This window comes from Janthinobacterium sp. C22 (genome assembly GCF_057919405.1).
Window position 1 is genome coordinate 2,526,936 of sequence record NZ_CP193659.1, and the last position, 56,995, is coordinate 2,583,930.

Genomic DNA, 56,995 nt, shown 5'->3' on the forward strand with positions numbered 1-56,995 from the left:
TTTCCGCCGGCGCCCCTGTGCGTTAAAGCGAATCCCATGAACGTAGAAGAGTTTTACCAGCACGCGTTGCAGAAGCGTGATTTCAAGGCCGATGCCGCCCAGCGGCGCGCGGTCGACCGCCTGCAGCTGTGCTATGACGAGTGGGTGGCCTACAAGGGCCAGCGCTCGAGTACCTTCAAGCGCCTGCTGAACCGTCCCGCCGTGCCGAAAGGCGTGTACATGTGGGGTGGGGTGGGGCGCGGCAAATCGTTCCTGATGGATAGTTTTTACTCGGTCGTGCCCCTGGTGCGCAAGACGCGATTGCACTTCCACGAATTCATGCGCGGCGTGCACCAGCAGCTCGACGAATTGAAGGGCGTGGCCGACCCGCTCGACGAGGTGGCCAAGCGCATCGCCAAGAAATACCGCCTCATCTGTTTCGATGAATTCCACGTCTCCGACATCGCCGACGCGATGATCCTGTACAACCTGCTGTCGGCCCTGTTCGCCAATGGCGTGTCCTTCATCATGACCTCGAATTACGACCCCGACCTGCTGTATCCGGACGGCCTGCACCGCGACCGCATGCTGCCGACCATCGCGCTGCTGAAGGACAAGCTCGACGTGATGAACGTCGACGCGGGCGTCGATTACCGCGGCCGCGCGCTGGAACAGGTGGAAAGCTACTATACCCCGCTGGGTGCGGACACGGACCGGGCCCTGCGCGACGCCTACACGCGCATCGCCGAGACGGCCGACGAAGACGCGCGCATCCGCATCGAGAGCCGCGAAATCCACTGCCTGCGCCGCGCCGGCGGCATCATCTGGTTCGATTTCGCCACCCTGTGCGGCGGCCCCCGCTCGCAAAATGATTACCTGGAAATCGCCAGCCGCTTCCATACGGTGATATTGTCCGGCATACCGGCCATGTCGGCGGCGCAGTCGTCCGAGGCGCGCCGCTTTACGTGGCTGATCGACGTGTTTTACGACCAGAAGGTGAAGCTGATCATGTCGGCCGAAGTGGCGCCGGACCAGCTGTACACGAACGGCATGCTGGCCAACGAGTTTCACCGTACCGTTTCGCGTATCATCGAGATGCAATCGCGCGAATACATGGAAAAAGAACAGCGCGGCGCGGCCGACGCGATCGTTTGAGGCAGGGATAAGGAACATGATGGCAAATACACTATACAAGCTGGGTGCGGCGCTGGGCCTGGTCCTGGCGTTGTCCGCCTGCGCGCACCAGGGGCCGCGGCGTTGGATGAGGTCGGCGCACCGCAGGTGCCCGCCACCTTGTCCGTGGAAGAGGCGGACGCCAAGCTGAAGCAGTCGGCCAGCGAGCGCGAAGCGGCGGAAAACGAGTTTGCCGCGCGCGAAGTCGAGTGCTACAACAAGTTTTTCGTGAATAATTGTCTCGACAAGGCCAAGGAAAAGCGCCGCCTGATCCTCGTGCGCCTGCGCGCCATCGACGCGGAAGCGAATTATTTCAAGCGCGCCGAGTCCGTGCGCCTGCGCGATATCGACCTGGCCAGGACGCAGGAAAGCGCGCGCCTCGACGCCGAGCAGCGGGCCGCGGCCGTGCCCAAGCCCGTAAAAGTGGTCACGCCCGATCCTGCTCCGCCCAAGCCGCAAGGCAAGAGCGTTGCCGAGCGCGAGGCTGAGCAAGCGGCGAAGGTGGCGAAACAAGCCGCCGACGATGCGGCCGGGGCGCCGCGCCGCGCCGCCCGCGAAGCAGCCTATGCGAAAAAACAGGCTGACGCCGTGGCGCGCCAGAAACGCGTGGCGCAACGCCTGGCCGAGCGCCAGGCCGAAGCGCAGGCCAAGGCCGCCAAGGCGGCCGCCGCTGCCGGCACGCCGGCTGCTGCCGTGCCGGTGCCGCCGGTCAAATAAGACCGCCGCGTTAGGGCATGCCGGAAATGGCGTGCCCTAACGCGCGCGGCAGGTTAAACTATGCACTATGGCTGCCTGCGTACGCTGCGCGCGCCGGTTTAGCAACATTGTTACCAACACTGCCTGGAACGCAACACATGAGCGATGCACAGCAAATAGAGCGGCGCCTGATTGAACTCAACGTGGAACACCGTGACCTCGATGCCGTCATCGAGTTGCTGATACTCGATGGTCACCATGACGAGCTGCAGCTGCGCCGCCTGAAAAAGCGCAAATTGCAATTGAAGGATCACATCACCTTGCTGAAAATGCAGTTGGTGCCCGACGTTCCCGCCTGAGGGGCGCCAGTAGCGTCCAGTCCAGCCTTCACCTAAGTATATTTTGACCGATCACAATTTATTGCCAGTTAACCCGGATGGGCAGCCTGCCGATCCGCAAGCCAGTCTGCCAGCCGAACCGCAGGCGGCGCCTGGCAAGCACGATGCCGACATCGAGCGCCTGTTTGGCGCCGGCGGCCCGCTCGGTCCGGCCGTGGGCAGCTACAAGCCGCGCCGTTCGCAAACGGACATGGCCAAGGCCATCGCCAGCGCCATCGACAGCCAGACGACCCTGATCGCCGAGGCGGGCACGGGCACCGGCAAGACCTTCGCCTACCTGGTGCCGGCGCTGATGTGGGGCGGCAAGACTATTGTTTCCACCGGCACGAAGAACTTGCAGGATCAATTGTTCCTGCGCGATATCCCCACCGTGCGTGCCGCGCTGCAGGCGCCCGTCTCCGTCGCCCTGCTGAAGGGCCGCTCGAACTACGTCTGCCATTACCACTTGGAACGCACGCTGCAGAACGGGCGCATGACCTCGCGCGACGACGTGGGCCATCTGCGCGAAATCTCGCGTTTCATCAAGATGACCAGCTCGGGCGACAAGGCCGAGCTGACCAAGGTGCCGGAAAACGCCATGATCTGGAACCTGGTGACGTCCACGCGCGACACCTGCATGGGCGCCGAATGCCAGTATTACCAGGATTGCTTCGTCATGAAGGCGCGCAAGGAAGCGCAGCAGGCCGACGTGGTGGTGGTCAACCACCATTTGTTCTTTGCCGACGTGGCCCTGAAGGACACGGGCGTGGCGGAATTGCTGCCTTCGGCCAATACCATCATCTTCGACGAGGCGCACCAGCTGCCCGACACGGCGACCTTATTCTTCGGTAACACGGTGTCGACCTCGCAAATCCTGGAACTGTGCCGCGACGTGCTGGCCGAGGGCCTCGCGCATGCGCGCGGCATCGACTGGGCGAAGACCGTCACGGTGGTGGAAAAGGCGGCGCGCGACCTGCGGTTGACGTTCCCGCAGGATATCGTGCGCCTGTCCTTGCCGCAGATCGCCCCGTCCAGCGATTTCTTTCCCGCGCTCGACACCCTCAAGGATGAGCTTGACGGCATGGTGGCCGTGCTGGAAACCCAGGCGGAACGGGCGGAGACGCTGGAGCAGTGCAGGGTGCGCGGCGTCGAGCTGGCGCAGCAGCTGAGCGGCTGGAAGTTCGACCCGAAGGCGAAAGTGGCGGCCGGCGAAGAAGCCGTGTTCTGGGTGGAAGCGTTTTCCAGCTCTTTGCAGTTACATAAAACACCATTGTCGATCGCGCCGATCTTCAACAACCAGCGCGAAGGCACGCCGCGCAGCTGGATATTCACGTCGGCCACCCTGGCCGTGAAGAACGATTTCAAGCATTTTTCCGAACAGATGGGCTTGACGGGCGAACCGTCGCATACGTGGCCGAGCCCGTTCGACTATGGCCAGCAGGGCTTGCTGTTCGTGCCGCAAAACCTGCCGCAGCCGAACGCGCTCGGCTACACGGACGCCGTCATCGACTGCGCCCTGCCCATCATCGAGGCGGCGGGCGGGCGCACCTTCTTCCTGTGCACCACCTTGCGCGCCGTCAAACGCGCGGCCGAGCGCCTGGCCGACGAATTCAAGCAGCGTGGCCTGAACTTCCCCTGTTCGTGCAGGGAGAAAGGGGCCGCACGGAATTGCTGGACCAGTTCCGCGCCGCCGGCAATGGCGTGCTGATCGGCAGCCAGAGCTTCTGGGAAGGCGTCGACGTGCGCGGCGATGCGCTGTCGCTCGTGATCATCGACAAGCTGCCGTTCGCGCCGCCCGACGATCCGGTGCTGGCGGCGCGCATCGAAGTGATGGAAAAGCAGGGCAAGAACGGCTTCATGCACCACTCGCTGCCGGAAGCCATCATCAACCTGAAGCAGGGCGCGGGCCGCTTGATCCGCGACGAGGGCGACCGGGGCGTGCTGATGATCTGCGATCCGCGCCTCATTTCCAAGCCATACGGCAAGCGCATCTGGCAAAGCCTGCCGCCGTTCAAGCGCACGCGCGACACCGCCGAAGTGGTGGAGTTCTTCCGCAACCTGCCCGCCAAGGACGCTTAGGTCCTGCCTGCCGGCGCCATCCGCGCGCCGGCATATTTCCCTTTGTTATCAAGCTCATGGCATTTACTACGCGCTGCAGGCCTGCGCGCCGGGCATGCCGGAAAGCGGCGCGATCATGCCAGTTTCTGGTTTTTTTCCCATGTCCAGGACGCCAGACACATCTTTGCGCCAGCGCAAACAGGGCTGTTGCCTGGCGGTCTACAGTGAACTCATGCCTTGCAGGATGAAGGCGCGGCGATGGCAGGGCCGCACGGGGAACAGGGGGATGCCATGGAGATCCGCTACGGCTGTTTCTTGAGCTACGCGCACGGCCAATATGCGTTCATGAACAAGTTCAAGAATGACCTCATCGAGGCGCTGGCGTGCTATCTGGAGCCGCACCTGGACCGCGAGGAAGTGCTGTTCATCGACAGCGAGCAACTGGGCGGCGGCGACGATATCGACCTGCGCGTGGCGCGCGCCATGTGCCAGAGCGTCTGCATGATCGTGCTGTACACGCCCAAATATGAAGCGCACGGCTATACGCGGCGCGAATTTGCCGCCATGCAGCTGATCGAGCAGGAGCGGCGCGCCTGGTATGAACTGCCCAGCCACCTGATCATCCCCATCATCATGACGCGCCATCCGGACGGCTTGCCGCCGCAAATCACGGAGTCGGGGCTGTACGTCGATTTTTCCGGCTACACGCTGGCCAGCGGCGACCTGAAGTCGAATCCGCAATACCTGCCCGACATCGAACGCATCGTGCAGCGCATCGCCACGCATTACCACTTGCTCAAGCGGTCAACACCGGCCGGTCACGATTGCAGCCGTTTCGTGTTGCCCGATATTCCACCGGAATGGCGCGCCATTCCGCCTCCCCACTTTCCACGTTAATCACGTAAAAGGTCCCGTCATGGAATGCCAACGCCTCTCCCTGCCACCTTTGAGCGCCCCTGGCGAAGTCGTCACCTTCTATTCCTACAAGGGCGGTACCGGCCGCACCATGGCCTTGTCGAACATCGCCGTACTGCTGGCGCGCCGTGAAAACGCCAGCGTGCCCGTGCTGATGCTGGACTGGGACATGGAGGCGCCGGGCCTGCACCATTATTTCGAACAGCACGAGGAGCGGCCCGGCGTGCTCGAATTCTTCGAGGCCTGCCGCCAGCAGATCGAACGCATCAGCCTGGAAACGGCGGGCGCGCGCGCCAGCGGGCAGGGCGCCGGCCGCGAGGATGCGGCGCTGGCCCAGCGCGTGCTCGACGCCATCGACTGGCAGCAGTACGTGGTGCGCGTCGACCAGGGCAGTCCCCTGTACCTGATGCGCGCGGGGCGCTTCGACGCCAGCTACAGCGAGCGCCTGGCGCAGATGCGCTGGGATCAGCTGTTCGACAGCTGCCCGGCCCTGTTCCGCTGCTTCGCCGATACCCTGGCCCAGCATTTCCGCTACGTGCTGGTCGATTCGCGCACGGGGCGCACGGACAGCGCCGGCATCTGCACCACCTTGCTGCCGAAAAAGCTGGTGGTGGTCTTCACGCCGAACCGGCAAAGCCTGGAAGGCGTCGACGCGCTCGTCACGCGGGCCATCGAATACCGCCGCAGCCATGAAGACGAACAGCGCCCGCTGCTCGTGTATCCCTTGCCTTCGCGCATAGAAATGGGCGACGGGGCGCAGCGCGCCGAGTGGCGCCGCGGCGACGCGCACAAGGGCATCGCCGGCTTCCAGCCCATGTTCGAGCGCCTGCTGCGCACGTCCTACGGCTTGCCGCAGATCGCCCTCGACAGCTATTTCGACGAAGTCCAGCTGCAGCAGACGAAAACCTTTGCCTATGGCGAACAGCTGGCCGTGCGCATCGACCAGGGCGGCGACCGCTTTTCCCTCACGCGCACCTTCGAAGCCTTTTTGCACTGGTTGACGGGCGGCTACTTTCCCTGGCAGTCGAGCCGTGAAATCGCCTTGCTCGGCGCCATCAGCGAAGCGCGCCAGGCCTTGCAGCTGGAACCGGGCCGCGCCGTAGCCCTGCCGCTGGCGCGCGACCTGGCCCGCCTGGGCGAGCTGTACCGCAAGGACGGGCGCAGCGCGCAGGCGCTCGACGCCTTCCGCCAGAGCGTCGAGATCCGCGTGCGTCTGCTGGGCGAGGAGCATCCGGACAGCCTGGCGTGCAAGAGTGGCATGGCGCGCCTGCTGCGCCAGCTGGGCAAGCTCGATGAAGCCCGCTTCCTGGAAGAAGACGTGCTCGACGTGCGCGAGCGCGTGCTGGGCAGCGAGCATCCCGACACCCTGTCCGCCCGGGCCTGCCTGGCGAAAACCCTGTTGCTGCAGGGCGAGCTGGCGGCGGCGCTGCTGCTGCAGGATACGGTGCTGGCAAGCTACGCGCGCCAGCTGGGCGGCGAGCATCCGCTGACCCTGGAAGCGATGGATGGCCGTGCCGCCACCTTGCTGCGCATGGGCAGGCTGGCGCAGGCGCGGCAATTGCTGGGCACGGTGGTGGCGGCGCGCGAGCGCCTGTTTGGCGCCGAGCATGGCGATACCTTGCGCAGCAAGCTGGCCCTGGCGCAGGCGCTGGGCCGCGAAGGCGACCTGGAGGGCGCGCGGCGCCTGCTTTCCGCCGTGCTGCAGGTGCAGGAGCGGCGCCTGGGCGTCGACCATGCGGCCACCCTGTCCACGCGCGATTTGCTGGCCGACATCGTGGCCGGGCAGGGCGACTGGGCCGGCGCGCGCCAGCTGCATGAAGACCAGGTGGCGGCGCGCGAGCGCACGCAGGGGCTCGACCATCCGGAAACCCTGATGAGCCAGCGCAAGCTGGCCGAGGCGCTGCTGCGGCGCGGCGAGCTCGATGCGGCGCGCAGCGTGCAGGAGCAGGTGCTGGAAGTGCATGCGCGCCTGCTGGGCGAAGACCACCTCGATACCTTGCACAGCAAGAAGCAACTGGCCGGCACCCTGCAGCAGCAGGGCGACAGCGAGGCGGCGCGCCTGCTGGAAGATGCCGTGCTCAGCGGCAGCGACCGGCTGTTGAATGCGCCCGTCACGGGGCATGCGGACAGCGTGCTCGACGGCGCGCGGCATTTGCAGGAAACCATCCTGGCCGGCCGCGCCAACGAACAGGATGCGGCCGAGCCGGACATCCTGGCCAGCATGATATCTATGCTGCAAGGCATGATCGAGCGGGAACAGTATCCGCAGGCGGGCGAACTGGCCGAACATCTGAAGTCTTGCCTGCTGCGCCCGGGCGTGCCGGGCAAGCTGCGCAGGCGCGGCATGGCGCAGCTGAAAAGAATGTACAAGTTGCAAGGCGACCTGAATGCCTTGCTGGCCCTGCAGGAGGATGAAGTGCAGGCGCTGGAAGGGGCGTTGTCGGAAGCGCGCATCGAGCAGCGCTGAGCTTGCGTGCCATGTCAGCGCGGCGGCACAAAAAATGCTGCCTGTCGGCGTGCGGCACGCGCAGTGTTGGCAATGCTTCAGGTAAAATCTCGTTATGAGAATCCTTATCAGTAACGACGACGGTTACCTGGCGCCTGGCCTGGCGGCCCTGGCCGACGCGCTCGCGCCCATTGCCGACATCGTGGTGGTGGCGCCCGACAGCAACCGTTCGGGCGCGTCCAATTCGCTGTCGCTGGACCGGCCCTTGTCCGTGCACAAGGCCGCCAACGGCTTTTATTTTGTCAACGGCACGCCCACCGACTGCGTGCACGTGGCGCTGACGGGCATGCTCATCGAGCGCCCCGACCTGGTGGTCTCCGGCATCAACAACGGTCCCAACATGGGTGACGACACCCTGTATTCGGGCACCGTGGCCGCCGCCACGGAAGGCTATCTGTTCGGCATTCCCGCCATCGCCTTTTCCCAGTCGCAGTTCGGCTGGGCCAACCTGGACGCGGCCGCCCGCGTGGCGCGGGAAATCGTCGAGCGCCAGTTCGACGCCCTGCAGAAACCGTATCTGCTGAACGTGAATATCCCCGCCATTCCTTATGAACAATTGCAAGGCATGGCGGCCACGCGCCTGGGCAAGCGCCATTCGGCCGAGCCCGTGATCCGCGCGCTCGACCCGCGTGGCCGCGAAATCTTCTGGATCGGCCCGGCCGGCGCCGCCAAGGAAGGCGGCCCGGGCACGGATTTCCATGCCGTTGAACATGGACAAGTATCGATCACGCCGTTGCAGATCGACCTGACCCATACCACCCAACTCGATGCACTGGCAAAAGGCCTGGCATGACCGCTCACTATGACTGACAAGCCGCGTACCTTCCCCCTTACCCTCGATTCGCTGGCCGGCAAGCCCGCCAGGCAGGGCGGGGGGCAGTCGCTGGCCCAGTCCCGGATCGCCACGCCGCAGACGGCCACGCAGAATGCGGCGCAAAACGCGGCGCGCGGCGTGGCGCAGCCCTATGGCGCGCACGCGGCCATCGCGCCGTCGCGCGCCCAGGCCATCGCCAATGAGCGGGCGCAGCCGGCCGTGGTGCCGCCGCCGCGGCAAAACCCGCTCGTCTCGGAAGCCGTGCGCCGGGCCATGGTGGCGCGCGTGGCGAAACAGGGCGTCAAGGACCAGGTGGTGCTCGACGCCATGCAAGCCGTGCCGCGCCACATGTTCATGGACGAGGCGCTGGCGTCGCAGGCCTACATCGATGCCTCCTTGCCGATCGGCCACCACCAGACCATCTCGCAGCCGTATATCGTCGCGCGCATGATCGAAGTGATGCGCCAGGGCGGCAGCTTGCAGCGCGTGCTGGAAATCGGCACGGGTTGCGGCTACCAGGCGGCGGTGCTGGCGCTGGTGGCGAAGGAAGTGTATTCGATCGAGCGCATCCGGCCCCTGCACGAGCTGGCGAAGGCCAATCTGCGTCCGCTGCGCGTGTCGAATCTGCGCTTGCAGTACGGAGATGGTATGCTTGGCCTGCCGCAGGCGGCGCCCTTCGACGGGATCATCCTTGCCGCAGCCGGCCTGGAAGTCCCGCAAGCCTTGCTGGAACAGCTGGCGCCCGGCGGGCGTCTGGTTGCGCCGGTGGGGGCTAAATTGCAACACTTGCAACTCATTACCCGGGTAGGAAAGATGGAATGGACCAGCCAGACCCTGGAAGATTGCCATTTCGTGCCTTTGCGCCCGGGCACCATATGATCCCCGGATCAGCTAGCAGGCAGGACCTGAATATACATGCGAATGATGAAGAAAACGAATGATTAAGAAAAACAATGTACTCCTCTGCAGCCTTGCGCTGGCCGCCCTCTTGAGCGGTTGCGGCACCACGGGCGTCCAGGCGCCCGTCGTCGAGCGCCATCCATCGAGCAGCAGCGCCGCCGCCAGCGATCCGCGCGACCGCGATCCGGCCTATTACACGGTCAAGCGCGGCGACACCCTGTTGCGCATCGCCCTGGAACACGGCCAGAATTACCGCGACCTGGTGGCCTGGAACGACTTGAGCAACCCGAACGACATCAAGGTCGACCAGGTATTGCGCGTGCTGCCGCCGACTGGCGACGCGGGCGGCGCGCAGACGTCGGCCATCGTCATGCCGCCGGTGACGGAAGTCAAGCCGGCCGCGCCTGTCGTGCCGAAGAAAACGGGCCCGCGCGGCGAGAAGCGCGCGTATTCCGACGCCACCCTGGCCGAGCTGCGCGCCGATGGCGGCAGCAGCGACGCGAAACCCGCGCCAGCGCCGGCAGCCGCCGTCGCCGCCGCACCGGCCGCCGCGGCGGCATCCCCTGCGGCATCGGCGCCTGGCGACGACAAGATCAGCTGGATGTGGCCTTCCGAAGGCAAGGTCATCGGCACTTTCGACGAAGGCAAGAACAAGGGCGTCGATATCGCCGGCAAGGCGGGCCAGCAGGTGGTGGCCGCCGGCGCGGGAAAAGTCATGTATGCCGGGAGCGGAATCCGTGGTTATGGTAATCTTGTCATCGTGAAGCATAGTAATAGTTTATTGTCGGCATATGCGCATAACCGCAGCATCCTGGTGAAGGAAGGGCAGAACGTCAACAAAGGCCAGGCCATCGCCGAAATGGGCGATTCCGATGCCGACCGCGTGAAGCTGCACTTTGAAATCCGCCAGCAGGGCAAGCCTGTCGACCCTTCGAAATTCCTGCCTAACCGTTAGGTAAAGCAATGACACACGCGCCGCACGACCAGCTGGACGATGACCCGGAACTGCCGGAAGACGGGGCAGACGAAGTCGTGACGGACGATGCCGGCGAACTCGACGGCATTGACGCCGTCGAGGCGGGCGAGGGCGGCGAAGTGGCCAGCGTCAGCGTGCTGGTCGAAAGTGTCGATGAATTGAAGAAAGTGCTGGCGGCCGAACTGTCGACCGATACCACGCAGCACTATCTGAACCAGATCGGCACGCGGCCATTGCTGACGGCCGCGCAAGAGGTGCATTACGCCACCCTGGCCAAGCAGGGCAATTTCGAAGCCCGGCAAACCATGATCGAGCACAACCTGCGCCTGGTCGTGTCGATCGCCAAGCATTACATCAACCGGGGCGTGGTCCTGCTCGACATGATCGAAGAGGGCAACATCGGCCTGATGCGGGCCATCGACAAGTTCGAGCCCGAGCGCGGTTTCCGTTTCTCCACCTACGCCACCTGGTGGATACGCCAGAGCATCGAGCGCGCCATCATGAACCAGGCGCGCACGGTGCGCCTGCCCGTGCACATGGTGCGCGAACTGAACCAGATACTGCGCGGCAAATATCACCTGGAAGCCCAGCACCATGACGGCAAGGATGCCACCGCGGAAGACATCGCCCACCTCGTGGGCCGTCCCGTGGAAGAGGTGCAGGATATCCTGGCCCTGTCCGAGCATGCCACCTCGCTCGACGCGCCGCTCGACAACGATCCGCAATCGTCGCTGATGGACATGCTGCCGGGCGCCAGCGAAGACAGCCCCGACGCGCGCGCGGAACACCATGAAATGACGGTGCTGGTGCGCGACTGGCTGACCAAGCTGCCCGACAAGCAGCGCGTCGTCATCATGCGCCGTTTCGGCCTCGACAACGACGATCCAGCCACCCTGGAAACCCTGGCCGAGGAAATGGGCGTGACGCGCGAGCGCGTGCGCCAGATCCAGCAGGAAGCCTTGATTAAACTGAAGCGCGCCATGGCGGCACGCGGCGTCGTGCGCGACTCCCTGCTGTAGCGTGCCCGATAAAACGCACATGGCGGCGTTGCAATGCCTCGCCGTACTAGCGTACTGTCTTCGGCAATGCGCCTTGCCCTGTACATTTTCTCAGGCACGCTAAATCGGCGCAACTGTGCTGCGGACTTAAGCTAGTCGGCATCTGCTATCATACGCCCCGCTCGCGGCGCCTGACTTTCCCCCATTCTTTCAAGTTCCAGCGCGGCCCTGCGTCCTGGCCCACTCTTACCTATTGATCGCTATGCAAGAAAATATCATCGAAATCAAATCGCTCGACATGGATGCCCGTGGCGTTGGCCATATCGAGAACGAAGACGGCTCGCCGGGCAAGGTCGTGTTTGTCGAAGGCGCGCTGCCGGGCGAGCGCGTCAGCTTTGTGACGTTCAAGAAGAAGAAAAACTGGGAAATGGCCCGCATGACGGCGCTGCACCGCGAGTCATCGATGCGCGTGACGCCCAAATGCAAGCATTTCGACAACTGCGGCGGCTGCTCGATGCAGCATCTGGAGCCGTCGGCGCAGGTGGCGATCAAGCAGCGCGTGCTGGAAGACAATCTGTGGCATATCGGCAAGGTGCGTCCGCAAAGCATCATGCGCCCCATGTATGGCCCGACGTGGGGCTACCGCTACCGCGCGCGCCTGTCCGTGCGCCACGTCAAGAAGAAGGATGCCGTGCTGGTAGGCTTCCATGAAAAGAAATCGGCGTTTGTCGCCGACATGGATAGCTGTGAAATCTTGCCGCCGCATATCTCCGCGATGCTGCTGCCGCTGCGCGCGCTGATCGCATCGCTGTCCATCTTCGACCAGATGCCGCAGATCGAGCTGGCCGTGGGCGAAGACGTCACGGCCATGGTCTTGCGCATCATGGCGCCGTTGACGGCGGACGATGAAACGAAATTGAAGGCCTTTGCCGACGAATACGGCGTGCAATGGTGGCTGCAGGTGAAAGGCCCGGAAACGGCCGTGCCGTTCTATCCGCTGGACAAGCAACTGCACTACCTGCTGCCGGAATTCGGCGTCAAGATGCCGTTCAAGCCCGTCGATTTTACGCAGGTGAACCACCACATCAACCGCGTGCTGGTGTCGAAGGCCCTGCGCCTGCTGGAAGTGCAGCCGACGGACCGCGTGGCCGACCTGTTCTGCGGCCTGGGCAATTTCACCTTGCCGCTGGCCACGCAAGGCAGCGCAGTGGTGGGTATCGAAGGCAGCACCACCCTGACGGAGCGGGCGCTGGAAAACGCGCTGGCCAATGGCCTGGCGGAAAAAACCTCGTTCTCGACGCGCAACCTGTTCGAAGTGACGACGGACGATCTGATCGCCTTGGGCCGTTTTGATCGCATCCTCGTCGACCCGCCCCGCGATGGCGCCATGGCCCTGTGCCAGGCGCTGGTCGGCCTGTCGCAAGCGCGTCCGGACCTGCTGCCCAAGCGCATCGTGTACGTGTCGTGCAGCCCGTCCACGCTGGCGCGCGACGCCGGCATCCTGGCGCTGGAAGCGGGCTATGTGCTGAGCAAGGCGGGCGTGGTGAACATGTTCCCGCATACTTCGCACGTCGAATCGATGGCGGTCTTTGATTTGCCTCAATAAGTAGTGCAGCGCGGCGGGTGGCCAGGCAGGCACCCGCCGCTGCCGCGTTCAGCGGCGCAGCAAGCTAGCCCCATACCACTTACAGCGTGTTATAAAACTGGTCTGTCTTTTCCCGATCCGGCGTCTTTTTCCTCCTTCCTCTGCCGTTTTTTTGATTGTCCAGTAGGACAACACGCCGTCTGTCTCTGTCATGACGTTTTCTGCGCGAAGTGGTATTGCCCACTTTGAGGCCACTTCAAAACCACTTGACCGCCTATTTTTTCAGCAGCATGCTGTTCTTGCAACTGCAAAAAAACAAAATCACAGGGTAGTTATTTACGAAGCAGAGTGGTATTTACGTAAACCTGAACAGGAGACAACGTGGAAAATTTAATACTCAAAAAAACAATCAGGAACATGATGGTATGTCTGGCCAGCGGCGGCGTGCTGGCGGCATGCGGCGGTGGCGGCGACGCCAGCGCGCCTGGCGGCTCGCAATTGCTGGCGGCCAGCACGGTGGTCGCCTGCGTGCCATGGCAGGAGGGCGGCACGTACAACGCCGGCACGGTGGTCACCTACCTGGGCGCCAACTACACGGCCCTGGTGACGCAGACCGACCACGTGGGCTCGGGCTGGAACCCTGTTTCCACGCCTAGCCTGTGGAGCGCGGGCGGCACTTGCGACGGCGGCACCACGCCGACGCCGACTCCCACACCAACCCCGACGCCGACGCCGACGCCGACGCCGACGCCGAATCCAACCCCGACACCCACCCCGACGCCGACGCCGACGCCAACCGGCGGCACCTGCGCATTGGCATGGGTGGCCGGCACGGCTTACAGTGCGGGCGCCACCGTCAGCTACGCGGGCACGAATTACCGCGCCAACTACTGGACGCAAGGCGACAACCCGTCGACCAGCAGCGGCGCGGCCGGCACGGGCAAGCCATGGACCAGCCTGGAGATCTGCAGCACCACGCCGACGCCGACTCCAACCCCGACGCCGACACCGACTCCGACGCCAACGCCGACACCTACCCCGACGCCGACGCCGACGCCGACACCTACCCCGACGCCAACGCCAACGCCAACGGGCCGCGAAGTCGGTTCCTATTTCGCGCAGTGGGGCGTGTATGGCCGCGACTATGAAGTGGCGAACGTGCATACGAGCGGCGTGGCCGACAAGCTGACCTTCATCAACTACGCTTTCGGCAATATCTATCCGAAAAACGGCGGCTATGAATGCGCCATGATCACCAAGACGGAGCCGGGCGCGACGAATCCGAATTCGCCGGATGCGGGCACGGGCGGCGATGCCGAGGCCGACTACATCCGCACGCCGAAGCGCACCGTCGATGGTCAGGCCATTCCGTGGGACGCTCCCCTGTCGGGCAACTTCCTGCAGCTGAGAAAGCTGAAGGCGGCGCACCCGAACCTCAAGTTGTTCATCTCGCTGGGCGGCTGGAGCTGGTCGAAGAACTTCTCCGTCGGTTCGGCCACCGATGCGCTGCGCAAGCAGATGGTGCGCTCGTGTATCGACATCTACATCAAGGGCAACCTGCCGGTGCAGGGCGGGCGCGGCGGCGCGGGTGCGGCGGCCAACATCTTTGACGGCATCGATATCGACTGGGAATATCCGGTCGGCGGCGGCCAGCCGTACAACACGGTCAGCCCCAACGACAAGCGCAACTTCACCTTGCTGATGGCGGAATTCCGCAGCCAGCTCGATGCGCTCGGCGCCGCGAACGGCAAGCGCTACCTGCTGACGGCCGCCGTCGGTGCCGGCAAGGACAAGATCGACAACACGGAACCGGCCCTGTACTCGCAGTACATGGACTGGATCAACCTGATGACGTACGACTTCCACGGCGGCTGGGAAAACAGCACCAACTTCAATGCCCAGCTGTATGCCGACCCTGCCGATCCGTCGACGGGCATGGCGCGCGAATACGTGGGCGACAAGGCGGTGCAGTACATGATTGCCGCCGGCGTGCCGCGCGACAAGCTGCTGCTGGGCATACCGTTCTATGGCCGCGGCTGGACGGGCGTGGCGCCGGGGCCGAACGGCGATGGCCTGTACCAGGCTGCCACGGGCACGGCGCCGGGCACCTACGAGTCGGGCATCGAGGACTATAAAATCCTCGTCGCCAAGGCCGGCACGCGCTACTACCATCCCGTGACCAAGCAGTTGTACCTGTACACGGGCGCGGGCGGCCAGTGGTGGAGCTATGACGACCCGACCGTCATCGGCACCAAGGTGAAATACGTCAAGGACCAGGGCTTGCGCGGCGCGTTCTCGTGGGAACTCGATGGCGACGCGAATGGCGTGCTGGCGACCGAGGTGTGGAAGGTACGCTAACCGTGTGCTAGCGTAGGAGGATGCGGCCGGGCGGCATTGCTGCCCGGCCGCTTGTTCACATAAAAAAGAGGAGACGGGCGATGGCGGCGGTATCGGCATTCGGAGTCAAGCAGCAGGAGCAGGAACAGGAGCTGAGCCGCGAGTGGCGCAGCTGGATCGCGGAAAATCTCATGCTGGGCAGCCATCCGTCGGCGCTGATGCCGGTGCTGCAGCAGGCCGGCATCGCGGAGCCGCTGGCGCGCCGCGAAGTGGAGCTGGCGTTGCAGAGTCCCTACCTGGCCGGCGCCGTGCGCCTGTCGAACCGCCTGGCCAAGCGCGACTGGGTGATCGACATCCAGCGCAAGCTGAACCAGCTGCGCCCCCCGAGATTCCCCGCCGCGACAAGCTGTCCGCGCAGGAATTCCTCGACGAATTTTATTCCACCAACCAGCCCGTCATCATCACGGGCATGATGGACGGCTGGCCCGCCATGGCCAAGTGGAGCCCGGCCTATTTCCGCGAACATTTCGGCCAGCGCGAAGTGGAAGTGCAGTTCGGCCGCGAAGCGGATGCCCAGTACGAAATGAACAGCGTGGCGCACAAGCGCAAGATGGCCTTCGGCGAGTACGCGAGCCTGGTCGAGGGCAGCGGCGCGACCAACGATTTCTATATGACGGCAAATAACAATTCGCAGAACCGCCAAGCCTTGCGCGAGCTGTGGGACGATATCGGCCAGCTGCCCGAGTACCTGGAGCAGAGTGGCGGCCCCACGGGCTTCCTGTGGTTCGGCCCGGCCGGCACGGTGACGCCGTTCCACCACGACCTGACGAACAATTTCATGGCGCAAGTCAAAGGGCGCAAGCGCCTGCGCATCATGGCCGCCTGCGAAGTGGCGCGCGTGTACAACCAGCGCCACTGTTTTACGCCCGTCGACGGGCGCGACATCGACGTGCGGCGCTACCCGCTGATGGCCGACGTGCAGGTGCGCGAATGCGTGCTGGCGCCCGGCGAAATCCTGTTCCTGCCCGTAGGCTGCTGGCATTTCGTCGAAGCGCTCGACGTGTCGATGACGGTGGCCTTCACCAACTTCAAATGGGATAACGATTTTTACAGCAAGTATCCGCCGAATCACGACTTTTGATTGGCATGCGGATTGCCGCGAACGCGTAGGGAACAGCCGCCGAACAGGCGGCTTTTTTCATGCTACGGTACGCTTCTTGTATAAGATATTTCCATAAAATAATTTATTGAAATCATTTTGAAGCAATTATTTTGATATGAATAGCCATGATGTTTCATTATCCAGATGGTCATGGCGGGCGGATAATTTGATGGCTGGCGCGGCGCCGGGCCTCTGAGCGGGCTTGCCGGTGCGCGCCGGCACCGACAACCATCTGGAGGCGGCAGGGCATGAACACGCAGCAAATGACACAGTTACAGCAAGCACCAGCAGGTAGTAATGAACTTCAGCTCGACACGCGCCTCACCCGCGAAGCGGCCGAATTGCTGGCCAGGGCCGACATCCACCTGAATGGCCGCGCCGCCTGGGACATGCAGCTGCGCAAACCGGGCGTGCCCGAGCGGGCTTTCGCCAGCGGCAACCTGGGCCTCGGTGAAGCCTACATGGATGGCGACTGGGATGCGCAGCGGCTCGATGAATTCTTTTGCCATCTGCTGCGCGCCAGGGTGGCCGACGACGTGCGTCCCATGCGCCTGGCCTTCCACGCCCTGTACGCGCGCCTGTTCAACCTGCAGACGGAGCGCCGCGCGTGGATGGTGGGCAAGGAGCACTACGATTTGGGCAACGCCTTCTATGCGGCCATGCTCGACCCGCGCATGACCTATACGTGCGGTTACTGGAAGGACGCCGGCAACCTGGCCGAGGCGCAGGACGCCAAGCTCGATCTGATCTGCCGCAAGCTGCGCCTGGAGCCGGGCATGCGTGTGCTCGACATCGGCTGCGGCTGGGGCAGTTTCATGCGCTATGCGGCGGAAAAATACGGGGTGCAGTGCGTGGGCGTGACGATTTCACAAGAGCAGGTCGCGTATGCGCGCGGCATGCCGGGCGGCGAAAGCCTGGACTTCCGCCTGCAGGATTACCGCGACACGGATGAAAAATTCGACCGCATCGTCAGCATCGGCATGTTCGAGCACGTGGGACACAAGAATCACCGCACCTTCATGCAAGTGGCGCACCGCTGCCTGGAAGACGACGGCCTGTTCCTGCTGCACACGATCGGCAAGAACAAGCGTGATTCCGCGTGCGATCCGTGGATCGACAAATACATCTTCCCGAATGGCGACTTGCCCTCCATCGGCCAGATCGGCGACGCCATCGACGATCTGTTCGTCGCCGAGGACTTGCACAACTTCGGCGCCGACTACGACAAGACCCTGATGGCCTGGCATGAAAACTTTGAGCAGGCCTGGCCGCAGTTTGCCGCCCAGCTGGGCGAGCGCTTCCACCGCATGTGGTCATATTATTTGCTGTCCTGCGCGGGCGCCTTCCGCGCGCGCGACCTGCAGCTGTGGCAATGGGTCTTGTCGAAGCAGGGCGTGCTCGGTGGCTATGATCGCGTCAGCTGATATCATGGCTTGATGGATATCAATCAAGCGCGTACCTTCCTCGAAGTGGCGTCCTGCGGCAGCTTCATCATGGCGGCCGAGCGCATGCACGTGACGCAGACGGCCGTCAGCGCCCGCATCCGCACCCTGGAGCAGCAGCTGGGGCGTCAGCTGTTCGTGCGCAACAAGGCGGGCGCGCGCCTGACGCCGGCCGGCGAACGTTTCATGCGCCATGCGGCCACCATGGTGCAGGTGTGGGAACGGGCGCGCCACCAGGTGGCCTTGCCGCCGGGGCGCGATGATGCCGTCAGCATCGGCTGCGAACTGAGCTTGTGGCAGCCGCTGCTCGGGGACTGGCTGATACGCATGAGCCGCGACTGCCCCGAGATCGCCTTGCGCGCGGAAGTCGACAGCCCCGCGCGCCTGCTCGACGCCGTGCACGACGGCTCGCTCGACCTGGCCGTGCTGTATAACCCGCCGCAGCGACCGGGCCTCGTCAGCGAACTGCTGGCCGAGGAAAAGCTGGTGATGGTGACCACGCGCGCGGACGGGCAGATGCTCGCCGACGCGTATGTCTACGTGGACTGGGGTCCCAGCTTCGCGGCGAACCACCAGGCGGCGTATCCGGAGCTGAGCAGTCCGCCCGTGTCGATTTCGCTGGGCCCGCTGGCGCTGGTCTACCTGCTGGAAGTGGGCGGCGCCAGCTACTTTCGCATCGGCAGCGCGCAACCTTATCTGGACGGGGGCTTGCTGTACCGCGTGCGCGACGCGCCCGAATTCTCGCATTCCGCCTACGCCGTGTATGCGGCCCAGCGCGACAACCCGACTTTGGACCGCGCCCGCGCCTGCCTGCTCGAGGTGGCGGAGAAGATCACGTAATTTAAACAGACGTAAAAAAGCCGACCCGCGGGTCGGCTTTTTGCTGTTTCAATCGCAGCGCTTAGTCGCGGCTGCCGCCGGCGAAACCTAAAAGTGACAACAGGCTGGTGAAGATGTTGTACACGTCCAGGTAGATGCGCAGGGTGGCCGAGATGTAGTTGGTCTCGCCGCCGTTGATGATTTGCTGCACGTCATACAGGATGTAGGCTGAGAAGATGGCGATGGCGACCATGGAGATCACGATCGACAGTGCCGACAGGCCCAGGAAGATGTTCGCCACCGATGCCAGGATCAGCACGATCACGCCGGCGAACAGCCATTTGCCCATGGCCGAGAAGTCGCGCTTCGACACCGTGGCGACCGTCGCCATCACGGCCAGGATGGTGGCCGTGCCGCCGAATGCCGTCATGATCAGCATGCCGCCGTTCGAGTAGCCGAGCGTGCGCGTCAGGATAGGCGTGAGCATCAGGCCCATGAAGAAGGTAAAGCCCAGCAGGACGGCGACGCCCAGGCCCGAGTTCTTGGTTTTCTCGATCGCGTACATGAAGCCGAATGCGACGGCCATGAAGATGATGAAGCCCATGCCGCCGGTGAGCATCGGCAGGTGCATCTGCACGCCGATGAAGGCGCCCAGCACGGTCGGTATCATGGACAGTGCCAGCAGCCAGTAAGTGTTGCGCAAGACCTGGTGGCGGACTTGCTGCATGCCCCCCGACAGGTCAAAGGTGCGTTGCATGTTCTGATTCATAGTGCCTCCGTGTTGTCAATTCAAATTACTGCTTTACCCAAGGATAGCATGAGGGGCGGAATTTGCCAAAAAAGCAGCTTAAGATTTCATTAAACTCAAGTGGCAGGGAAGGGGCCCCCTGCCTGTCTGGGTGATATGGGGTGGAGTATGGTAAAATCAAAGGTTGATTGAGTTATCAATTTACCGTTTTAAACCTTTCTTTTTATTGGAGTTTTCACACATGGCAATCGAACGCACCCTGTCGATCATCAAACCAGACGCAGTTGCAAAAAACGTAATCGGTCAAATCTACACCCGTTTTGAAAACGCTGGCCTGAAAATCGTTGCAGCACGCATGACCCAACTGTCGCGCGAACAAGCTGAAGGTTTCTACGCAGCGCACAAAGAGCGCGGCTTCTTCAAGGATCTGGTCGACTTCATGGTTTCCGGTCCAGTCATGATCCAGGCCCTGGAAGGCGAAAACGCCGTTCTGGCCCACCGTGACCTGATGGGCGCGACCGATCCGAAGAAAGCAGAAAAAGGCACGATCCGCGCCGATTTCGCCGATTCGATCGACGCCAACGCCGTACACGGTTCCGACGCTGTCGAAGCTGCTAAAGTGGAAATCGCTTACTTCTTCCCAGAACTGAAGGCTTAATTGCCTTAGATAACGTTATTTCCTGGCGTTATCTGTGAAATAACTTATCACCCCCTGTTCCCGCTGCGCTGTGGAGTTTTCGCTCCGGATGCGCGCGGGGACGGATTTTTAGAATAGACATGATCATGAATACGACGACCCTCACCAACTTGCTGGACCTCGATCCCGCGCAACTCATCGCCTACTGCGCCGAGTTGGGAGAGAAACCGTTTCGTGCGAAACAATTGCAACGTTGGATACACCAGTTCGGCGCTTCCGATTTCGACGCCATGACGGATCTGGCCAAGTCGCTGCGCGACAAGCTGGCCACGCGCGCCGAAGTGCGCGCCCCGGCCATCATCAGCGACCATACGTCGACGGACGGCACGCGCAAATGGCTGGTTGACGTCGGCAATGGCAATGCCGTGGAAACCGTGTTCATTCCGGAAGAAAACCGCGGCACCCTGTGCATCTCGACCCAGGCCGGCTGCGCCGTGAACTGCCGTTTCTGCTCGACGGGCAAGCAAGGCTTCAACCGCAACCTGAGCGTGGGCGAAATCATCGGCCAGCTGTGGATGGCGGAATTCGAATTGCGCCGCACCAAGGGCATCGAACCGGGCCCGAAAGGCGAGCGCCAGATCACCAACGTGGTGATGATGGGCATGGGCGAGCCCCTGCTGAACTTTGAACCGACCGTCACGGCCCTGAAATTGATGCTTGACGACAACGCCTACGGCCTGTCGCGCCGCCGCGTGACCCTGTCGACCTCGGGCGTCGTGCCGATGATGGACAAGCTGTCGCAGGAAGTGCCGGTGGCCCTGGCCGTCTCGCTGCACGCCTCGAACGACGCCTTGCGCGACGGTTTGATTCCACTGAACAAGAAATACCCGCTGAAGGAATTGATGGCGGCCTGCAAGCGCTACCTGGAATTCGCCCCGCGCGATTTCATCACCTTCGAATACTGCATGCTCGACGGCGTCAACGACAGCGACGAGCACGCGCGCGAACTGCTGGCGCTGGTGCAAGACCGCGAGTTCGGCGTGAACTGCAAGTTCAACCTGATCCCGTTCAACCCGTTTCCCGAGTCGGGCCTGTTCCGCTCGAAAAACCCGCGCATCAAGGCCTTTGCCCAGGTGCTCATGGATGGCGGCATCATCACCACCGTGCGCAAGACGCGCGGCGACGATATCGATGCGGCCTGCGGTCAGCTGGCCGGCGAGGTCAAGGACCGCACGCGGGTGCAGGAACGCATGGAAAAGATGACTGAATATCAGCAGAAATTTGGCGCCAATTTCGGCAAGATCGTGGAGATCCGCTCCTGATGAGGGAAGGCATGGCTTACCAACGCTCGCTTGCTGTGGCCGCTGTTTGCCTGGCCGTGCTGCTGGTCGGCTGTGCCTCTTCCGTGCCGGACCCTGTCGCCAGGGACGTCCAGGCGGGTGTGCCGGAGCGTGCCGCGTTGCGCCTGCAGCTGGCCAGCGCGTACTATGCGCAAGGCCAGCTCGACGTGGCCCTGGCGGAAGCGCAGCAAGCCGTGCAGCTGGCGCCGGACGATGCGCAAGCCTATGGCGTGCGCGCCCTGATCCTGGCGGCCCAGCGGCAAACTGCGTCTGCCGAGAAAGATTTCCTTTACGCTTTGCGCCTTGCGCCCCACAATCCTGAGTTGAGCAATAATTACGGCCTGTTTTTGTGCCAGACGGGACGCGCCGCGCAATCGCTGGCGTATTTCGATGCGGCATTGGCAGACTCCGCGTATGTGTCGCCGGAAAAAGCGCTCAACAATGGGGGCGCTTGCAGCCTGGCCCTGAACGATTACCCGCGTGCGGGCGCGTATTTGCTGCGCGCCGCACGCATCGCACCGGACGTGGCAGCGACGAACGCCGGCCTGGTGCGCGTGTATTACCAACAGCAAGACTACCGGCAGGCGGCATATTATTTGCAGCGGCTCGGTAAGATAGCAACAATGGAGAGCCAGACGGCCGATGTGCTGTGGCTCGGGATCAAGGTGCAGCATAAGCTCGGGGATGCGGGTGCGGAAGCTGGCCTGGGGGCGCATTTGCGCAACCACCATTCCGGCTCCCCCGAATATGCTGCTTATCAAAATGGGGCGTTTGATGAGTGAGACAGGGATACCAATGAATTCAGAGTGGGCAGAAACGCCTCAGCAGCAGCCCCAGGGCAATCTTGCGTTGGCAGGCGCACAGTTGAAGGCGCAGCGCGAAGCGCTGGGCTGGCCCGTGGAACAGGTGGCCGACCAGCTCAAGCTGGCGCCGCGCCAGGTGATCGCGCTGGAAGAGGGCGACATGGCGGCCTTGCCGAACGTGGCCGTGGTGCGCGGTTTCGTGCGCGCCTACGCCAAGGTGGTGCGTCTCGACGCGGCGCCGCTGGTGGCCATGATCGAAGTCCACCCGGCGCCGGCGCAAGACCCGGCCGCGCCCGTGCGGCGCGAGATTTCCGCCACGTTCTCGGAATCGCGCTTCCCGTCGATGACGCAGCGTTCGTCGAACCAGACGCCAATCTGGATCGCCGGCGCCGTGGCCGTCGTCGTGGCGGCCGCCTTTGGCGCCTATAAACTCGGCTATGTGCCGGCCAGCCTGCTGTCCTCGCAGGCCGGGAAGGAAACCGCGCATGCGGAAGTGGGCCCTGTGGAAACGACCCTGATCAAGCCGGGCCAGGATTTGACGCCCGTGCAGTCGCCGTCCGTCCCCCTGATTTCCGTGCCGCCGCCGGGCAACGATACGCAGACGGGCGCGCCTGCCTCCGCCGTCGCTTCGGCGCCGGCCGCCGCCGTGCCGCCAGCCGCCGTGCCTGCCCCGGTGACAGCAACGGCCGCCGTCGCGCCGCCCGCTGCCGCCGCGGTCCCTGCCGTGGGCGCGAATGCGCTGGTGCTGAAGGTGGAGCAGGATTCCTGGGTGGAAATTCGCCGCCCTGGCAGTTCGCCGCTGATTTCGCGCATGGTCAAGGCGGGCAGCACGGAAACGTTCGATATCACGGGTCCGGCCACCCTGGTGGTGGGCAAGCCGGGTGTTGTGCAGGCAACCTTGCGCGGCGCCAAGCTGGAGCTGCCGACCGTTGCCGGTGGCACGATTTCCCGTGTCAGCATCAAATAATTGCAGTAATCGTTCAAGCAAACTCAGAAGATAATATTTATGGCTACCTCGAAAACAGCGATCGGCTCCGGCCCTTCCGGCCGCCGCGACAGCCGCAAGGTGCTGATCGCGCACGGCCAGCGCCAGATCTGGGTGGGCGGCGACGCCCCCGTGGTGGTGCAGTCGATGACGAACACGGACACGGCCGACGCCATCGGCACGGCGATCCAGATCAAGGAACTGGCGCGTGCCGGGTCGGAGCTGGTGCGCCTGACGGTGGACCGTCCGGAAGCGGCCGCGGCCGTGCCCTACATCCGCGAGCAGCTCGACAAGATGGACATCGACGTGCCGCTGGTGGGCGATTTCCACTATAACGGCCATACCCTGCTCAACGATTACCCCGATTGCGCGCGCGCGCTGTCGAAGTACCGCATCAATCCGGGCAACGTGGGCAAGGGCGCCAAGCGCGACACGCAATTTGCGCAGATGATCGAGGCGGCGTGCAAGTATGACAAGCCGGTGCGCATCGGCGTGAACTGGGGCAGCCTGGACCAGGCTTTGCTGGCGCGCATCATGGATGAAAACGCGGGCCGCGCCGAGCCATGGCCGGCGCAAGCCGTCATGTACGAGGCGCTGGTGACGTCGGCGATTGAAAACGCCGTGCGCGCCGAAGAGCTGGGCCTGGGCCGCGACAAGATCATCCTGTCCTGTAAAGTCTCTGGTGTGCAGGACCTGATCGCCGTGTACCGCGAGCTGGCGCAGCGCTGCGACTATCCGCTGCACCTGGGCCTGACGGAAGCGGGCATGGGCAGCAAGGGCATCGTCGCCTCGACGGCGGCGCTGGCCGTCCTGCTGCAGGAAGGCATCGGCGACACCATCCGCATCTCGCTCACGCCGGAACCGGGCGGCGACCGCACGCGTGAAGTCATCGTCGGCCAGGAAATTTTGCAAACCATGGGCTTGCGCAAGTTCGCGCCCATGGTGATCGCCTGTCCGGGTTGCGGGCGCACGACGTCGACCACCTTCCAGGAACTGGCCGACAACATCCAGACGTATCTGCGCGAGCAGATGCCGGAATGGAAGAAATCGTATCCGGGCGTGGAAGCGATGAACGTGGCCGTCATGGGTTGCATCGTCAACGGTCCCGGCGAATCGAAGCATGCGAACATCGGCATCAGCCTGCCCGGCACGGGCGAGTCGCCAGCCGCCCCCGTGTTTGTCGACGGCGAAAAAGTCGTCACCCTGCGCGGCGAACGCATCGTCGAGGAATTCCAGGACATCGTCCTCAATTATGTTAAAAGCCATTACGGCGCAGCAGCGTAGGTCGGATTAGCGCTACGCGCGTAATCCGACAATCAAGTTAAAGCAAAGAAGAACACTATGTCCGAAAATAAAAAACTCGATAAGATCACCGCCGTCAAAGGCATGAACGATATCCTGCCCGCCGACGCCCCGCTGTGGGAATTGTTTGAAAATACGGCCCAATCCGTGCTGCAAAGCTACGGCTTCCAGCAGATCCGCACGCCGATCGTGGAAGAAACGAAATTGTTCGCGCGCGCCATCGGCGCCGTGACCGATATCGTGGAAAAGGAAATGTATTCGTTCACCGATTCGATGAACGGCGACAACCTGACCCTGCGTCCTGAAGGCACGGCCGGCGTGGTGCGCGCCGTGGTCGAGCACAACCTGGTCTACGAAGGCCCGAAACGCCTGTGGTACAAGGGCCAGATGTTCCGCCATGAGCGCCCGCAGAAGGGCCGCTACCGCCAGTTCCACCAGTTCGGCGTGGAAGCCATCGGTTTCACGGGCCCGGATATCGACGCCGAGATCATCATGCTGTCGCGCCGCCTGTGGGACGACCTAGGCCTGGAAGGCATCCGCCTGGAACTGAACTCGATCGGCGATGCGGCCGAGCGCCTGCGCCACCGCGCCGACCTGATCGCCTACCTGGAAAGCCACAGCGAGCTGCTCGACGAAGAAGCCAAGCGCCGCCTGCACAGCAATCCGCTGCGCATCCTCGATACCAAGAACCCTGCCATGCAGGACCTGGTCAATGGTGCGCCGAAGCTGCTGGACTACCTGGGCGAAGAATCGCTGGCCCACTTCCACGGTGTGCAGAAGATCTTGAATCACAACAATATTCCGTTCACCATCAACCCACGCCTGGTGCGCGGCCTCGATTACTACAACCGCACGGTGTTCGAGTGGGTCAGCGACAAGCTGGGCGCGCAAGGCACGGTCTGCGCCGGCGGCCGCTATGATGGCATGGTGGAAATGTTCGGCGGCAAATCGACGCCCGCCGTCGGTTTCGGCATGGGCGTCGAACGCCTGGTGCTGCTGATGAAGGATGCGGCCGAGCCGGAAGCCCCGGCCCAGTGCGACGTCTACCTGGTGCACCAGGGCGAGCAGGCAGGCTTGCAAGCCTTCGTGCTGGCCGAGCGGATTCGCGATGCGGGCCTGGACGTTGTGCTACATTGCGCAGCGAGCAACGGCGGCGGCAGCTTCAAGACGCAAATGAAAAAGGCCGATGCCAGCGGCGCGGCGTTTGCCGTGATCCTGGGCGACGATGAAATCGCCAACAATGTCGCGACGGTGAAAGCCATGCGCGAAGCCAATGGGGGCGCGCAGCAGAGCACGGTGCCGTTCGACGATGTCGTCGATTACGTGGTGGACCAGATCATCGGCGACCACGATTGCGGCCACGATCACGGTCCTGGCGGCCACGTGCATCACCACCATTAATTTGCAGCAAGACCGTACTACCCTCGATCAACTACTCATTCAAACTGACGACCCATGGCATACGATCACGAAGAACAAGAACAACTGGCAACCCTCAAGGCCTGGTGGCAGCGCAATGGCAATCTGACCTCCTGGGTCCTGATCGTGGCGCTGGCCGGTTACAGCGGCTGGGCAGGCTGGCAGTACTACCAGCGCACGCAGGCCGCGCAAGCGGGCCAGCTGTACGACGAACTGCAGAACGCCATCGCCGCCAAGGACACGGCCAAGGTGATGCGCGCGGCCGGCGACATGCAGTCGCGTTTCAGCGGCACGGCATATGCACAGATGAGCGCCCTGGCCGCGGCCAAGGTGGCGTTCGACGCGAACGACCTGAAAACGGCGAAGACCCAGCTGCAATGGGTGGCCGAGCATGGCACGGAAGAGTACAAGGCCATCGCCAAGCTGCGCCTGGCCGGTGTCCTGCTGGACGAAAAAGCCTACGATGAAGCGTTGAAGGTGCTGGCGACGGCCACCGTGGCGCAATTTGCCGGTGCCGTGGCCGACCGCAAGGGCGACATCCTGGTGGCGCAAAACAAGCTGGCCGATGCCCGCACGGCCTACCTGGCCGCGATAGCCGCGACGGACAAGAACAATCCAGGCCGTCAACTGATCCAGGTCAAGCTGGAAGCGATCGGCGGTACGGTGCCGGAAGACAAGGCCAAGGCCGACAAGGCCGCCGCCTGACAGGAACACTGATGGCGCGGCCGCGCGGCGTTGTGCGCCGCCTGCCTTGCCCTTACAAGTACAAGAAAAAGGTTGGATAACACTTATGCGTGTCACTGAAAAGCTGGTAGCTGCAAGTCTGTTGGCCCTGATGGCCGGTTGCTCGTCCTGGAACCCGTTCGCCTCGAAAGATCCGAAAGTCGAGCCGGCCAAGCTGGTCGAGTTAAAATCGAGCATTGCCGTGCGCGACGCCTGGAAATATTCGATCGGCAAGGCCGGCGTGTACGCGTTGACGCCTGCGCTGGCTGGCAACAGCCTGTACGTGGTCAGCGCCGATGGCGCGCTGGCGCGCCTGGATGCGGCCAGCGGCCGTGAAACGTGGCGCGTCAAGGCCGGCAGCGACATCACCTCCGGCGCCGGCAGCGATGGCGCGGTCGTGGCCGTGGGCGCCGCCAAGGGCGCCGTGCTGGCGTTTGACGCCGATGGCAAGCAGCTGTGGAAGGCGCAGGCGTCCAGCGAAGTATTGACGGCGCCCGTCGTGGGGCAGGGCGTGGTCGTGGTGCGCAGCGTGGACAACCGCATCGTCGGCTTCGACGCCAAGACGGGCGAACGCAAGTGGACGGTGCAGCGCGCCACGCCGGCATTGACCTTGCGCAATGCGCCGGGCATGGTGCTGGGCGGCGCGAATATCTACGTGGCCCAGCCGGGCGGCAAGCTGCTGGCACTGACGGCGGCGACCGGTGTGGTACGCTGGGAGATCGTCGTCAGCGAACCGCGCGGCGCCACCGAACTGGAGCGCGTCTCCGACATCGCCGGCACGCCGGTGGTGTTCGAAGGCGAAGTGTGCGCCGTCACCTACCAGGGCAAGGCGGGCTGCTTCGATGCCGTCACGGGCGTGCCGCGCTGGACCAAGCCGATCTCGTCCGATGTGGGCGTGGCCGTCGACCAGCGTTTCGTGTTTGTTGCCGATGACCAGGGCGCCGTGGTGGCGTTCAGCCGCGAAGGCGGCCAGAGCGCCTGGAAGAATGAGGCGCTGGCGCGCCGCCGTCTGTCGACGCCGGCCTCCTACGGCCGCAGCGTCGCCGTCGGCGACTATCAAGGTTATATCCACTTCCTGTCACGGGAAGATGGCGCATTAATAGGTCGTGTCAGCACCGACGGTAGCCCGATTGTTTCGGCTCCCGTTGTTGCCGGTTCGAATTTGATTTTTCAAACCCAATCAGGGACAGTGACCGCTCTCGCGGTCGAGTAATACAATGAAGCCGGTAATTGCACTAGTAGGTCGACCCAATGTTGGGAAATCGACTTTATTCAATCGTCTGACCCGCTCGCGCGATGCGCTGGTGGCGGATTTGCCTGGGTTGACGCGCGATCGTCACTATGGCGAAGGCCGTGTCGGCGAACGTCCCTTCCTGGTCATCGATACGGGTGGTTTCGAACCCGTCGCCAAGGAAGGCATCATGCACCAGATGGCACTGCAGACCAAGCAGGCCGTGGCCGAGGCCGACGTGGTGGTGTTCATCGTGGACGGCCGTCAAGGCCTGACCCCGCATGACAAGACCATCGTCGACTTCCTGCGCAAGAGCGGCCGCCCGGTCTTGCTGGTGGTCAACAAAAGCGAAGGCATGCGCTACACGGCCGTCGTGTCCGAATTCTATGAATTGGGCATGGGCGATCCGTATGCGATCTCGTCGGCGCACGGCGACGGCGTCAACGACCTCGTCGAAGTGATGCTGGACCTGGCGTTCGCGCAGCGTCCGGATGAGCCTGAAGAGCTGGAAAAGACCGACCGCGGCATCAAGATCGCCCTCGTCGGCCGTCCGAACGTGGGCAAGTCGACCTTGATCAACACCCTGCTGGGCGAAGAGCGCGTGATCGCCTTCGACATGCCGGGCACGACGCGCGACTCGATCGAGATCCCGTTCGAGCGCGATGGCCAGCAATACACCCTGATCGACACGGCCGGTATCCGCCGCCGCGGCAAGGTGTTTGAGGCGATCGAGAAATTCTCGGTGGTAAAAACCCTGCAGTCGATTTCCGAAGCCAACGTGGTCGTGCTGATGCTCGACGCGCAGCAGGACATTTCCGAGCAGGACGCGCATATCGCCGGCTTTATCCTGGAATCGGGCCGCGCGCTGGTCGTGGCCGTGAATAAATGGGATGGCTTGCAATCGCACCAGCGTGACGAGATCAAGATCGATATCGACCGCAAGCTCGATTTCCTGTCGTTCGCGCAGATGCATTTCATTTCGGCGCTGAAGGGTACCAACATCGGTCCATTGATGAAGTCGCTCAACGCCGCGTATGCAGCCGCCATGTGCGACCTGTCGACGCCGAAGCTGACGCGCGCCCTCATCGAGGCCGTGGAGAAGCAGGAGCCGCGCCGCAAGGGCTCGATCCGTCCGAAGCTGCGCTATGCCCACCAGGGCGGCATGAACCCGCCTGTGATCGTTATTCACGGCAATGCGCTCGACGCCGTTGGCGATCCGTACAAGCGTTATCTGGAAAAACATTTCCGCGATACGTTTGCCCTGGTCGGCACGCCGCTGCGCATTGAATTGCGCACGGGTAAAAATCCGTTCGCACGCACGCCGAGCAAGTAAAATTAAGTGCATATTAAGGCGCCGCGGAGATAATGCGGCGCCGATAGCCAATTCAATGGCTTTTGCACGGAAATAATAAAGTGTTAATGCGCCATGCGCGACAGCGATCGCGAAAACAGGTTACAGTAGCTATGACGCATCTTTCTTTCTTTGAAAGGTGTGAGAGCACTTGAAATCAAGCGAGTCGCCTCCAATTCTTACACAACAACATAAACAACGGAGCTGTTATGAGCAACAAAGGGCAACTGTTACAAGACCCATTCCTCAATGCATTACGCAAAGAGCATGTTCCTGTCTCGATCTACCTGGTCAATGGCATTAAATTGCAGGGCCATATCGAATCGTTCGATCAATATGTCGTATTGCTGCGCAATACGGTCACGCAGATGGTGTACAAGCATGCCATCTCGACAGTGGTGCCGGCCCGTGCCGTCAATCTCAATATTGAATCTGAAGCGGAGTAAAGCGTTGAGCTTGACGGCCCAGCGCCTTTCACCCTCCATCGCCCCCGTCCGCGCCAGCGGCGCTGATGCGTTTGCATCGGCGTCGGCGTCCGCCGCAACTCATCTGATGCCATCATGCGCGCGGCACTAGTCGGGGTTGACTTCGGTCACAGCGACTTCGCCGCCAGCATGGAGGAACTCATGCTGTTGTCGCGTTCGGCTGGCGCGGACCCGATTTCCACCATCACGGCCAAGCGTTCCAGTCCCGATTCCGCGTATTTCGTCGGCAGCGGCAAGGCCGATGAAATTGGCGACGCCGTCGTCAACGATGGCCTGGAAATCGTCATCTTCAATCACGCCCTGTCACCTGCCCAGCAGCGCAATCTGGAAAAGCGCCTGAATGTGCGCGTGCTCGACCGTACCAGCCTGATCCTCGATATCTTCGCGCAGCGCGCCAAGAGCCACGAGGGCAAGCTGCAAGTCGAACTGGCCCAGCTGCAACATCTGGCCACGCGCCTGATCCGCGGCTGGACCCACCTGGAACGGCAAAAGGGCGGTATCGGCTTGCGCGGTCCCGGCGAGACGCAGCTCGAGACCGACCGCCGGCTGATCGGCGAGCGCGTCAAGTCCTTGCGCGCGCGCCTGGAAAAGCTGCACAAGCAGCGCGAAACGCAGCGCCGCGCGCGCGGCCGCAATCACACATTCTCCGTGTCCCTCGTCGGCTATACCAATGCCGGCAAGTCGACCCTGTTCAATGCCGTGACCAAGGCCGGCGTGTATGTTGCCGATCAGTTGTTCGCCACCCTGGACACCACCTCGCGCCGGGTTTACCTGGGCCAGGAAGTGGGCAATGTGGTGATCTCCGACACGGTCGGCTTCGTGCGCGAACTGCCGCACCAGCTGGTGGCCGCTTTCCGCGCCACGCTCGAAGAAACCATCCATGCCGATCTGCTGCTGCACGTCGTCGACGCCGCGTCACCGGTGCGCATGGAGCAGATCGAGCAGGTCAACCTGGTCTTGAAAGAGATCGGCGCCGATCATATTCCGCAAATCCTCGTGTGGAACAAGATCGATGCGGCCGGGCTGGAGCCTTCGGTGGAGCGCGACGAATATGCTACGATCAGTCGCGTGTTCGTCAGTGCGCAGAAGGGTAGCGGGCTCGACCTGCTGCGCGATGCGATCGTCGAGATGGCCAGGAAGGCGCCCCGTTCGGCCCACCTGTACCAGAACGATGAAGCACAGGAAGATCAGTTTGACGGTCAGTACGACCAGCACGATGGCGCCGCCCCGGACCAGGACGAAGAGCCTGGCGAGGACGATAGGATTTCCACCCACTCCCAAGTCGGAACACGATAGTTATGCTTGTCTCCCTACTCAAAAAAACAGGCTTGAAGTTGTCCCTGAACGATCCCCGCTGGGGCAATCGCAAGGACGACGGCAAGAAAGCCCAAGAAGGCAAAAAGCCCGGCGAAGGTCCGCCGGACCTCGATCAGCTGTGGCGCGATTTCAATCAGCGCCTGAACGCCTTTTCGGACAGAAGAACCGTCCCGACAACGGCGGCAATAACAACGGTGGCGGCGGTGGCCCGCGCCCCGACATGAAGGGCGCCGGCATCACCGCCGGCGTCGTTGGCGTGATCGCCGTCTTCATCTGGCTCGCCAGCGGCGCCTTCATCGTGCAGGAGGGCCAGAGCGGCGTCGTGCTGACGTTCGGCAAGTTCACGCGCACCGCGCCGGCCGGTTTCAACTGGCGCTGGCCGTACCCGTTCCAGACCGACGAAACCGTCAACGTCTCGCAGGTGCGCACCGTGGAAGTGGGTTACCGCACTTCATTGCGCAACAAGCAGGCCAGCGAGTCGCTGATGCTGACGGACGATGAAAACATCATCGACATCCAGTTCGCGGTGCAGTACACCTTGAAAGACCCGGGCGAGTGGCTGTTCAACGTGCGCGACCAGGAAGACACCCTGCGCCAGGTCGCCGAGACGGCGATCCGCGAAGTGGTCGGCCGCAGCAAGATGGATTTCGTGCTGTACGAAGGACGCGAGAAGGTCGCCTTTGAAACGCAGCAGCTGATGCAGCAGATTCTCGACCGCTACAAGGTCGGCGTCTTCATCAACAACGTGACGATGCAGGCCGTGCAGCCGCCGGAGCAGGTGCAAGCCGCCTTCGACGATGCCGTCAAGGCCGGCCAGGACCGCGAGCGCCAGAAGAATGAAGGCCAGGCTTACGCCAATGACGTCATTCCTAAGGCCCGTGGTGCCGCATTCCGCCTGATCCAGGAAGCCGAGGCTTATCGTTCCATGGTGACCGAGAATGCCGAAGGTAATGCGTCGCGCTTCAAGCAGGTGCTGGTCGAGTACCAGAAGGCACCGGCCGTCACGCGCGACCGCATGTATCTGGAAACGATGCAGCAGGTGTTCAGCAGTGCCAGCAAGGTCATGGTCGACGCCAAGACGGGCAGCAATCTGCTGTATCTGCCGCTCGACAAGTTGATCGCCCAGCAGGCGGCGTCGGACGCTTCGGCCGCGGCAGCGCGCGCTGCGGCGGCCGCACCCGCAGCCAACACCGTAATGCCACAGGAAGCCATGCAGACAGTAGAAGTCAATTCGCGTCGCGACAGCCGCTCTTCGCGTGAACGGGAGAGCCGCTAATGAACCGTATCGTAGCCGCCCTGATCGCGGGCTTTATCGCGATCATGCTCTTGTCCTCGACCGTGTTCGTCGTCGATCAGCGTAAATACGCCATCGTCTTCGCCCTTGGTGAAGTCAAGGACGTCATCAGCGAACCTGGCTTGTACTTCAAGCTGCCGCCGCCGTTCCAGAACGTGATGTACCTGGACAAGCGTGTGCTGACCATCGACACGCCGGAACCGGAGCGCTTCATCACGGCCGAGAAGAAGAACATCCTCGTCGACGCTTTCGTCAAATGGCGCATCTCCGATCCGAAACTGTATTTCCGCAGTTTCGGCGGCGATGAAAGCCGTGCCCGCAACCGCATGTCGCAAATCGTCAAGGCGGCGCTGAACGATGAAATCACCAAGCGCACCGTGCGCGAAGTGATCTCGGGCCAGCGCGGCAAGGTGATGGAAGCGATCCTGGCGAAGGTCTCGGCCGAAGCCAAGTCCATCGGCGTGGGCATCGTCGACGTGCGGCTGAAACGCGTCGACTACGTCGAGCAGATCAACAACTCCGTGTACGACCGCATGAAATCCGAGCGCGTGCGCGTGGCCAACGAGCTGCGTTCGACCGGATCGGCCGATTCCGAGAAGATCCGCGCCGACGCCGACAAGCAGCGCACGGTGATCCTGGCCGAAGCGTACCGCGAAGCCGAGAAGATCCGCGGCGAGGGCGATGCCAAGGCGTCGCAGGTGTATGCCGAAGCGTTTGGCAAGAATCCGGAGTTCTACAAGTTCTACCGCAGCCTGGAAGCCTACCGCGCCACCTTCAAGGACAAGGGCGACGTGATGGTGGTCGATCCGAGTTCGGAATTCTTCAAGTACTTCAAGGGTAACGGCACGGCCGCTCCGTCCAAGAAGTAAGACAGCATCGACACTGCGCCCGGCCGCAAGGACGGGTGGCAGCAGCAGCGGGGCCGGCATCGATGCCGGCCCCGTTTTTTGTGCCCGCCACGCTGTTGCGGGAAGGCGTAAAATGCGGTGTTTTTAGGGCTGTGCGGCAGCGATTCGGAGAACTTATCCCTAAAGGCCCGTGTTTTCGCGTAAAATATCAGGTTCGGCCTCTTGCCTGGCGCGCCCGCCGCTGCCTCGCATGATGCATTTTTTCAACTTTCTTCCGTATCTCGCTCCCTCATGCCGAATTGGCTTTTGCCCGAAAATATTGCCGATGTTCTGCCGTCGGAAGCGCGCAAGATCGAAGAGCTGCGCCGCCTCATGCTGGATAATTTCCGTCTGTACGGATATGAACTGGTGATGCCGCCGCTGCTCGAGTATCTGGAATCGCTGATGACCGGCGCTGGCAAGGATACCGACCTGCGCACGTTCAAACTGGTCGACCAGCTGTCGGGCCGCATGCTCGGCCTGCGCGCCGACATGACGACGCAAGTGGCGCGCATCGACGCGCACCTGCTCAACCGTGCCACCGTCACCCGCCTGTGCTACGCCGGCAGCGTGCTGCATACCCGTCCGTCGGGCCTGCATGCCACCCGCGAACCGCTGCAGATCGGCGCCGAAATCTATGGCCATGCTGGCCTGGAAGCGGATGCCGAGATCCAGGAACTGGCGCTCGCCTCGCTGGCACTGGCCGGGTTCGACGCGGTCCGCCTGGATTTGTCGCACGTGGGCCTGTTGCGCGCTATCATTGCGCAAGACGCCGCCGCCGGGCGCGACGAAGCTGCACTGTACACCTTGCTGCGCGCGAAAGATGCACCGGGCCTGCGCGCCCTGACCGCATCCTACGATGCCGTGACGCGCGACGCGCTGCTGGCCTTGCCGAACCTGTACGGCGACATCGACGTGCTGGCGCGTGCGCGCGAAGTGCTGCCGCCGCTGCCGGGCGTGCTCAAGGCGCTGGCCGAACTGGCCGCGCTGGCCGCGACTGTGGAAACTAAGGCCCTGGGCCGCGCCGAAGTGGCGATCGACCTGGCCGACCTGCGCGGCTACCAATATGAAAGCGGCGCGATGTTTGCGCTGTATGTACCAGGCTTGCCGAACGCGGTTGCGCGCGGCGGCCGTTATGACCACGTCGGCGAAGCGTTCGGCCGGGCACGTCCCGCGACCGGCTTCTCGCTCGATTTGCGCGAACTGGCGCGCCTGTTGCCGACCGCGGAACGGAAGCATTCGATCCGCGCGCCGTGGGGCAGCGCGCCAGAATTGAAGGAAAAAATCGCCGAGTTGCGCAAGGCGGGCGAGGTCGTGATCCAGAGTATGCCGGGTCACAGTAATGAACAAGACGAGTTCGAGTGCGATCGCGTGCTGGTACTTGCCGATAATGGTAGTAGCTGGATTCTTAAAAACTTAGGTTGAGTGATGTCAAAGAAAATTATGGCAAAGAACGTTGTTGTCATCGGCACCCAATGGGGCGATGAAGGTAAAGGCAAGATCGTCGATTGGTTGACCGATCACGCCCAAGGCGTGGTGCGCTTCCAGGGCGGCCACAATGCAGGCCACACGCTGGTCATCGGCGGCGTGAAAACCGCGCTGCAGCTGATCCCGTCGGGCATCATGCGTCCAGGCGTCGCCTGCTACATCGGTAACGGCGTAGTCGTTTCCGTGCCGGACGTGCTGCGCGAAATCGACAAGCTCGAAGCCGTCGGCGTCGAAGTCGCCTCGCGCCTGAAAGTATCGGACGCTGCGCCCGTGATCCTGCCTTACCACACCGCGATCGACCTGGCCCGCGAAGCCAAGCGTGGCGATGCGAAGATCGGCACCACCGGCAAGGGCATCGGCCCGGCCTACGAAGACAAGGTGGCGCGCCGCGCGATCCGTATCGCCGACCTGCTCAACGAGAAGCGCTTTGCCGAAAAGCTGGCCGAAAACCTCGATTACCACAACTTCGTGCTGGAAAACTACCTGAAGGCGCCGAAAGTCGACTATCAGAAGACCCTCGACGACGCGCTGGCCTATGTGCCGCGCCTGCGTCCGATGGTCACCGACGTGTCGAGCGCGCTGTACAAGGCGCACAAGGCCGGCGCCAACCTGCTGTTCGAAGGCGCGCAGGGTTCCTTGCTCGACGTCGACCACGGCACCTATCCGTTCGTCACCTCGTCGAACTGCGTGGCCGGCAATGCCGCCGCCGGTTCGGGCGTGGGCCCAGGCATGCTGCACTACATCATGGGCATCACCAAGGCCTACACGACGCGCGTCGGTTCCGGCCCGTTCCCTTCGGAACTGCCAACGGATGCGGGCGTCGGCCACCACCTGGCGCAAGTCGGCCATGAATTCGGCACCGTGACGGGCCGTGCCCGCCGCTGCGGCTGGTTCGACGCCGCCTTGCTGCGCCGCTCCGTGCAGATCAACGGCGTGACGGGCATGTGCCTGACCAAGCTGGATGTCCTGGATGGTATCGAAACGCTGAAACTGTGCACCGGCTACACCATCGACGGCGTGGCCACGGACATCTTCCCATCGGGCGCCGAAGAAGCCGCCCGTTGCGTGCCCGTGTACGAAGAGATGCCGGGCTGGACGGAAAGCACGGTCGGCGCGAAATCGCTGGCGGCGCTGCCCGCAACGGCGCGCGCTTACATCAAGCGCATCGAAGAACTGGTCGGCGTGCCGGTGGACATGGTTTCGACCGGTCCGGATCGTGAAGAAACGATCGTGCTGCGCCACCCATTCGAGTAAGCTGCTGGACACAATCCGCCGCAAGGCGGATTTTTTAATCACGCTAATAATAAGATTCCACTATCATGACTACCCCACAATCGAACGATCAACATCTCTGGGTCAACTGGGAAGAATACCACCGCCTGATCGAGCGCCTGGCGCTCAAGGTCTACGAATCGGGCTGGAAATTCGACCAGGTATTGTGCCTGGCGCGCGGCGGCGTGCGTCCCGGCGACGTGTTCTCGCGCATCTTTGATTTGCCGTTGGCCATCCTGTCGACCAGCTCCTACCGCGAAGACGCGGGCACGGTGCGCGGCGACCTCGATATCGCCAAGTACATGACCATGACCAAGGGCCCGCTGGCCGGCCGCATCCTGCTGGTCGACGACCTGGCCGATTCGGGCGTCACCCTGGACAAGGTCACGCGTCACCTGAAGGAAAACTTCCCCGACGTGACCGAAGTCAAATCGGCCGTGATCTGGCTGAAGGGCTGCTCCGTCGTGCGTCCCGACTACTTCCTCGACGAACTGCCGCACAATCCGTGGATCCATCAGCCGTTCGAAGACTACGACGGCCTGCGCCCGCACCAGCTGGCGGCGTGGATCAAGAAGGGCGAAGCAGGCAAGTAATTGCGTGCGCGCTTGCAAAAAAGACGATCGTGTATCGTCTTTTTTCGTCCAAGGAAATGCGATGACCATACTGACGACGGCGCGCCTGCGCCTGGAACCGATCAACGAGAGCCACTACGAGCGCATGCGCACGCTCAACACCGATCCCGAGGTGATGACCTACCTGAACGCGGGCCAGCCCGAGACGGAAGAAAATACACGCGCGGCTGTCAAGCGCATCACGGGCCGCTGGATCGAATGGGGCTATTCGTGGTGGGCGCTGATCCGCCTCGATGACGGCGAGATGGTGGGCATGGCCTGCCTGCAGCACCTTGATGGCGACAAAGACAAGCCGCATGAAATCGGCTGGCGGTTGGCGCGCACGGGCTGGGGCCAGGGCTATGCCAGCGAAGCGGCGGCCGCCATCGTCGCGCATGCGTTCAACGTCGTCGGCGCGCCCGAAGTGGCGGCCGTGGCCCATCCCGACAACGCGGCCTCGATCAAGGTCATGACCCGCCTGGGCATGCGGTACGTCGGCATCGAACGCCATTACGATATCGACAGCGTGGTGTACCGCCTGGCGCGCCCATGACGGCAACGCGCAAGCCCCTGAAGCTGGGCTGCAGCTACGCCGTGCGGTTTTCGCCCGATGGCACGCGCCTGGCCGTGCTGGGGCGCGACCTGGTCCTGTGGGACGTGGCGGCACGCCAGAAACTGTGGCGTGGCAAATTCATCGCGCACATGTCGGGCGTGGCCTTCTCGCCCGACGGCGGCCGCCTGGCCATCAAGAGCACGACGGGCCAGCTGGCCGTGGTGGATGCCGAGGCGGGACAACTGCTGCTCAATTTCCAGAACAAGAAGGATGGCGAAGGCTGCGATCCCGCGTGGTCGCCGTGCGGCCGGTATCTTGCCGACGGCGGCTGGGATGGCCGCCTGCGGATGCGCGACGCACAGACGGGCGATGTGCTCTTCACCCAGGAGTACCCTGGCGAGATGCTGCGGGGGCTCTGCGCCATCGATGGCGGGCGGCGTTTGCTGCTCCAGCACGGGGTCAAATCGGTGGACGAGGGGCAGGTGCAGCCGCCCGACTACTGCAGCGTATGGGACTGGCCCCTGCGGGCGGGCGGCGGGTGCATGGTGCTGTCGCTGCCAGGACTGAAGTCGTGCGCGCCGTCGCCGGACGGGGCGTCCCTGGCCGTGCTGCATCACGCGGGCGGCGAGGAGTTCCTGTCGGTATATGCGCTGGCCGATGGCCGCCGGCTGGCCACGGTGCCGGTGGAGGCGGGCGGCGGCACGGGCGACGCCCTGCGCTGGCTGCCCGACGGCAGCGCGCTGGGACGCATCGGCAAGGGCAAGCTGCTGTTGTATGGCTGGCCGGGCCTCGGCGTGCTGACACAACACGCTTTTACGTATCCCTGCGCGCTGGATTTTCTACCTGACTCGCCACTGGCCGCCATCGGCTCCTGGGAATCCGGCATGCTGATGGAGTTGAACGTTCACAAGGAAACCGCATGATCACCTGTTATTTGCGCTACATCATCGACCCGTATAAATTGCGGGAATTCGAAGCCTACGGCAAGCTGTGGATACCGCTGGTCGAGCGCTTCGGCGGCCAGCATCACGGCTACTTCTTGCCGTCGGAAGGGGCCAGCAACGTGGCCCTGGCCATGTTCTCGTTCCCCAGCCTGGCCTTGTACGAGCAGTACCGCAGCGATTCGATGCAGGATGCCGAATGCCAGGCCGCCTTCCGCTACGCCGAGGAGACGCGCTGCATCGTCAGCTATGAGCGCAGTTTTTTCCGCCCCGTGTTTGCCTGAACGGGATCAGTCGCGTTGCGGTGCCCCCAGGGGAAAGAGGTGGCGGTACGGGCGTGCCTCTTCCACCGCGCGGGCGAACGATGGACGGGCCAGCAGGCGCGCGCGGTAGGCGCGCAGCAGGGGCAGCGTGGCGGGAATCGGCTGCGTCCAATCCGCATAGAACAGCGAGGGAGCGGCGGCGCAGTCGGCCAGGGTAAAGTCTTCACCCGTCGCCCACGTCTTGCCGGCCAGGTGGGTTTCCAGCCAGGCGTAGGCGAGGTCCAGCTTGTCGCCGGCAAACGCGCGGCCTTCCTCGGTCTTTGCCGGGTCGCCAGTCAGGGCGGCGCCGACGGCATGCTGCACGGGTGTCATGACGTGCAGGTCGAAATAGCGGTCGAGAAAGCGCACGTCCAGCGCCTGCATGGCGTCGTCCGGCAGCAGGCGCTGCGGGCCGGAATGGGCCAGTTGCAGGTATTCGATGATGATGCTGGTCTCGGTGACGTTGCGCTCCCCATCCACCAGCAGCGGAAACTTGCGCAGCGGCCAGCGCTCCAGCCACTGCTGCAGGTGCTGCGGCATGTCCTGCGCCAGGCAGCGGAAATCGAACGGTATGGCGTTTTCGTACAGGGCGATGAGCACCTTTTGCGTGTACGAGGAAAAGGGATGGCCGTAGAGGATCAGCGACACGGTAGGATCTCCTGTGCAAGGTTGGCAACACGCGCGTGCAGCAACGATAGTGCAATCACAGGATCAATGCAAGCGGTCCGGGCCGATCGTGCACGGGCCGTTCCCGCTTGCATTCCTGGCTCGCCCGCCTAGCCGAGGCTCGCCAGGTAGCGCAATCCCGTGATGCTGGGGAAGAAGCAATACACGCCGCCCCGCGTGATGACGCTGCGCGAGAAATGCTGCAGTTTGGTATTGCCGCTGCCCTTGGGGCCTACCCCGGGCAAGGTAAAGGAACTGACGGCAGGGTCGTTGATGCCCAGGAACACGTCCTGGCCGCTGATGTTGAGCGTGGCATTGCCCGCCTCGGGACCGGCCGGACCGACTGCCGATTTGACGAAGGTATCGTCATCGTTCCATTGCTTCATCAGGAATTCGAACTGATTGCGCAGGCTGGCATTGATGAAATAGCCGACCAGGCCGCGCTGCTCTGCGATGGGTGCGGCCGGATCATATTCGCTGCCGTAGGGCATGGCGCGCCGCACGATGCGGTGGTGGCGGGCGGAGGCGCCCACGACGGCTTCGTCGCGCGGATTGTTGCGGCGGATATGCGCGCCGATCGGGCATTTCAGGCCCAGCGTGTCGTCCAGTTCCGGCTGTTCATCGACATAGTGAAAGCGGTTCAGGCTGGCGTCCGGCAGCACGGGGCCCGCCTCGTCCGGTCTGAGCACGAGCGGATTGCCGTTGCGCCAGCGCCCGCACATCTTGGCGGCCACCATTTCGGTGCTGAGCCCGGAACTGGCCGTGCCCTGGCTCAGGATGCTGTCGAACAGGGCCACGTCCTGCTCCAGGATGCGGAAGGCGGCATAGCTGCCGTTGGTGGACAGTTGCGGCGGCTGCACCGGTAGGTGCCGCCGTTTTCATTCTGATAGCCGAGCAGGAACTCCCCCGTCTTGACGCTGTTGAGCGGGTCGGGGTCATGTTCGCGCTTGCGCTGCGGGGCGCCATCGACGTCCGGCTGGGCGATGCTGTCGCGGTAGCCGAAATGCACGCGGTTGCCTGGCAGGGCCACGCCGTCGTGCGCATACAGTTCGCGCCAGCCGGCGGCAAAGGCGCGGCGTAGTGTGGCCGAGGTCGCCTGCAGCACATCCGTCGATTCGCTGACCCATAGGCTCAGCAGCGCATGCACCTGGCCAGCCTCGGTGGCCGGTCCCAGGTTGCCGAGCCAGTGTTCGGGGGCGCTGGTGCCCACGTCGCCCACGGCAGTGACGCTGGCCGGATCGGCCGCGCCCCGCTGGAATGCCTGGTCAAAGGTGGCCAGGTCGGTCGCAGCGACTCCCAGCGCAGACAGGCCGGGAGCGGTAAAGCTGAGGTTCAGGAAGCAGGGCGGCTTGGGATGGATATGGCGCGCTGTGGTTATCGACGGCAGTCCGTCGCTGCCGTCGAGCAGGGCCGCGATGGTGCGCCGCGCCTGCGCCGCATCCGTGATGCTGAGGATGAAATGGCGCGCCAGGTTGACGCGGTAGCCGCGCAGGATCGTGCCTTGCACGTCGTCGTAATCGATGGTGGGATCGGCCATGCTGTCTCTCCGGGGGCTGGGGTCGTGACTGGCAGGGTGGCGGGGCCGCTTGCGCAGCCCCGGCGTGGTGTTCGGTTCAGACCGAGGCGAGGATTTTCTGGACGGTCTGCGGATAGGCGCTGTACAGGCCTTTATTGGGCACGTGCTGCGCGGCGTCGTTGGCGGTGATGAAGGCTTCAAATGCGGCCACATGGTTGGCAACGGGCATCAGCGCCTTGCCGCCCACGACAAACTGCAGCAGCGCGTCGAATACCTCGCCCAGCCGGGCCACGAAATCTTCGATGTAGTCATTGAAGCTGCCGTCATACTCGGTGATCACGCCGATGATCAGGCTATTGGACGTGCCCGCCGAGCTAATGTTGGGCAGCAGATTGGGCTGCGAGCGGTCCAACAGGGTGAAGCGGGCAAAGTGCACGGTGCCGATCTCGGTGAGGGCGGCATTGATCTTCGCCTGGAATTCCACCAATGTTGCGGCGATGGCGGTCGGATTGGTGCCGGGTAGTACCGGCATCATTAAGCACAGTGGATTTGCCATGAGAAGCTCCTCATTACGTGGTTGTCGGGAGGGCCGACACTACGCCGCGGCGCGCACTGCGTCAAAAACTATATTTTCGGATTTGTTGTTAAATCCACACTATTGCAACATGATAGTCGATATGAAATGCGGTCTCATGTGGATAGTCGCCGGGGCTGGCCGGCACCGGCGGACACTCTGCCGCCAGGCTGTCCCGGCCTGTTGCGGGAAGCGCAAGCGGCGCCGCTGGCAGCGCCGGGTTCTGGAGGGTTTATTTCTGCAGGATGGGACGCCGACGCCCCCGCGTGCCAGATATCAATCCTCGGCCTGGAATTCGCTGGCCGAGACGAACAGGTCCCACGAGGCGATGAACAGGGCCGCCACTACGGGGCCGATGACAAAGCCGTTCAGGCCAAACAGGGCCATGCCGCCCACGGTCGACAGCAATACCACGTAGTCGGGCATCTTGGTGTCCTTGCCCACCAGGATGGGGCGCAGCACGTTGTCGACCAGGCCGATGACGAAGACGCCGAAGGCGGCCAGGCCTGCGCCTTGCCAGATGGCGCCCGTGGCCAGGAAGTAGACGGCCACGGGTGCCCAGACGAGAGCGGCGCCGACGGCCGGCAGCAGCGACAGGAAGGCCATCAGCACGGCCCACAGCAGGGGGCGGGAACGTCCAGGAACCAGAATGCCAGGCCGCCGAGGGCGCCCTGGGCGATCGCCACGAGGATGTTGCCCTTCACCGTGGCGCGGATCACCGTGGTGAAATTGGTGAACAGGCGCTGCTTGTACTTGCGGCTCAGCGGCACGGCGGCCTTGATGCGGACCGACAGGGCCGAGCCATCGCGCATGAGGAAAAACAGCAGGTACAGCATGATGCACAGGCTGGTGAGGAATTCGAAGGTGTACAGGCCCACATTGATGGCTTTGACGGCCACCACCTGGCTTACCTGCGTGGCGCCCTCGGCCAGCTTGTCCTGCAGGCTGGCCAGGCTGGTCAGGTTGAAACGGTCGAGCAAATTGATCAGCCATTGCGGCAGCACCGCCATGATTTTATTGAAGAACATGGCGACCGTGATTTCGCCCGAACGCACCATTTCCACGACGCTGGCCGCCTGGTTTACGAGCGATACGGAAATGAGCGACAGCGGCAGGATCACGATGACGATGATCAGCAGCAAGGTCAGCAGCGACGCCAGGCCGGCGCGGCCACGGGTTTTGACCAGCAGCCAGCGGTACACGGGCGCGAACAGGATCGCCAGGATGACGCCCCAGAAGATGGCGCCCGCATACGGCGCCAGTATCCAGCCGAAGCCGATGGTGACGATGCTCAAGAGGAGCAGGAACACTTTCTGGTGCAGCGTGAGGGTAGGCATGGGCGGTAACGGAATGATAAGGGTTGAGTTGGCCCATCATAAGCGAGGCGTGGTGCGGCGCGCCATACAATTGTCGCGCTGCGTGCGCGAGCGCACCTGGCGCGCCGGCGGGCTGGCAACGCGGCGGCGGCAATTCCAGTAAGCTGTCGTTCCCGGTGCCCGATCCCCGGCGCCCTTCACTTCAGGAATCCGCATGGCCGATCCCATCCATTTTTATGAGCCTGCGCAGGGCCATGGCCTGCCGCACGATCCCTTTAATGCCATCGTGGGGCCGCGTCCGATCGGCTGGATCGCCACGCGCGGCAGCGCGGGCGTGCTGAACCTGGCGCCGTACAGCTTTTTCAACGCCTTCAATTACACGCCGCCGCTGATCGGTTTTTCCAGCATCGGCCGCAAGGATACCTTGCGCAATATCGAACAGACGGGCGAATTCGTCTGGAACCTGGCCACGCGTCCGCTGGCCGGGGCCATGAACGCCAGCTGCGCGCCGGCGCCGCCCGAGGTCGATGAATTCGCGCTGGCCGGCCTGACGCCGGCCGCCTCGCGCATCGTGGATGTGCCGCGCGTGGCCGAAAGCCCCGTCTCCTTCGAATGCCGGCGCACGCAGATCATCGAACTGCAAGGACTCAATGGGGATGGCGTCGGCAGCTGGCTGGTGCTGGGGGAAGTGGTGGGCGTGCACATCGCGCGCCATCTGTTGACCGATGGCGTGTACGACACGGCGGCCGCCGCGCCGATATTGCGCGGCGGCGGTCCGGCCGATTACTTTGAAATCACTCCAGACAGCCTGTTCCGCATGCGCCGGCCCAGCTATCCCTGAAGCAGACCTTATTTCTGCATGATGGGATCGCGCCCCAGCGTGCGCGCCAGCGCGCCGCCGTCGCCGCGCCAGAATTCGCGGTCGGCCAGGCGCACGCGCTCGGCCGCGTGCTGCATGTGCTCCATGGCCGCCTGGCGCGCCCGCTGCGGGTCGCCGTCGGCGATCGCCTGCACGATCTTTTCATGTTCGCGCCGCACTTCGATGGAAAAGTCCGTGCGCCGCGCTTCATTCGCGCGCGTGACCTTCACGGCCGAGCGGATCGGGTCGGCGAACATGGCGACGAATTTCGGCCAATAGGGGTTGCCCGTCGCTTCGGCGATGCTCAGGTGCAGGCGCACGTCTTCTTCCACGCCATCGACGCCGGCCGCCACGGCTTCCTCGATGCGGCGCAGCGCGTGCTCGATGTCGGCCAGCTGGCCCGGCGTGCGCCGCACGGCCGCCAGCGCGGCGATTTCCGCTTCCAGTCCCTGGCGCACCTCGATCAGGTTCAGCAGCGACTGCACGGACTGCTCCGTCAGCTCGTCGCCCCGTTCGCCCGTCTTCGCGCCGTCCTGCGCGCACACGAACGTGCCGCTGCCCTTGCGCGTGGCGACGATGCCGTCCGCCTGCAGCAGGGCGATGGCTTCGCGCAGCACCGTGCGGCTGACGCCGAAGTGGCTGGCCATGGCTTGTTCCGACGGCAGACGCGTGCCGCCGGCCAGGCCATCGTGGTGAATTTGCTGGCGCAGCCGTGCCGCCACCCGCGCACCCAGGGTGCCGGTGGTGAAGCTGCCCGCGGCGGGCTCCGGAGGGGGAAGGGTAAAGCTGAACGTGCGGTCCATCGGGGACATCCTTGTGCTGGCGGTTTTTTATGCGGGCTTGCCTGCTTGCCATTATATGGAATATACAGCTTGACACACATAAAACACACACATAATATACATCCATACAAATTTTAGACAAGTTGCCAGCCACCTCCGGTGGACCATAAAAACCCGGCACGGTCGATCCCCCAGCGATCAGGAGACAAGCATGGACGTAACACAAGCATTGCCCGGGCAGCCGGCCGGCGCCGCCGCAGGCCAGAAAACCATCGACGACGCCGTCTACCGCAAGGTGACCTGGCGCATCATCCCTTTCCTCATGCTGTGCTACATCGTCGCTTACCTCGACCGTGTGAACGTGGGCTTCGCCAAGCTGCAAATGCTGGCCGACCTGCAGTTTTCCGAAACCGTGTACGGCCTGGGCGCCGGCGTGTTCTTCCTCGGCTACTTCCTGTTCGAAGTGCCCAGCAACGTGATGCTGCACAAGATCGGCGCGCGCGTGTGGATCGCCCGCATCATGATCACCTGGGCCATCATCTCGGGCGCCTTCATGTTCGTCACCACGCCGACCCAGTTCTACGTCATGCGCTTCCTGCTCGGCATCGCCGAGGCGGGCTTCTTCCCCGGCATCATTCTCTATTTGACCTACTGGTATCCGTCCGAGCGCCGCGCGCGCATGGTGTGCACCTTCATGGCCGCCATTCCCGTGGCGGGCCTGATCGGCGGCCCCCTGTCGGGCTGGATCATGGAAACCTTCGCCGGCTGGCACGGCTATGCGGGCTGGCAGTGGATGTTCGTGCTCGAAGCGATTCCCGCAGCGCTGATGGGCGTGGCCGTGCTGCTGTACCTGGACAACAGCATCCGCGCCGCGAAGTGGCTGACGGAAGACGAAAAAGTCATCCTCGAGCAGCGTATCGCCACGGAAGCCCAGGGCAAGGTATCGCACCCGTCGATCCGCGCCATGTTCGCCGACCCGCGCATCTGGGTCATGGCCCTGATTTATTTCTGCTGCGTGATGGGCCAGTATTCGCTGACCTTCTGGCTGCCCAGCCTGATCAAGGCGGCCGGCGTGACGGGCGTGCTCAATATCGGCCTGTTCACGGCGATTCCGTACTCGGTGGCCGTGGCGTCGATGATCCTGCTGGGCCGCAGCTCGGACAAATACCGCGAACGCCGCTGGCACATGGCCATCCCGCTGGTGGTCGGCGCCGCCGCCATCGTCTGCAGCGCGCTGGCCGGCGCTCACAACACGGGCTGGGCCATCTTCTTCCTGACGATCGCCGCCGGCGGCATCCTGGCCGCTTCGCCCATGTTCTGGAGCCTGCCGACGGCTTTCCTCGGCGGCGTCTCGGCCGCCGCGGGCATCGCCGCCATCAATTCGGTGGGCAACCTGGCCGGCTTCGCGGCGCCGTACATGATCGGTTCGATCAAGGATCTGACGCAATCGACCGACATCGCCATCTACCTGCTGGCCGGCATCCTGGTGATCGGCGCGCTCATCATCATGCGGGTGCCGGCCAAGCTGGTGAACAAATAAGACTGGAGTAGCAGATGAACGTGGAAATGAAAAAAGTGGGCGTGATCGGCCTGGGCGCCATGGGCATGGGCATCGCGCAATCGTTGCTGCGCGCGGGCTTTGAAGTACATGCCTGCGACGTGCGCCCGGAAACCGTGCAAACGCTGGTCGACAAGGGCGCCCATGCGGCGCAATCGCCGGCCGCGCTGGCGGCGCAGGTGCAGGCCATGCTGATCGTCGTCGTCAATGCGCAGCAGACGGAAGCCGTGCTGTTTGGCGAGCATGGCGCGGCCAGCGCCCTGGCGCCGGGCAGCGTCATCATCGCCTGCGCCACCGTGGCGCCCGAGTTTGCCGAAGCGCTCGGTGCGCGCCTGGCGGCCATGGGGCTGCGCTTCATCGACGCGCCCATTTCCGGCGGCGCGGCCAAGGCGCAAGCCGGCGAGATGTCCGTGATGGCGGCCGGTGCGCCCGAGGCGTTCGACGCCTGCGCCGGCATTTTCGACGCCATCAGTGCAAAGCTGTACCGCCTGGGCGAACAGCCGGGGCAGGGCTCGAAAGTCAAGATGATCAACCAGCTGCTGGCCGGCGTGCACATCGCCGCCGCCGCCGAAGCGATGGCGCTGGGCTTGCGCGCCGGCTGCGACGCCGATGCCTTGTACGAAGTCATTTCAAACAGCGCCGGCAGTTCCTGGATGTTCCAGAACCGGGTGCCGCACATTTTGAAGGGCGACTACACGCCGTTATCAAGCGTGAACATTTTCGTGAAAGACCTCGGCATCGTGCTCGATTACGCGAAAAAGAGCGTCTTTCCACTGCCCCTGTCGGCCACGGCGCACCAGATGTTCATGCAGGCGTCGGCCGCTGGCTTTGGCGGCGAGGACGATGTTGCCGTGATTAAAACTTTCCCCGGTATCGATCTGCCGGCGCAAGCGTAACTGAATCAAAAAGGAACCATGATGACCGTATTACTGGGATGTATCGCCGACGATTTCACGGGCGGCACCGACCTGGCCGGCATGCTGGTCAAGGCCGGCATGCGCACGGTGCAGCTGATCGGCGTGCCGCAAGGTCCGCCGCCGGCCGATGTCGACGCCGTCGTCATCGCCCTCAAGTCGCGCACGAATGCGCCGGAAGAGGCGGTGGCCGAATCGCTGGCCGCGCTGGCCTGGCTGCAGCAAGCCGGATGCCGCCAGTTCTACTTCAAGTACTGCTCCACGTTCGACTCCACGCCGCGCGGCAATATCGGCCCCGTGGCCGAAGCGCTGATGCGGGCGCTGGACACGGACTTCACGATCGCCTGCCCGGCGTTTCCCGCGAATGGCCGCACCATCTACAAGGGCAACCTGTTCGTCGGCGACGTGCCGCTGGCCGAGTCGGGCATGCGCGACCATCCCCTGACGCCGATGACGGACTCGAACCTGGTGCGCGTGCTGCAGCAGCAGGTGCAGGCCAAGGTGGGCCTGGCCGATTACAGTGTGGTGGAGAAGGGCGCGGCCGCCATCGCCCAGCGCTTCACGGACTTGCGCGGCCAGGGCTGCCATTTCGCCGTCGTCGATGCCGTCTCGAACCGCGACCTGGAAGCCATCGGCGCCGCTTGCGCGGACTTGAAACTGATCACGGGCGGTTCCGGCATCGCGCTGGGCCTGCCGCAGAACTTCCGCCAGCGGGGCCAGTTGTCGCCATCGCCTGCGGGCCAGGCAGGGCGCTTGCCGCCGGCGTCCGGATTGCGCGCCGTGATCTCGGGCAGCTGCTCCGTGGCCACGCAGCAGCAGGTGGCGCACCTGCGCGAACTGGCGCCGTCCTTCCACGTCGACCCTTTGCAGCTGGCCGCGGGCGGCGAGGTGGTCGATGCCGTCGTGGCGCAGGCGCTGGCCTGGGCGAATCAGCACCTGGCGCAAGGCCCCATTTTGATCTATGCCACGGCCACGCCGGACGCCGTGCGCGCCGTGCAGGCGCAGCTGGGCGTGGAGCGTGCCGGCGCCCTCGTCGAGGAAACCCTGGCCGCCATCGCGCAGGGCCTGGTGCGCCTCGGCGTGGGCCAGCTGATCGTCGCCGGCGGCGAAACCTCGGGCGCCGTGGTGAAAGCGCTGGGCGTGGCGGGCTTGCGCATCGGCCCCGAAATCGACCCCGGCGTGCCGTGGACGCAAGCCTTGGCCGCGCCGGGTGACGAAGGCAGGGCGCCTTTGGCGCTGGCGCTCAAGTCCGGCAATTTCGGCACCGTGGATTTCTTCAGCAAGGCCTGGCAGGTGCTGCCATGAGCGCCACCGAATCGCGCCAGCGCGAGCTGATCGTCGACTTCGGCAAGTCGCTGTTCGAACGGGGCTTGACGGCCGGCAGCAGCGGCAACCTGAGCGTGCGCCTGTCCGACGGCTGGCTGCTGACGCCGACGAACGCCAGCCTGGGCCGGCTCGATCCCGCGCAGCTGTCCAAGCTCGATTGGGACGGCAAGCTGATCAGCGGGGCGCCGCCGTCCAAGGAGGCGTTCCTGCACCGCGCCATGTACGCAGAGCGGAGCAGCGCGGGCGCCATCGTGCATCTGCATTCGACCCATTCGGCCGCCGTGTCATGCATGTGCGGCTTGAACCATGACGACTGCATCCCGCCGCTCACGCCATATTTTGTGATGAAGGTGGGGCGCTTGCCCCTGGTGCCGTATCACCGTCCGGGCGACCCGGCGCTGGCGGGCGCGATCGGCGCCATGGCGCGCAAGCACTCGGCCGTGCTGCTGGCCAACCACGGTCCCGTCGTGTCGGGCACGAGCCTGGAAGCGGCCGTGTATGCGGCCGAGGAACTGGAAGAGACGGCCAAGCTGTTCCTGCTGCTGCGCGACGTGCCCACGCGTCCGCTCGACGCGGCGCAGATCGCGGACCTGAAGCAGACATTCAAACTCGAACTATAGAATTCAAGGAGACACGCATGCCCCGTTTTGCCGCCAATCTGACCATGATGTTCAATGAAGTGCCTTTCCCGCAGCGCTTTGCCGCCGCCGCGCAAGCGGGTTTCACGGGTGTCGAATTTTTGTTCCCCTACGATCACGCGCCGCAGGAAGTGGCCGGCTGGCTGCGCGAAAACAAGCTGCAGAACGTGCTGTTCAACCTGCCGCCGGGCGACTGGGCGGCCGGCGAGCGGGGCATCGCCTCGCTGCCGGGCCGCGAAGCGGAATTCCGTGCTGGCGTGGCGCGCGCCATCGAGTATGCGCTGGCGCTGGGCACCCCGCGCGTGCACATGATGGCGGGGCTGCTGCCCGTGGGTGCCGACGTCAATCTGCACCGCGCCACCTACCTGGCCAACCTGCGGTACGCGGCGAAAGCCGTGGGCGAGCATGGCATCGAGCTCCTGATCGAACCGATCAACGGGCGCGACATGCCCGGCTACTTCCTCGTCACGCAGGCGCAGGGCCATGCGCTGCGCCTGGAGTCGGGCGCGCCCAACGTCAAGGTGCAGATGGATTTTTATCACACGCAGATCGTCGAGGGCGATATCGCCATGACGTTCAAGAATAACTTCGACGGCATCGGCCACGTGCAGATCGCCAGCGTCCCCGCCCGCAACGAACCGGACGATGGAGAAGTCAATTATCCGTATTTATTCAGACTGCTCGATGACCTGGGCTACGAGGGCTGGATCGGCTGCGAATACCGTCCGCGCGGGCGCACCGAGGATGGCCTGGGCTGGCTCGCCGCACACAACAACACACAAGGAGCATGAAGATGAAAGTACTGATTACCGGCGGCGCCGGTTTCCTGGGACAGCGCCTGGCGCGCCAGTTGCTGGCGCAAGGCCGGCTGACGGACAGCCACGGCCAGTTGCAGACGATCAGCGAGCTGGTATTGGTCGACGTGGTGGCTGCGCATGACTTCAACGATGCGCGCGTCAAGGTCGTCACGGGCGACATTGCCGATGGTGCCTTGATGCGCGCCACCATCGATGCGCGGACCGCGTCGATCTTCCACCTGGCCGCCATCGTCAGCGGCCAGGCGGAAGCCGATTTCGAGCTGGGCATGCGCATCAATCTCGATGCCTCGCGTTTGCTGCTCGATATCTGCCGCGAACTGGGGCACAAGCCGAAGGTCGTGTTTACCAGCTCCGTGGCCGTCTACGGCGGCAAGCTGCCGGACGTGGTGCAGGACACCACCGCGCTGAACCCGCAATCGTCGTACGGCGCGCAAAAGGCCATCGGCGAATTGCTGCTCAATGACTACAGCCGCCGCGGCTTTGTCGATGGCCGCGTGCTGCGCCTGCCCACCATCAGCGTGCGTCCCGGTAAGCCGAACAAGGCGGCGTCGTCCTTCGCCAGCGGCATCATCCGCGAACCGTTGAATGGCGAGGCGGCCGTCTGCCCCGTGGCCACCGATTTGCGATTGTGGCTGCTGTCGCCGCGCGGCGCCATCGCCTCGCTGATCGCCGGCCACGAACTGGCGGGCGAGATGTTTGGCGCCAGCCGCACGGTGAACTTGCCGGGCTTGAGCGTGAGCGTGGGCGAGATGATCGCCGCGCTGGAAGAAGTGGCCGGCGCGGACGTCGTTGCCCGCATCGGCTATGCGCCCGATCCGGCCGTCGAGCGCATCGTCAAGAGCTGGCCCGGGGCCTGGGATACGGCACGGGCCGAAGCGCTGGGCTTGACGGCCGATGCCGATTTCGCCAGCATCATCCGCGCCTACATGGACGACGCGAAGGCGGCCGCTTAGGCGGGCATGGGCAGCTGCGAGCGGCGATAGTCGAGCGGCGTGCTGCCCACCAGTTCCGTAAAACTGCGGCTGAAATGGGCCTGGTCGAAGAAGCCCAGTTCCTGCGCCAGGCTGGCCAGGTCGGGCGCATCGGTCTGCGCCAGGCGCCAGATCGCTTCCTGCAGGCGGTAGCGCTGGATCACCCATTTAGGCGGCACACCCACGTAATCGCTGAACAGGCGCTGCAGCCGGCGTTCGCCAATGGCCATTTTTGCGCACAGCTGCGCCACGTTCGCCGGGCCGTGGTGGGCCGCCACTGCGGCAGTCAGTCTGGCGGCCAGCAGGGCGGTCTCATCGACCTGCGGCAGCCTGGCCAGCAGCAGTGCCTGCGCCTGCGCCACCATGGCAGCATCGCCGGTTTGCGCCAGCACCAGCGCCTCGGCTTGCGCGGCCGGCATGCCCAGCAGTCCATCGGCGGCGATGGTCGTGCCGGTGAAGGTGGACAGCGGCTGGGTGATGAACGGGCGCAGGCCGCCCGGCGCGAAACGCACGCCCAATACCTTGCCGGCGCCAAGCAAAGGCCGGTCGAAGGCGCCGCGCACCACGCCATGGATGGCGGTGCTCCCAAGGTCGAACAGCAGGTGGGCGTTCGGATACGGCAGCACGCGCTGCGTCTCCGGCGCGCAGCCCCGCCTGTCCCATTCCACCACCCAGAAATACTCGACGAACGGCGCCAGCGCGGCCGCCGGCGGGTAGGTCGCCAGGCGTATGCGGCGCGCCGCCGCCTGCGGGTCGACGATGCCTTTCGGCGCCTGCCCAGGTACCTTGAGCAGATTGACCTTGCTGTCGGCTTTATCCAATATTTGTCTCCTGCGCGGCCTTAAGCTGGTACTCTCGCATCGATGGAAAGGGCGTCATGAAATCACGCAGTCTGGCGGGCCTGGTGCTGGCCGCATGTTGTCTATCGGTGGCGCCAGCCGGCGCCGCTTCGTCTACAGAGGGGGATCATCGCATGCATGTGCACGCCACGGGAAGTTTTAGCATCACCATGACGCCGTCCGCCGCGCCGCAGCGCGCGGGGCGCACGACCTTGGGCAAGGTACTGCTCGACAAAGTCTATGCCGGCGATCTGGTCGCCACGGCCAAGGGCGAGATGCTCAGCGCCGTCACTGACACCAAGGGCGCGGCCGGTTATGTGGCCATGGAAGCCATCACGGGCGTCCTGCAGGGAAAAGAGGGCAGTTTCGTCGCGCAGCATGCGGGCACCATGGCCGATGGCCAGCAGCAGCTGTCCATCGTGATCGTGCCCCATTCCGGCACGGGACAGCTGACGGGCATCAGCGGCACCTTGGCCATCCGCATTGAGAATGGCCAGCATTTCTACGACATCGATTATTCGCTGCCGGCGCCGTAGGCGGGCCAAGGCCCGGCCCGGGTCCGGCCAGCCGTTTATTTGCCCAGTATCGACGCCACATTGTCGGTGCCGGGCGCGCCGAACAGCTGCTGCTTGAGGATGTGCAGCTGGTCGCGCACCTGCGCCGCCTTTTCGAACTCCAGGTTCTTGGCGTGGTCGACCATCAGTTTTTCCAGGCGCTTGATTTCCTTGCTGACCTGCTTTTCGCTCATCGCTTCGAACTTCGCCGCTTCCTGCGCCACCTGCAGGGTCTCGCGCGCTTCCTGCGGGCTGTAGACGCCGTCGATCATTTCGCGGATCGATTTCTTTACGCCGATCGGGATGATGTTGTTGGCCGTATTGAAAGCGATCTGCTTGGCGCGGCGCCGTTCCGTCTCGTCGATGGCGCGGCGCATGGAGTCCGTGATGCGGTCGCCGTACAGGATCGCCGTGCCGTTCAGGTTACGCGCGGCGCGGCCGATGGTCTGGATCAGGCTGCGCTCGGAACGCAAGAAGCCTTCCTTGTCCGCGTCGAGGATGGCGACCAGCGACACTTCCGGCAAGTCCAGGCCCTCGCGCAGCAGGTTGATCCCCACCAGCACGTCGAAGGTGCCCAGGCGCAGGTCGCGCAGGATTTCCACGCGCTCCACCGTTTCGATATCGCTGTGCAGGTAGCGCACCTTGATGCCATGGTCGCCCAGGTATTCCGTCAATTGCTCGGACATGCGCTTGGTGAGCGTGGTCACCAGCACGCGCTCGTCCTTCTTGATGCGCTCGACGATTTCCGACATCAGGTCGTCCACCTGGCTGCTGGCGGGGCGCACGATGATCTGCGGGTCGACCAGGCCGGTCGGGCGCACGACCTGTTCGACCACCTGGTCCGAATGGGTCTTTTCGTATTCGGCCGGGGTGGCGGAGACGAACACGGTCTGGCGCATCTTCTGTTCGAATTCCTCGAATTTCAAGGGCCGGTTGTCGAGCGCCGACGGCAGGCGGAAGCCGTAGTCGACCAAATTCGTCTTGCGCGAGCGGTCGCCGTTGTACATGGCGCTCAGCTGGCCCGTCAGCACGTGCGACTCGTCGAGGAACATCAATGCGTCGGGCGGCAGATAATCGACCAGGGTCGGCGGCGGTTCGCCCGGCAGCGCGCCGCTCAGATGGCGCGAGTAGTTCTCGATGCCCTTGGTGAAACCGATCTCCGCCATCATTTCCAGGTCGAAGCGCGTGCGCTGTTCCAGCCGCTGCTCTTCGATCAGCTTATTCTCCTTGCGGAAGAACTCGAGGCGCTCGCGCAGCTCGTCCTTGATGGTCTCGACGGCGCGCAGCACGGTGGAGCGGGGCGTGACGTAGTGCGAGCCCGGGTACACGGTGAAGCGGGGGATCTTTTGCCGCACGCGGCCCGTCAGCGGGTCGAACAGCTGGATCGATTCGATCTCGTCGTCGAACATTTCCAGGCGCACGGCCAGCTCCGCATGCTCGGCGGGGAAGATGTCGATGGTGTCGCCGCGCACGCGGAAGGTGCCGCGGCCGAAATCGACCTCGTTGCGCGTGTACTGCATCTGGATCAGGCGCGCGATGACGTCGCGCTGGGCGACCCTGTCCTTGACGCGCAGGGTCAATATCATCTGGTGGTATTCGTTCGGGTTGCCGATACCGTAGATGGCCGAGACGGTGGCGACGATGATGACGTCGCGCCGCTCCATCAGCGACTTGGTGCACGACAGGCGCATCTGTTCGATATGCTCGTTGATCGACGAATCCTTTTCGATGAACAGGTCGCGCTGCGGCACGTAGGCTTCGGGCTGGTAGTAATCGTAGTAGCTGACGAAGTATTCGACGGCGTTCTGCGGGAAGAAGTCGCGGAACTCGCTGTACAGCTGCGCCGCCAGGGTCTTGTTGGGCGCGAAGACGATGGCGGGCCGGCCCATGCGCGCGATGACGTTGGCCATGGTGTAGGTCTTGCCCGAACCGGTCACGCCCAGCAGGGTCTGGAAGGCCAGGCCGTCGGCAATCCCCTCGGACAGCTGGGCGATTGCCGTGGGCTGATCGCCGGCCGGAGGGAAGGGCTGGTGCAGCTTGAAGGGGAGTCCGGGAAAGAGATAATTGCGCTTTCCGCCTCGCTGGCGGTAGATAATTCGGGCATGTGAATCAGACCTTTGTTAGAATAGTGCTCTGCTGGCGGCCCTGGCGTTGTATTTTGGGGCGCTGTCTACAACTCCGCTGTGAACCTGCTTCCAATCGAATCCAATCTTATCATGACGAACCCAACTGTTTCTGCCAGTCTGTTTAGCGCCATCGAGATGGCCCCACGCGACCCGATCCTGGGCATCACCGAAGCATTTAACGCGGACCAGAATCCCGCCAAAATCAATCTGGGCGTTGGCGTCTATTATGACGACAACGGCAAGGTGCCTCTGTTAGCTTGCGTACGCAAGGCGGAAGCCATCCTGATCGAACAGGCCGCCCCACGCACCTACCTGCCGATCGAAGGCCTGGCTGCCTACGACAAGGCGGTGCAAGAACTCGTATTTGGCGCCGACAGCGCCGTAATTCAAGAGCGCCGCGCCGTCACCGTGCAAGCCATCGGCGGCACGGGCGCACTGAAGATCGGTGCCGACTTCCTGCAGCGCTTCGCGCCGGGTGCCCAGGTCTACATCAGCGACCCAAGCTGGGAAAACCACCGCGCGCTGTTCGAGAACGCCGGTTTCGTCGTGAATAACTACACCTACTACGATGCCGCCACCCATGGCGTGAACTTCGACGGCATGCTGGCCAGCCTGAACGCCATGCCAGCCGGCTCCATCGTCGTGCTGCACGCCTGCTGCCATAACCCGACCGGCGCCGACCTGAGCGTGGCCCAGTGGGACCAGATCATTGCCGTCGTCACGTCGCGCGGCCTGGTGCCGTTCCTGGACATGGCCTATCAAGGTTTCGCCAACGGCATCGCCGAAGACGGCGCCGTGGTGCGCCGCTTTGCCGACGCGGGCGGCCCGCTGCTGGTGTCGAACTCGTTCTCGAAATCGTTCTCGCTGTACGGCGAGCGCGTGGGCGCCCTGAGCGTCGTCGCCTCGAGCGCCGATGAGGCGGCACGCCTGCTGTCGCAGCTGAAGCGCGTCGTGCGCACCAACTACTCGAACCCGCCTACGCATGGCGGCAAGGTGGTCGCCACCGTCCTGGCCACGCCGGAACTGCGCCAGCTGTGGGAAGAGGAACTGGCCGGCATGCGCGTGCGCATCCGCGAAATGCGCAATGCCTTCGTGGAAAAGCTGAAAGCCAAGGCGCCGGGCCACGACTTCGAATTCGTGCGCCAGCAAATCGGCATGTTCTCGTACTCCGGTCTCACCAAGGAGCAGGTGGCATCGCTGCGCGAGCAATCGATCTACGCCGTCGACACGGGCCGTATCTGCGTGGCAGCATTGAATTCGCGCAACATCGACATCGTTATTGACGCGATCGCCAAAGTGCTTTAAGATCTTGCTTCTTCGGCGCTGCATGCAAGTGCGGCGCTGATGGCAGTAGAAGGTCGGCGATGGCCGTGTTTGCCAGGATGCAGTATCAGTCTTGCAAATATGGAACAAGCGACATATAATATTGCCTCTTTTCCCTGATAGCTCAGTTGGTAGAGCGACGGACTGTTAATCCGCAGGTCCCTGGTTCGAGTCCAGGTCGGGGAGCCAGAATTCGGAAGGCCACGTTGAAAAACGTGGCCTTTTTTGTTTTTGCGCCGCTGGCGCAGGCGTCATGGCCGGCATAAGAATTTCCCATGGGAATCTGGACATGTGCTTGCTTGCCCTATATAATACGGCCTCTTTTCCCTGATAGCTCAGTTGGTAGAGCGACGGACTGTTAATCCGCAGGTCCCTGGTTCGAGTCCAGGTCGGGGAGCCAGAACATCAGCAGTATCGAAAAGCCCAGCCATTACGGTTGGGCTTTTTGCGTTTCAGGGCCTGCATGAGGCATCCGTGTCATCACTCTTGATCCAGCGCATAGGCCGCCAGGCGCCCGGCGCTATGCTGGAGGCGACAAGGCGCCGGCAGGCCTGTCATCGCCTTCAACTTCCTGGAGGGGCTGAAATGGATGAGGTCACAAGTGTTGGGTCGGCAACGATCGTGCTCGTGCATGGCGGTTTTGTCGATGGGTCGGGTTGGGAAGGCGTTTACCGGGCGCTGCGTGGCGAGGGTTGCTACGTTGCTATTGTGCAAAACCCAACGCTATCGCTGGCGGACGATGTGGCCGCGACCGTGCGGGTCATCGCCGCGTCGCCGGGGCCCGTGGTCCTTGTCGGTCATTCGTATGGCGGCGCCGTGGTCACGCAAGCGGGGAACGATCCCAAGGTCAAGGCATTGGTCTACATCGCGGCGTTTGTGCCGGATCAAGGCGAGTCTGTCGATTCCTTGCTGAAGAATGCCCCGCCTGGCACGCCGGTGCCGCCGATCTTGCCCTCGCACGATGGCTTCCTGTTGCTCGACCAGAAAAAGTTTGCGACCGCCTTCGCTGCCGATGTGCCCAGGGACAAGGCCCGCTTCATGGCGGCATCGCAAGTGCCCTGGGGAGTGGCCGCGCTGACCGGCGTGGTCAGCGCTCCAGCGTGGAGGAGCAAGCCCAGCTGGTACCTGGTCGCGACCGAGGACAAGATGATTGCGCCGGCGATGCAACGCGAGATGTCCGAACGCGCGGGCTCGAAGGCGGTCGAAGTCGCCGGCAGCCATGCCATTTACATTTCGCAAGCCCATGCGGTGGCGACGCTGATCCGCAAGGCCGCCGCCAGCATTGCCGGCGGTCAGGCCAGCCTGTCCGCTTCCGGGATTGGCGTCCCGTGACGGGGCGTCGTATCAGGACTTCGGCGCCGCATCCAATGTCTTGATGATGGCTTCCTGAAATTGCACCGGTTCATCCTGGTGAATTTGATGCCCGGAATGGTCAAAGAAAAACAGCCCCTTCTTTGGCGCCTTCAATGTCTCAAAATACGCTTGCGTGATCCTGGTCGAGGTCTGGATATCGTTTTTGCCGACGAAGAAATACACGGGGCAGTCAACGCTCTTCAAGGTCCTGGGCAGATCGATGTTCATGACCTCGTTCCAGACGGGCGACCAGGTTTTCGACCATTGAAGAAAACCCGTCTTGAAGCCTTCGCTCGTGGCAAATTCCTTGCCATCCTTGTAAAAAAGCCATTTCCTTAAATAAAACATGCTTTCGTCACTTGCAAACGGGAAACTGACGCTGTCCAGTTCCTGGCTGGCGACGGCATTGTCCTTGAAATGCACTTTCAAGGTTTTC

At 63.5% G+C, this 56,995-nt stretch carries 52 protein-coding genes, 2 tRNA genes and 3 pseudogenes (1 of these 57 running past the window's edge); 47 read left to right on the forward strand and 10 right to left on the reverse strand.

Annotated features, from left to right (window positions below; translation table 11 throughout):
* The first annotated feature begins 36 nt into the window (after window positions 1–36).
* The 16 genes and pseudogenes from zapE to ACRHIG_RS11715 all read left to right on the forward strand — a co-directional run bounded on the left by zapE (window position 37) and on the right by ACRHIG_RS11715 (window position 18,758).
* Window positions 37–1,134 (forward strand): cell division protein ZapE, encoded by a 1,098-nt coding sequence (gene zapE / locus ACRHIG_RS11640; protein ID WP_489630248.1) that lies wholly within the window; start codon window positions 37–39, stop codon window positions 1,132–1,134.
* 102 nt (window positions 1,135–1,236) lie between these two features.
* Window positions 1,237–1,869: a hypothetical protein gene (locus ACRHIG_RS11645; RefSeq protein WP_489630249.1), complete on the forward strand. Its 633-nt coding sequence runs from the start codon at window positions 1,237–1,239 to the stop codon at window positions 1,867–1,869.
* A gap of 137 nt (window positions 1,870–2,006) precedes the next feature.
* Window positions 2,007–2,207: a YdcH family protein gene (locus ACRHIG_RS11650; protein WP_034752051.1), complete on the forward strand. Its 201-nt coding sequence runs from the start codon at window positions 2,007–2,009 to the stop codon at window positions 2,205–2,207.
* A gap of 61 nt (window positions 2,208–2,268) precedes the next feature.
* Window positions 2,269–4,304 (forward strand): annotated as a pseudogene (gene yoaA / locus ACRHIG_RS11655) (DNA repair helicase YoaA).
* Window positions 4,305–4,574: 270 nt separating this feature from the next.
* Window positions 4,575–5,180 (forward strand): toll/interleukin-1 receptor domain-containing protein, encoded by a 606-nt coding sequence (locus tag ACRHIG_RS11660; protein WP_489630795.1) that lies wholly within the window; start codon window positions 4,575–4,577, stop codon window positions 5,178–5,180.
* Window positions 5,181–5,199: 19 nt separating this feature from the next.
* The gene (locus ACRHIG_RS11665; RefSeq protein WP_489630250.1) at window positions 5,200–7,665 is read left to right on the forward strand and encodes a tetratricopeptide repeat protein; all 2,466 of its coding nucleotides are present in this window, start codon (window positions 5,200–5,202) and stop codon (window positions 7,663–7,665) included.
* 94 nt (window positions 7,666–7,759) lie between these two features.
* Window positions 7,760–8,497: a 5'/3'-nucleotidase SurE gene (surE, locus tag ACRHIG_RS11670; RefSeq protein ID WP_070290596.1), complete on the forward strand. Its 738-nt coding sequence runs from the start codon at window positions 7,760–7,762 to the stop codon at window positions 8,495–8,497.
* 9 nt (window positions 8,498–8,506) lie between these two features.
* The gene (locus ACRHIG_RS11675) at window positions 8,507–9,397 is read left to right on the forward strand and encodes a protein-L-isoaspartate(D-aspartate) O-methyltransferase (RefSeq protein ID WP_489630251.1); all 891 of its coding nucleotides are present in this window, start codon (window positions 8,507–8,509) and stop codon (window positions 9,395–9,397) included.
* 58 nt (window positions 9,398–9,455) lie between these two features.
* Window positions 9,456–10,373: a peptidoglycan DD-metalloendopeptidase family protein gene (locus ACRHIG_RS11680; protein WP_475415475.1), complete on the forward strand. Its 918-nt coding sequence runs from the start codon at window positions 9,456–9,458 to the stop codon at window positions 10,371–10,373.
* 8 nt (window positions 10,374–10,381) lie between these two features.
* Window positions 10,382–11,413: an RNA polymerase sigma factor RpoS gene (gene rpoS, locus ACRHIG_RS11685; RefSeq protein ID WP_475415474.1), complete on the forward strand. Its 1,032-nt coding sequence runs from the start codon at window positions 10,382–10,384 to the stop codon at window positions 11,411–11,413.
* A gap of 241 nt (window positions 11,414–11,654) precedes the next feature.
* Window positions 11,655–12,998 carry a 23S rRNA (uracil(1939)-C(5))-methyltransferase RlmD gene (gene rlmD / locus ACRHIG_RS11690; RefSeq protein ID WP_489630252.1) on the forward strand — a complete coding sequence of 448 codons (1,344 nt, stop codon included), beginning with the start codon at window positions 11,655–11,657 and terminating at the stop codon, window positions 12,996–12,998.
* A 396-nt stretch (window positions 12,999–13,394) separates the two neighbouring features.
* Window positions 13,395–15,335, forward strand: a complete 1,941-nt coding sequence (locus ACRHIG_RS11695; RefSeq protein ID WP_489630253.1) for a glycosyl hydrolase family 18 protein — start codon at window positions 13,395–13,397, stop codon at window positions 15,333–15,335.
* 80 nt (window positions 15,336–15,415) lie between these two features.
* Complete coding sequence (locus tag ACRHIG_RS11700) at window positions 15,416–15,787, forward strand: hypothetical protein (RefSeq protein WP_489630254.1); 372 nt, start codon at window positions 15,416–15,418, stop codon at window positions 15,785–15,787.
* Window positions 15,784–16,455, forward strand: a complete 672-nt coding sequence (locus ACRHIG_RS11705) for a cupin-like domain-containing protein (RefSeq protein WP_489630255.1) — start codon at window positions 15,784–15,786, stop codon at window positions 16,453–16,455. Before ACRHIG_RS11700 ends, ACRHIG_RS11705 begins: the two co-directional genes overlap by 4 nt.
* Before the next feature lie 284 nt (window positions 16,456–16,739).
* Window positions 16,740–17,900, forward strand: a complete 1,161-nt coding sequence (gene cfa / locus ACRHIG_RS11710; RefSeq protein WP_489630256.1) for a cyclopropane fatty acyl phospholipid synthase — start codon at window positions 16,740–16,742, stop codon at window positions 17,898–17,900.
* Between the two features lie 12 nt (window positions 17,901–17,912).
* A complete protein-coding gene (locus ACRHIG_RS11715) occupies window positions 17,913–18,758 on the forward strand; it encodes a LysR family transcriptional regulator (protein WP_475415470.1) in 846 nt (281 codons plus the stop codon).
* A gap of 61 nt (window positions 18,759–18,819) precedes the next feature.
* On the opposite strand, the gene ACRHIG_RS11720 is transcribed toward ACRHIG_RS11715, so the two are convergent.
* Window positions 18,820–19,506 (reverse strand): Bax inhibitor-1/YccA family protein, encoded by a 687-nt coding sequence (locus tag ACRHIG_RS11720; protein WP_489630257.1) that lies wholly within the window; start codon window positions 19,504–19,506, stop codon window positions 18,820–18,822.
* A gap of 220 nt (window positions 19,507–19,726) precedes the next feature.
* Between ACRHIG_RS11720 and ndk the strand changes: the two genes are divergently transcribed.
* The 19 genes and pseudogenes from ndk to ACRHIG_RS11815 all read left to right on the forward strand — a co-directional run bounded on the left by ndk (window position 19,727) and on the right by ACRHIG_RS11815 (window position 38,408).
* Complete coding sequence (gene ndk, locus ACRHIG_RS11725) at window positions 19,727–20,143, forward strand: nucleoside-diphosphate kinase (RefSeq protein WP_070223377.1); 417 nt, start codon at window positions 19,727–19,729, stop codon at window positions 20,141–20,143.
* 125 nt (window positions 20,144–20,268) lie between these two features.
* Entirely contained in the window at window positions 20,269–21,444 is a 1,176-nt protein-coding gene (gene rlmN, locus ACRHIG_RS11730; RefSeq protein ID WP_034752035.1) for a dual-specificity RNA methyltransferase RlmN, read from the forward strand.
* Window positions 21,445–21,455: 11 nt separating this feature from the next.
* Window positions 21,456–22,244 carry a type IV pilus biogenesis/stability protein PilW gene (gene pilW / locus ACRHIG_RS11735; RefSeq protein ID WP_489630258.1) on the forward strand — a complete coding sequence of 263 codons (789 nt, stop codon included), beginning with the start codon at window positions 21,456–21,458 and terminating at the stop codon, window positions 22,242–22,244.
* Window positions 22,245–22,311: 67 nt separating this feature from the next.
* Window positions 22,312–23,232 (forward strand): helix-turn-helix domain-containing protein, encoded by a 921-nt coding sequence (locus ACRHIG_RS11740; protein WP_489630259.1) that lies wholly within the window; start codon window positions 22,312–22,314, stop codon window positions 23,230–23,232.
* 39 nt (window positions 23,233–23,271) lie between these two features.
* Entirely contained in the window at window positions 23,272–24,534 is a 1,263-nt protein-coding gene (gene ispG, locus ACRHIG_RS11745) for a flavodoxin-dependent (E)-4-hydroxy-3-methylbut-2-enyl-diphosphate synthase (protein WP_070221911.1), read from the forward strand.
* A 57-nt stretch (window positions 24,535–24,591) separates the two neighbouring features.
* Window positions 24,592–25,953, forward strand: coding sequence for a histidine--tRNA ligase (hisS, locus tag ACRHIG_RS11750; protein ID WP_489630260.1), 1,362 nt, complete (start codon window positions 24,592–24,594; stop codon window positions 25,951–25,953).
* A gap of 54 nt (window positions 25,954–26,007) precedes the next feature.
* Complete coding sequence (locus ACRHIG_RS11755; protein ID WP_326459252.1) at window positions 26,008–26,676, forward strand: tetratricopeptide repeat protein; 669 nt, start codon at window positions 26,008–26,010, stop codon at window positions 26,674–26,676.
* Window positions 26,677–26,761: 85 nt separating this feature from the next.
* Window positions 26,762–27,907, forward strand: a complete 1,146-nt coding sequence (gene bamB, locus ACRHIG_RS11760) for an outer membrane protein assembly factor BamB (RefSeq protein WP_489630261.1) — start codon at window positions 26,762–26,764, stop codon at window positions 27,905–27,907.
* Window positions 27,908–27,911: 4 nt separating this feature from the next.
* Window positions 27,912–29,258 (forward strand): ribosome biogenesis GTPase Der, encoded by a 1,347-nt coding sequence (gene der / locus ACRHIG_RS11765; protein ID WP_070221915.1) that lies wholly within the window; start codon window positions 27,912–27,914, stop codon window positions 29,256–29,258.
* A 227-nt stretch (window positions 29,259–29,485) separates the two neighbouring features.
* Window positions 29,486–29,722, forward strand: a complete 237-nt coding sequence (hfq, locus tag ACRHIG_RS11770) for an RNA chaperone Hfq (RefSeq protein WP_008450615.1) — start codon at window positions 29,486–29,488, stop codon at window positions 29,720–29,722.
* Window positions 29,723–29,836: 114 nt separating this feature from the next.
* Window positions 29,837–31,057: a GTPase HflX gene (gene hflX, locus ACRHIG_RS11775; RefSeq protein WP_475415464.1), complete on the forward strand. Its 1,221-nt coding sequence runs from the start codon at window positions 29,837–29,839 to the stop codon at window positions 31,055–31,057.
* Between the two features lie 2 nt (window positions 31,058–31,059).
* Window positions 31,060–32,354 (forward strand): annotated as a pseudogene (gene hflK, locus ACRHIG_RS11780) (FtsH protease activity modulator HflK).
* Complete coding sequence (hflC, locus tag ACRHIG_RS11785) at window positions 32,354–33,241, forward strand: protease modulator HflC (protein ID WP_475415462.1); 888 nt, start codon at window positions 32,354–32,356, stop codon at window positions 33,239–33,241. The pseudogene hflK and the gene hflC overlap by 1 nt, the downstream one beginning before the upstream one ends.
* Before the next feature lie 270 nt (window positions 33,242–33,511).
* A complete protein-coding gene (locus ACRHIG_RS11790) occupies window positions 33,512–34,684 on the forward strand; it encodes an ATP phosphoribosyltransferase regulatory subunit (protein WP_475415461.1) in 1,173 nt (390 codons plus the stop codon).
* Between the two features lie 3 nt (window positions 34,685–34,687).
* Window positions 34,688–36,001, forward strand: coding sequence for an adenylosuccinate synthase (locus ACRHIG_RS11795; protein WP_034752021.1), 1,314 nt, complete (start codon window positions 34,688–34,690; stop codon window positions 35,999–36,001).
* 65 nt (window positions 36,002–36,066) lie between these two features.
* The gene (locus ACRHIG_RS11800; protein WP_034752020.1) at window positions 36,067–36,612 is read left to right on the forward strand and encodes a phosphoribosyltransferase; all 546 of its coding nucleotides are present in this window, start codon (window positions 36,067–36,069) and stop codon (window positions 36,610–36,612) included.
* A gap of 61 nt (window positions 36,613–36,673) precedes the next feature.
* Window positions 36,674–37,183, forward strand: a complete 510-nt coding sequence (locus ACRHIG_RS11805) for a GNAT family N-acetyltransferase (protein ID WP_489630262.1) — start codon at window positions 36,674–36,676, stop codon at window positions 37,181–37,183.
* Window positions 37,180–38,106 carry a WD40 repeat domain-containing protein gene (locus ACRHIG_RS11810; protein ID WP_489630263.1) on the forward strand — a complete coding sequence of 309 codons (927 nt, stop codon included), beginning with the start codon at window positions 37,180–37,182 and terminating at the stop codon, window positions 38,104–38,106. Before ACRHIG_RS11805 ends, ACRHIG_RS11810 begins: the two co-directional genes overlap by 4 nt.
* Complete coding sequence (locus ACRHIG_RS11815) at window positions 38,103–38,408, forward strand: NIPSNAP family protein (RefSeq protein WP_034752016.1); 306 nt, start codon at window positions 38,103–38,105, stop codon at window positions 38,406–38,408. The genes ACRHIG_RS11810 and ACRHIG_RS11815 overlap by 4 nt, the downstream gene beginning before the upstream one ends.
* Before the next feature lie 6 nt (window positions 38,409–38,414).
* Here ACRHIG_RS11815 and ACRHIG_RS11820 read toward each other — a convergent pair whose 3' ends face one another.
* The 5 genes and pseudogenes from ACRHIG_RS11820 to ACRHIG_RS11840 all read right to left on the reverse strand — a co-directional run bounded on the left by ACRHIG_RS11820 (window position 38,415) and on the right by ACRHIG_RS11840 (window position 42,519).
* On the reverse strand, window positions 38,415–39,074 hold the full coding sequence (locus tag ACRHIG_RS11820; RefSeq protein ID WP_489630264.1) for a glutathione S-transferase family protein: 660 nt from the start codon (window positions 39,072–39,074) through the stop codon (window positions 38,415–38,417).
* A gap of 128 nt (window positions 39,075–39,202) precedes the next feature.
* Window positions 39,203–39,952, reverse strand: coding sequence for a Dyp-type peroxidase (locus ACRHIG_RS11825; RefSeq protein ID WP_489630265.1), 750 nt, complete (start codon window positions 39,950–39,952; stop codon window positions 39,203–39,205).
* Window positions 39,865–40,629 (reverse strand): hypothetical protein, encoded by a 765-nt coding sequence (locus ACRHIG_RS11830; protein WP_489630266.1) that lies wholly within the window; start codon window positions 40,627–40,629, stop codon window positions 39,865–39,867. The genes ACRHIG_RS11825 and ACRHIG_RS11830 overlap by 88 nt, the downstream gene beginning before the upstream one ends.
* Window positions 40,630–40,705: 76 nt before the next feature.
* Window positions 40,706–41,164, reverse strand: coding sequence for a hypothetical protein (locus tag ACRHIG_RS11835; protein ID WP_475415456.1), 459 nt, complete (start codon window positions 41,162–41,164; stop codon window positions 40,706–40,708).
* A 294-nt stretch (window positions 41,165–41,458) separates the two neighbouring features.
* A pseudogene (locus ACRHIG_RS11840) lies at window positions 41,459–42,519 on the reverse strand (AI-2E family transporter).
* Window positions 42,520–42,712: 193 nt separating this feature from the next.
* On the opposite strand from ACRHIG_RS11840, the gene ACRHIG_RS11845 reads away from it, so the two are divergent.
* Window positions 42,713–43,339, forward strand: a complete 627-nt coding sequence (locus tag ACRHIG_RS11845; protein WP_475415454.1) for a flavin reductase family protein — start codon at window positions 42,713–42,715, stop codon at window positions 43,337–43,339.
* Between the two features lie 8 nt (window positions 43,340–43,347).
* Here ACRHIG_RS11845 and ACRHIG_RS11850 read toward each other — a convergent pair whose 3' ends face one another.
* On the reverse strand, window positions 43,348–44,160 hold the full coding sequence (locus ACRHIG_RS11850; RefSeq protein WP_475415453.1) for a FadR/GntR family transcriptional regulator: 813 nt from the start codon (window positions 44,158–44,160) through the stop codon (window positions 43,348–43,350).
* 190 nt (window positions 44,161–44,350) lie between these two features.
* Here ACRHIG_RS11850 and ACRHIG_RS11855 point away from each other — a divergent pair, with 190 nt between their 5' ends.
* From ACRHIG_RS11855 to denD, 6 genes are read left to right on the forward strand one after another with little or no spacing between them, the layout of a single operon-like run.
* On the forward strand, window positions 44,351–45,679 hold the full coding sequence (locus ACRHIG_RS11855; RefSeq protein ID WP_475415452.1) for an MFS transporter: 1,329 nt from the start codon (window positions 44,351–44,353) through the stop codon (window positions 45,677–45,679).
* Window positions 45,680–45,693: 14 nt separating this feature from the next.
* Entirely contained in the window at window positions 45,694–46,593 is a 900-nt protein-coding gene (ltnD, locus tag ACRHIG_RS11860; RefSeq protein ID WP_489630267.1) for an L-threonate dehydrogenase, read from the forward strand.
* A 21-nt stretch (window positions 46,594–46,614) separates the two neighbouring features.
* Entirely contained in the window at window positions 46,615–47,916 is a 1,302-nt protein-coding gene (gene otnK / locus ACRHIG_RS11865; RefSeq protein ID WP_489630796.1) for a 3-oxo-tetronate kinase, read from the forward strand.
* A complete protein-coding gene (gene otnC / locus ACRHIG_RS11870; RefSeq protein ID WP_070221939.1) occupies window positions 47,913–48,557 on the forward strand; it encodes a 3-oxo-tetronate 4-phosphate decarboxylase in 645 nt (214 codons plus the stop codon). Before otnK ends, otnC begins: the two co-directional genes overlap by 4 nt.
* A gap of 17 nt (window positions 48,558–48,574) precedes the next feature.
* Window positions 48,575–49,366, forward strand: coding sequence for a 2-oxo-tetronate isomerase (gene otnI, locus ACRHIG_RS11875; RefSeq protein ID WP_489630268.1), 792 nt, complete (start codon window positions 48,575–48,577; stop codon window positions 49,364–49,366).
* A 2-nt stretch (window positions 49,367–49,368) separates the two neighbouring features.
* Window positions 49,369–50,346 (forward strand): D-erythronate dehydrogenase, encoded by a 978-nt coding sequence (gene denD, locus ACRHIG_RS11880; RefSeq protein ID WP_489630269.1) that lies wholly within the window; start codon window positions 49,369–49,371, stop codon window positions 50,344–50,346.
* On the opposite strand, the gene ACRHIG_RS11885 is transcribed toward denD, so the two are convergent.
* On the reverse strand, window positions 50,343–51,185 hold the full coding sequence (locus tag ACRHIG_RS11885; protein WP_489630270.1) for a DUF6597 domain-containing transcriptional factor: 843 nt from the start codon (window positions 51,183–51,185) through the stop codon (window positions 50,343–50,345). The two genes, denD and ACRHIG_RS11885, sit on opposite strands and share 4 nt — an antisense overlap.
* A gap of 56 nt (window positions 51,186–51,241) precedes the next feature.
* Between ACRHIG_RS11885 and ACRHIG_RS11890 the strand changes: the two genes are divergently transcribed.
* The gene (locus tag ACRHIG_RS11890) at window positions 51,242–51,739 is read left to right on the forward strand and encodes a DUF3224 domain-containing protein (protein WP_230491974.1); all 498 of its coding nucleotides are present in this window, start codon (window positions 51,242–51,244) and stop codon (window positions 51,737–51,739) included.
* 35 nt (window positions 51,740–51,774) lie between these two features.
* Here the strand turns inward: ACRHIG_RS11890 and uvrB are convergent, their stop codons facing one another.
* Entirely contained in the window at window positions 51,775–53,853 is a 2,079-nt protein-coding gene (uvrB, locus tag ACRHIG_RS11895; protein ID WP_489630797.1) for an excinuclease ABC subunit UvrB, read from the reverse strand.
* A 120-nt stretch (window positions 53,854–53,973) separates the two neighbouring features.
* Here uvrB and ACRHIG_RS11900 point away from each other — a divergent pair, with 120 nt between their 5' ends.
* The 4 genes from ACRHIG_RS11900 to ACRHIG_RS11915 all read left to right on the forward strand — a co-directional run bounded on the left by ACRHIG_RS11900 (window position 53,974) and on the right by ACRHIG_RS11915 (window position 56,538).
* The gene (locus ACRHIG_RS11900) at window positions 53,974–55,188 is read left to right on the forward strand and encodes an amino acid aminotransferase (RefSeq protein ID WP_172404865.1); all 1,215 of its coding nucleotides are present in this window, start codon (window positions 53,974–53,976) and stop codon (window positions 55,186–55,188) included.
* Window positions 55,189–55,319: 131 nt separating this feature from the next.
* Window positions 55,320–55,395 (forward strand) — tRNA-Asn (locus ACRHIG_RS11905).
* Between the two features lie 135 nt (window positions 55,396–55,530).
* Window positions 55,531–55,606: transfer RNA gene (locus tag ACRHIG_RS11910), tRNA-Asn, on the forward strand.
* A gap of 185 nt (window positions 55,607–55,791) precedes the next feature.
* Window positions 55,792–56,538, forward strand: a complete 747-nt coding sequence (locus ACRHIG_RS11915) for an alpha/beta hydrolase (protein ID WP_489630271.1) — start codon at window positions 55,792–55,794, stop codon at window positions 56,536–56,538.
* 12 nt (window positions 56,539–56,550) lie between these two features.
* Here ACRHIG_RS11915 and ACRHIG_RS11920 read toward each other — a convergent pair whose 3' ends face one another.
* Window positions 56,551–56,995: the 3' end of an alpha/beta fold hydrolase gene (locus ACRHIG_RS11920; RefSeq protein ID WP_489630272.1), read on the reverse strand. Its footprint extends 518 nt past the window's final position; only the last 445 of its 963 coding nucleotides appear in the window; its start codon lies off the right edge, out of view — the gene reads right to left on this strand; the stop codon is at window positions 56,551–56,553.

Coding starts and splice junctions, on each gene's coding strand:
- zapE (WP_489630248.1), top strand. CDS start 37: ATGAACGTAGAAGAGTTTTACCAGCACGCGTTGCAGAAGCGTGATTTC.
- ACRHIG_RS11650 (WP_034752051.1), top strand. CDS start 2,007: ATGAGCGATGCACAGCAAATAGAGCGGCGCCTGATTGAACTCAACGTG.
- ACRHIG_RS11660 (WP_489630795.1), top strand. CDS start 4,575: ATGGAGATCCGCTACGGCTGTTTCTTGAGCTACGCGCACGGCCAATAT.
- ACRHIG_RS11665 (WP_489630250.1), top strand. CDS start 5,200: ATGGAATGCCAACGCCTCTCCCTGCCACCTTTGAGCGCCCCTGGCGAA.
- surE (WP_070290596.1), top strand. CDS start 7,760: ATGAGAATCCTTATCAGTAACGACGACGGTTACCTGGCGCCTGGCCTG.
- ACRHIG_RS11675 (WP_489630251.1), top strand. CDS start 8,507: ATGACTGACAAGCCGCGTACCTTCCCCCTTACCCTCGATTCGCTGGCC.
- ACRHIG_RS11680 (WP_475415475.1), top strand. CDS start 9,456: ATGATTAAGAAAAACAATGTACTCCTCTGCAGCCTTGCGCTGGCCGCC.
- rpoS (WP_475415474.1), top strand. CDS start 10,382: ATGACACACGCGCCGCACGACCAGCTGGACGATGACCCGGAACTGCCG.
- rlmD (WP_489630252.1), top strand. CDS start 11,655: ATGCAAGAAAATATCATCGAAATCAAATCGCTCGACATGGATGCCCGT.
- ACRHIG_RS11695 (WP_489630253.1), top strand. CDS start 13,395: ATGATGGTATGTCTGGCCAGCGGCGGCGTGCTGGCGGCATGCGGCGGT.
- ACRHIG_RS11700 (WP_489630254.1), top strand. CDS start 15,416: ATGGCGGCGGTATCGGCATTCGGAGTCAAGCAGCAGGAGCAGGAACAG.
- ACRHIG_RS11705 (WP_489630255.1), top strand. CDS start 15,784: ATGATGGACGGCTGGCCCGCCATGGCCAAGTGGAGCCCGGCCTATTTC.
- cfa (WP_489630256.1), top strand. CDS start 16,740: ATGACACAGTTACAGCAAGCACCAGCAGGTAGTAATGAACTTCAGCTC.
- ACRHIG_RS11715 (WP_475415470.1), top strand. CDS start 17,913: ATGGATATCAATCAAGCGCGTACCTTCCTCGAAGTGGCGTCCTGCGGC.
- ACRHIG_RS11720 (WP_489630257.1), bottom strand. CDS start 19,506: ATGAATCAGAACATGCAACGCACCTTTGACCTGTCGGGGGGCATGCAG.
- ndk (WP_070223377.1), top strand. CDS start 19,727: ATGGCAATCGAACGCACCCTGTCGATCATCAAACCAGACGCAGTTGCA.
- rlmN (WP_034752035.1), top strand. CDS start 20,269: ATGAATACGACGACCCTCACCAACTTGCTGGACCTCGATCCCGCGCAA.
- pilW (WP_489630258.1), top strand. CDS start 21,456: ATGGCTTACCAACGCTCGCTTGCTGTGGCCGCTGTTTGCCTGGCCGTG.
- ispG (WP_070221911.1), top strand. CDS start 23,272: ATGGCTACCTCGAAAACAGCGATCGGCTCCGGCCCTTCCGGCCGCCGC.
- hisS (WP_489630260.1), top strand. CDS start 24,592: ATGTCCGAAAATAAAAAACTCGATAAGATCACCGCCGTCAAAGGCATG.
- ACRHIG_RS11755 (WP_326459252.1), top strand. CDS start 26,008: ATGGCATACGATCACGAAGAACAAGAACAACTGGCAACCCTCAAGGCC.
- bamB (WP_489630261.1), top strand. CDS start 26,762: ATGCGTGTCACTGAAAAGCTGGTAGCTGCAAGTCTGTTGGCCCTGATG.
- der (WP_070221915.1), top strand. CDS start 27,912: ATGAAGCCGGTAATTGCACTAGTAGGTCGACCCAATGTTGGGAAATCG.
- hfq (WP_008450615.1), top strand. CDS start 29,486: ATGAGCAACAAAGGGCAACTGTTACAAGACCCATTCCTCAATGCATTA.
- hflX (WP_475415464.1), top strand. CDS start 29,837: ATGCGCGCGGCACTAGTCGGGGTTGACTTCGGTCACAGCGACTTCGCC.
- hflC (WP_475415462.1), top strand. CDS start 32,354: ATGAACCGTATCGTAGCCGCCCTGATCGCGGGCTTTATCGCGATCATG.
- ACRHIG_RS11790 (WP_475415461.1), top strand. CDS start 33,512: ATGCCGAATTGGCTTTTGCCCGAAAATATTGCCGATGTTCTGCCGTCG.
- ACRHIG_RS11795 (WP_034752021.1), top strand. CDS start 34,688: ATGTCAAAGAAAATTATGGCAAAGAACGTTGTTGTCATCGGCACCCAA.
- ACRHIG_RS11800 (WP_034752020.1), top strand. CDS start 36,067: ATGACTACCCCACAATCGAACGATCAACATCTCTGGGTCAACTGGGAA.
- ACRHIG_RS11805 (WP_489630262.1), top strand. CDS start 36,674: ATGACCATACTGACGACGGCGCGCCTGCGCCTGGAACCGATCAACGAG.
- ACRHIG_RS11810 (WP_489630263.1), top strand. CDS start 37,180: ATGACGGCAACGCGCAAGCCCCTGAAGCTGGGCTGCAGCTACGCCGTG.
- ACRHIG_RS11815 (WP_034752016.1), top strand. CDS start 38,103: ATGATCACCTGTTATTTGCGCTACATCATCGACCCGTATAAATTGCGG.
- ACRHIG_RS11830 (WP_489630266.1), bottom strand. CDS start 40,629: ATGGCCGATCCCACCATCGATTACGACGACGTGCAAGGCACGATCCTG.
- ACRHIG_RS11835 (WP_475415456.1), bottom strand. CDS start 41,164: ATGGCAAATCCACTGTGCTTAATGATGCCGGTACTACCCGGCACCAAT.
- ACRHIG_RS11845 (WP_475415454.1), top strand. CDS start 42,713: ATGGCCGATCCCATCCATTTTTATGAGCCTGCGCAGGGCCATGGCCTG.
- ACRHIG_RS11850 (WP_475415453.1), bottom strand. CDS start 44,160: ATGGACCGCACGTTCAGCTTTACCCTTCCCCCTCCGGAGCCCGCCGCG.
- ACRHIG_RS11855 (WP_475415452.1), top strand. CDS start 44,351: ATGGACGTAACACAAGCATTGCCCGGGCAGCCGGCCGGCGCCGCCGCA.
- ltnD (WP_489630267.1), top strand. CDS start 45,694: ATGAACGTGGAAATGAAAAAAGTGGGCGTGATCGGCCTGGGCGCCATG.
- otnK (WP_489630796.1), top strand. CDS start 46,615: ATGACCGTATTACTGGGATGTATCGCCGACGATTTCACGGGCGGCACC.
- otnC (WP_070221939.1), top strand. CDS start 47,913: ATGAGCGCCACCGAATCGCGCCAGCGCGAGCTGATCGTCGACTTCGGC.
- otnI (WP_489630268.1), top strand. CDS start 48,575: ATGCCCCGTTTTGCCGCCAATCTGACCATGATGTTCAATGAAGTGCCT.
- denD (WP_489630269.1), top strand. CDS start 49,369: ATGAAAGTACTGATTACCGGCGGCGCCGGTTTCCTGGGACAGCGCCTG.
- ACRHIG_RS11890 (WP_230491974.1), top strand. CDS start 51,242: ATGAAATCACGCAGTCTGGCGGGCCTGGTGCTGGCCGCATGTTGTCTA.
- ACRHIG_RS11900 (WP_172404865.1), top strand. CDS start 53,974: ATGACGAACCCAACTGTTTCTGCCAGTCTGTTTAGCGCCATCGAGATG.
- ACRHIG_RS11915 (WP_489630271.1), top strand. CDS start 55,792: ATGGATGAGGTCACAAGTGTTGGGTCGGCAACGATCGTGCTCGTGCAT.